26 protein-coding genes (1 of these 26 only partly in view) are annotated in these 57671 nt (G+C 42.5%); 9 read left to right on the top strand and 17 right to left on the bottom strand.

Going from position 1 to position 57671, the window contains the following annotated elements; all coding sequences use genetic code 11:
- Positions 1 to 128: 128 nt before the first annotated feature.
- Genes ACQ96U_RS01190 through ACQ96U_RS01180 form a run of 3 tightly spaced genes read left to right on the top strand, consistent with a single transcriptional unit; the run spans position 129 to position 3770 of the window.
- Positions 129 to 752, top strand: a complete 624-nt coding sequence (locus tag ACQ96U_RS01190) for a paraquat-inducible protein A (RefSeq protein WP_431719395.1) — start codon at positions 129 to 131, stop codon at positions 750 to 752.
- A 1-nt stretch (position 753) separates the two neighbouring features.
- Positions 754 to 1407 carry a paraquat-inducible protein A gene (locus ACQ96U_RS01185; RefSeq protein ID WP_431719394.1) on the top strand — a complete coding sequence of 218 codons (654 nt, stop codon included), beginning with the start codon at positions 754 to 756 and terminating at the stop codon, positions 1405 to 1407.
- Between the two features lie 2 nt (positions 1408 to 1409).
- On the top strand, positions 1410 to 3770 hold the full coding sequence (locus tag ACQ96U_RS01180) for an MlaD family protein (RefSeq protein WP_431719393.1): 2361 nt from the start codon (positions 1410 to 1412) through the stop codon (positions 3768 to 3770).
- Between the two features lie 128 nt (positions 3771 to 3898).
- Here the strand turns inward: ACQ96U_RS01180 and ACQ96U_RS01175 are convergent, their stop codons facing one another.
- Positions 3899 to 4576 (bottom strand): hypothetical protein, encoded by a 678-nt coding sequence (locus ACQ96U_RS01175; protein ID WP_431719392.1) that lies wholly within the window; start codon positions 4574 to 4576, stop codon positions 3899 to 3901.
- Between the two features lie 664 nt (positions 4577 to 5240).
- On the opposite strand from ACQ96U_RS01175, the gene ACQ96U_RS01170 reads away from it, so the two are divergent.
- On the top strand, positions 5241 to 6956 hold the full coding sequence (locus tag ACQ96U_RS01170) for a S8 family peptidase (protein WP_431719391.1): 1716 nt from the start codon (positions 5241 to 5243) through the stop codon (positions 6954 to 6956).
- A 54-nt stretch (positions 6957 to 7010) separates the two neighbouring features.
- Here the strand turns inward: ACQ96U_RS01170 and ACQ96U_RS01165 are convergent, their stop codons facing one another.
- From ACQ96U_RS01165 to ACQ96U_RS01135, 7 genes are all read right to left on the bottom strand, one after another.
- Positions 7011 to 7163, bottom strand: a complete 153-nt coding sequence (locus ACQ96U_RS01165) for a hypothetical protein (RefSeq protein ID WP_431719390.1) — start codon at positions 7161 to 7163, stop codon at positions 7011 to 7013.
- A 47-nt stretch (positions 7164 to 7210) separates the two neighbouring features.
- A complete protein-coding gene (locus ACQ96U_RS01160; RefSeq protein WP_431719389.1) occupies positions 7211 to 8233 on the bottom strand; it encodes an oligopeptide/dipeptide ABC transporter ATP-binding protein in 1023 nt (340 codons plus the stop codon).
- The gene (locus tag ACQ96U_RS01155) at positions 8230 to 10194 is read right to left on the bottom strand and encodes a dipeptide/oligopeptide/nickel ABC transporter permease/ATP-binding protein (RefSeq protein WP_431719388.1); all 1965 of its coding nucleotides are present in this window, start codon (positions 10192 to 10194) and stop codon (positions 8230 to 8232) included. Before ACQ96U_RS01155 ends, ACQ96U_RS01160 begins: the two co-directional genes overlap by 4 nt.
- Before the next feature lie 23 nt (positions 10195 to 10217).
- Positions 10218 to 11180 (bottom strand): ABC transporter permease, encoded by a 963-nt coding sequence (locus tag ACQ96U_RS01150; protein ID WP_431719387.1) that lies wholly within the window; start codon positions 11178 to 11180, stop codon positions 10218 to 10220.
- A gap of 36 nt (positions 11181 to 11216) precedes the next feature.
- On the bottom strand, positions 11217 to 12869 hold the full coding sequence (locus ACQ96U_RS01145; RefSeq protein WP_431719386.1) for an ABC transporter substrate-binding protein: 1653 nt from the start codon (positions 12867 to 12869) through the stop codon (positions 11217 to 11219).
- 267 nt (positions 12870 to 13136) lie between these two features.
- A complete protein-coding gene (gene betT, locus ACQ96U_RS01140) occupies positions 13137 to 15113 on the bottom strand; it encodes a choline BCCT transporter BetT (RefSeq protein WP_431719385.1) in 1977 nt (658 codons plus the stop codon).
- Positions 15114 to 15848: 735 nt separating this feature from the next.
- Positions 15849 to 16640 (bottom strand): substrate-binding periplasmic protein, encoded by a 792-nt coding sequence (locus ACQ96U_RS01135; protein ID WP_431719384.1) that lies wholly within the window; start codon positions 16638 to 16640, stop codon positions 15849 to 15851.
- A gap of 360 nt (positions 16641 to 17000) precedes the next feature.
- Between ACQ96U_RS01135 and ACQ96U_RS01130 the strand changes: the two genes are divergently transcribed.
- Positions 17001 to 17192 (top strand): hypothetical protein, encoded by a 192-nt coding sequence (locus ACQ96U_RS01130; protein WP_215822575.1) that lies wholly within the window; start codon positions 17001 to 17003, stop codon positions 17190 to 17192.
- A gap of 642 nt (positions 17193 to 17834) precedes the next feature.
- The gene (locus ACQ96U_RS01125; RefSeq protein ID WP_431719383.1) at positions 17835 to 18866 is read left to right on the top strand and encodes a hypothetical protein; all 1032 of its coding nucleotides are present in this window, start codon (positions 17835 to 17837) and stop codon (positions 18864 to 18866) included.
- A gap of 670 nt (positions 18867 to 19536) precedes the next feature.
- Here the strand turns inward: ACQ96U_RS01125 and ACQ96U_RS01120 are convergent.
- Positions 19537 to 19704 carry a transposase gene (locus ACQ96U_RS01120; RefSeq protein ID WP_431720123.1) on the bottom strand — a complete coding sequence of 56 codons (168 nt, stop codon included), beginning with the start codon at positions 19702 to 19704 and terminating at the stop codon, positions 19537 to 19539.
- Between the two features lie 321 nt (positions 19705 to 20025).
- Here ACQ96U_RS01120 and ACQ96U_RS01115 point away from each other — a divergent pair, with 321 nt between their 5' ends.
- The 3 genes from ACQ96U_RS01115 (at position 20026) to ACQ96U_RS01105 (ending at position 23172) form a co-directional block, all read left to right on the top strand.
- Positions 20026 to 20538, top strand: a complete 513-nt coding sequence (locus ACQ96U_RS01115) for a MarR family winged helix-turn-helix transcriptional regulator (protein WP_431719382.1) — start codon at positions 20026 to 20028, stop codon at positions 20536 to 20538.
- Positions 20539 to 21083: 545 nt separating this feature from the next.
- On the top strand, positions 21084 to 21806 hold the full coding sequence (locus ACQ96U_RS01110; RefSeq protein ID WP_431719381.1) for an outer membrane beta-barrel protein: 723 nt from the start codon (positions 21084 to 21086) through the stop codon (positions 21804 to 21806).
- Between the two features lie 262 nt (positions 21807 to 22068).
- A complete protein-coding gene (locus tag ACQ96U_RS01105) occupies positions 22069 to 23172 on the top strand; it encodes an FG-GAP repeat domain-containing protein (RefSeq protein ID WP_431719380.1) in 1104 nt (367 codons plus the stop codon).
- A gap of 99 nt (positions 23173 to 23271) precedes the next feature.
- On the opposite strand, the gene ACQ96U_RS01100 is transcribed toward ACQ96U_RS01105, so the two are convergent.
- From ACQ96U_RS01100 to ACQ96U_RS01065, 8 genes are all read right to left on the bottom strand, one after another.
- A complete protein-coding gene (locus ACQ96U_RS01100; RefSeq protein WP_431719379.1) occupies positions 23272 to 24330 on the bottom strand; it encodes a transposase in 1059 nt (352 codons plus the stop codon).
- 223 nt (positions 24331 to 24553) lie between these two features.
- The gene (locus tag ACQ96U_RS01095) at positions 24554 to 24970 is read right to left on the bottom strand and encodes a hypothetical protein (protein WP_431719378.1); all 417 of its coding nucleotides are present in this window, start codon (positions 24968 to 24970) and stop codon (positions 24554 to 24556) included.
- 11 nt (positions 24971 to 24981) lie between these two features.
- Positions 24982 to 33927 carry an RHS repeat domain-containing protein gene (locus ACQ96U_RS01090; protein ID WP_431719377.1) on the bottom strand — a complete coding sequence of 2982 codons (8946 nt, stop codon included), beginning with the start codon at positions 33925 to 33927 and terminating at the stop codon, positions 24982 to 24984.
- Between the two features lie 341 nt (positions 33928 to 34268).
- Positions 34269 to 40085 (bottom strand): thrombospondin type 3 repeat-containing protein, encoded by a 5817-nt coding sequence (locus tag ACQ96U_RS01085; protein ID WP_431719376.1) that lies wholly within the window; start codon positions 40083 to 40085, stop codon positions 34269 to 34271.
- A gap of 184 nt (positions 40086 to 40269) precedes the next feature.
- Positions 40270 to 41319 carry a hypothetical protein gene (locus tag ACQ96U_RS01080; protein ID WP_431719375.1) on the bottom strand — a complete coding sequence of 350 codons (1050 nt, stop codon included), beginning with the start codon at positions 41317 to 41319 and terminating at the stop codon, positions 40270 to 40272.
- A 1-nt stretch (position 41320) separates the two neighbouring features.
- Positions 41321 to 42169, bottom strand: coding sequence for a peptidylprolyl isomerase (locus ACQ96U_RS01075; protein ID WP_431719374.1), 849 nt, complete (start codon positions 42167 to 42169; stop codon positions 41321 to 41323).
- 110 nt (positions 42170 to 42279) lie between these two features.
- Entirely contained in the window at positions 42280 to 42426 is a 147-nt protein-coding gene (locus ACQ96U_RS01070) for a hypothetical protein (RefSeq protein ID WP_431719373.1), read from the bottom strand.
- 279 nt (positions 42427 to 42705) lie between these two features.
- A protein-coding gene (locus ACQ96U_RS01065) for an Ig-like domain-containing protein (protein ID WP_431719372.1) crosses the window boundary here: on the bottom strand, positions 42706 to 57671 show its 3' portion. Its footprint extends 30184 nt past the window's final position; 14966 of the gene's 45150 nt are visible here — the last part of the coding sequence; the start codon falls outside the window, past its right edge — the gene reads right to left on this strand; it ends in the stop codon at positions 42706 to 42708.

The following is a 57671-nucleotide window of genomic DNA, read 5'->3' as shown; positions in this document are numbered from 1 at the left end:
TAGCTTTATAGAAGTGCCCTCAAGCAAAAGGCACACACTAATTAATACGTTAATCCTAATTCGCCTGGGTAAGTATACACTGAGCGATTTTTTACTCACATTTTGGTCCGTTACACAATAGTACAACCATGAAGGAATTGATTGCTTGTCATGAATGTGATCTGTTATTGCCCTATAAAGCACTCCCCTCAGGCACTAAAGCCTGCTGTCCCCGTTGCGGATATCAACTGTACAGTGCTCGCAATAACAGCTTAGAGCGCAGTCTAGCCCTGAATATCACAGGACTACTCTTGTATATTCCTGCAATGTTTTTACCCATTATGTCAATGGAGATGCTTGGCCAATCTCAATTTGATACGGTCTTTGCAGGCATTGTTACGCTTTTTGCACATGATATTTGGTGGGCCGCACTGTTAGTGCTTTTTTGCAGCATGCTTGCCCCTTTATTCAAAAAACTGCTGCTGTTTTATGTACTGATCGGTATTAAACGCTCATGGTCAAAGCTCTCCTTAGCCAAAGCGTTTACCTGGTATCAACATTTAGATAGCTGGGCCATGCTGGAAGTTTATATGCTAGGCGTTTTAGTGTCTGTTGTTAAACTAATAGATTTGGCTGCATTACACTTTGGCCTTGGCTTAGGGTGTTTTGTTGCCTTGATGGTCTGTGCTATGGCAACAAGTGTCGTACTTGACCATCATTTAATCTGGCACAAGCTCGAGCAAGTTCCCAACCCACCAAAGGCTTTACTTTAAAATGCGTCAAACCATGATGACCGCAAAAGAAGCTGGCTGGCTGGTTTGCGCTACATGCCATAAGCTTTCGCGTCCAGTTCCCCATTCACAACACTGGCGCTGTCCACGCTGCCACACGCGTCTTCATTGGCGAACACCTCATAGTCTGGCTTATGCTTGGGCACTTACCCTGGCCGCAATCATTATGTTTATTCCTGCCAACATGTACCCTATTACACACATTAATTTTTTTGGTTCAGGGCAAGCCGACACCATTCTTTCAGGCGTCATAGAACTCGCTAAAGCAGGTATGATTCCCATCGCAGCAGTGGTATTTATTGCCAGTATTGCTGTCCCTTTATTGAAACTTGTAGGGCTGATTATACTGCTACTGTCTGTTCAATTTCGCTGGGCGATGAGCGTGCGACAACGCACACTTATGTACCGTTTTATTGAATGGATAGGTCGTTGGTCAATGTTGGACTTGTTTGTGATTGCGACACTGGTTGCCTTGGTTAAATTAGGTAATATCGCCACCATTGAAGCAGGCATTGGTGCCAGTGCATTTGGTGCAGTGGTTGTACTGACCATGCTGGCAGCCCATGTCTTTGATCCAAGACTCATGTGGGATAATGTAGCTTTACCTGAGATTGCAGCAAAAATCGAAGAGGACTGACTTTGAGTCAAGAAACACCTGAAAGCCCTGATACAGAAACGCTCCCAGATACACCAGACGCGCATCAGTCATTAGCTGAAGTAGATATCAAACCACGCCGAACCATCTCGATGATTTGGCTACTGCCTTTTATTGCCGCGTTAATTGGAGCATGGCTTATTTATAAAGGCATATCTGAAGCAGGTATTGAAGCCACTATTTTCTTTGAAAGTGGTGAAGGTATTGTGCCTAATAAAACACAAGTTGTTTATCGTGGCCTACAGGTTGGCATCGTCAAAAAAGTGTCTATTACCCCTGATTTACAAGGGGTCAATGCCACCATTGAACTGAAACCCGAAGCTGAAGCACTACTACGAGAAACGTCTAAATTTTGGTTGGTAAAACCACGAATATCCGTGGCAGAAATTTCTGGGTTGGAGACTTTAGTTTCAGGTAACTATATCGATGTACAACGCGGTGAAGGTAAACCTCACTATCACTTCAATGCGCTGGAAAACCCACCGCCAGTTGATCCTGATACACCTGGTTTACACCTCAGGTTACAAACAAAAGATTTAGGCTCACTGGAACGTGGTAGTCCTGTTTTTTTCAAAAAAATTCAAGTGGGTCAAGTCACTGATTACACATTATCAAAGGATAATAACAACGTTAATATCCGCATTATTATTTCCCCTAAACACCAGCACTTAGTGCAAAAAAATAGTCGATTCTGGAATGCCAGCGGTGTCACTGTAAAAGGTAATTTGTCAGGATTTAAATTTAGAATAGGTTCATTAACCTCTATTCTCAGTGGTGGTATTGCTTTTTTTAATCCTGATACTGAAAAAACCAGTTCTCCTGCCAAAAGTGGAGACTTATTTACGTTATTTGAGGACTTTGATGCAGCCGATGTAGGCATACGCGCTAAAATCCATTTCGACTCAGGCCAGTTTTTGGTTGAAGGCCAAACCAAAGTCGTGTACGAAGGTCTCACCATTGGTGTCGTTAAACGCGTCAAGGTGAATAAAGACCTAAAAGGCGTCACTGCCAGTATTCTTTTTGACCCTCGTGCGGAACCCGCACTCATAGAAGGCACCCAGTTTTGGCTGGTAAAACCCAAGATCAGTCTGGCGGAAGTAACGGGACTGGATACCTTAATCAGTGGTAATTATATAGCGTTACGCTTAGGTAATTTAGATAACAGTAAACCTCAACGGGTTTTCACCGCATTAGCTGGCCCGCCTCCCCTACCATTACACGAACCGGGTTTACACTTAACCCTGATTAGTGAAAGCCTTAACTCTGTTGAAGTAGGCAGCCCAGTTTATTATAAAAAAATTCCTGTTGGCAGTGTACAAAGTTATGCATTTACTGAAAACAATAAACAAGTCAGCATTAATATTTTTATCAAACCTGAATATGCTGAGCTGGTAAAAACCAATTCACGTTTTTGGAATGCCAGTGGTGTCAGTATTAGTGGTAACCTGTCAGGTATTAAAGTCCACACAGAGTCTATTACTTCCCTACTGACAGGTGGCATAGCATTTTATACGCCACATGGACGTTACCGACATGCCAAAAATAGTGATCAATTTAATCTGTACGATAACTATGATGATGCTCATCAAACCGGTATTCCCATAAACATATCTTTTGCCAGTGGTGAAGGATTACGGGAAGGTACTCCCATAAAATATGAAGGTGTTGAGGTCGGCAAGGTGACACGTCTGCATCTTAACCCTAAGGAACCCGGCGTTATAGTCAAAGCACTGATCACTCAGGGCGGTTACCGACTCGCCCGAAAAGGCACCCAGTTTTGGATTGTTAAAGCTGAGTTAGGGCTTGCTAAAACCCAGCATTTAGAAACACTCATTTCAGGCCAATATATTCAAGCTAAACCCGCAGACCCAAAAGGTAAGAGACAATATATATTTAAAGGGCTACTCAATGCACCCATGATAAAAACGACAACTCAACCGGGTTTAAAAATTACCCTTACCGCTCCCCGCTTGGGTTCAATAAAAGAAGGCGTTAAAGTACTTTATCGCGATATTCCTGTAGGTAAAGTCACAGGATATGAACTCGCACCCACCGCCAATCAGGTGCATATTTATTTAAATATTGAAAATCACTATCGTCACTTGATCAGACAACATACACGTTTTTGGAACACCAGTGGCATTGGTTTTGATTTCTCATTGTTTAGTGGTGCAAAATTAAAAACCGACTCTTTGGAATCAATCTTAGAGGGGGGTATTGCGTTTGCGACACCCAATAACCACGAAATGGGAGGGTTGGTAAAATCATACACCAAGTTTCGCCTACATGAAGAACCCCTTGATGAATGGCTACAGTGGACGCCGAAAATCCCTCTAGGACTATAAATAAGCTGTAGTTCAATCAACTCCTACATACTAAAAAAGGTGGTCACATTTTCATGTACCACCTCTTTTTTAGCCAACGCTTTCAGCTCAATCCATCATACTGATCTCAATAAACAGAACCATCAGTTCTATTTACGTTGACGACTTAATAACCCCAGGCCCAGCACTATTAAACCAAGTACGCCAGGTACAGGCATTGGTGTTGGATCGGGTTCAGGATCAGGCTCTCCACCTGGAGAGAATGCGGTTAACACCCGAATACTGTCACCAGGAGAGCTAGCAGTAAAATCAATGAGGGCACGGTGTGTCAGGACCGGATCAATAGCAACAGAGTCTGCTCCTTCTAAACCACGAGCAGATGGATTTAAGTAATTTGCAGAAACGTTTGCCAGAAAATCACTATCAGCCAATGTCCCTGTTTTTGTCATAATGGCTAAAATAGGTGCATCAAAGTCAACGTACCCAATCATTCGTTGTAACCCAGCGGGGTCAAACACTATATAATGGCTGGCAACCTCTGTGTCAGTTGGTAATGTTGGTGAAGGACCAATATCTACTGTAAGCGGTGAAGGAATAATGATATTTTGATCTTCATCGAATCCATACAGGTTAGGATCATTAAAATTATCATCACCCACATCACCTATAGGTGGTATAAGTTTTACAAACATGCCTCCTGCTGTTGCAGCACTTCCCCCTGTTACATCACCACCAATGATTACTGCCTGAGCACTATTCAAATAAAAACTAAAGCAACACACCCCATAAAATAAACGCCGACCTATCACTAACATTTTTTTTAGCATTGCATGCATCTCCTAAAAAGAAACCAACCGTGCTAATGCCTAAAGCATGTTTCATACCAACCGCCTTAAAAACCAGTTTTTAAGCTGTTTTTCTTTATTAAGCATATTGATTGAGTAATAGGTCGAAAAAGATATAAACATTCTATTATGCATACATCTAAAACCTTGCACTTACTTACCAGTCTATTTTATTTTTAATCGCAAAATAATTTACGGTGAATTAATTTTTATAGTCACTTCTAACCATTGTATATATGGCTGGTTATTTCGAGATATTTAATAATAACAAAAATCAGCCTATTTTAAAGACTATAACTTCTTTCATATTGAAAGGCCGAAAATTTTGTCAAACAAAATCATAATATTAGAAAAACACCATAAAAGTACCTTAGAGATGCACTTTATTACTACAAATAATTTTCATCATTAATATACGACATATTGACTCACAAAAAAAATCCTGCTTATAATCGAATTTGGGAGTTATCTGGCATTTACCCAACGAAAGATAAATTACCTTATAAAAAGGGAAATCAATCCTTATTTAGAATCATCTTATTAAGATAAATGGTTATCTTGATGGGTAAAAACCAGTATTTATATAAAAAAAATAATCTTAGAAAAATACACAACACTTAAAGTGTAGAATCAGTTAGGAAATTTCATGAAGCTTAATAAAGTTAAGGGTTTAACCTTATCAACTCTCTTTTTGTCTGTTTGCAGTGCAAATGCATTTGCAGCGAACCCTACTCAATTGCCACAACCGGAACCGATGACCAATATTAAAGGTGTCATCATGGAAGAGCCGGTACAACTCAAGCAAAAAAACCAAAAACGCCGTAGTAAGCGTAGTGTACCACTTCGAGCTCCAGTGGTAGAAGTCAATGACTGGTTCAATTTAAGTCCAGAAGAAGACAGCATTGAAGGCTCCAGTGTCAACAAAGTATATAATCAACTTTCGCTAACCAATAAATATAAGCCTGTTATCGTTGCGGTTATTGATAGTGGTGTTGATATAAAACATGAAGATTTACAAGGTAAAATATGGGTAAACCCAAGAGAAATTGCCAACAATGGCATCGATGACGATGGTAATGGCTACGTTGATGATATTCATGGTTGGAATTTTATTGGTGGCAAAGATGGCCGCCATGTTAACTACGATACCTTGGAAATTACCCGTGAATATGCAAAATATCAGGAACTACTCGCTTCTGGCGCTTATATTCCCGCAAAGAAAAAAGCATATTATGAAGCGTTAAGTAAAACATTCCAAGATGAAGTGAAAGAGGCAACGGAAACCCGTAACCTTTATGTCAATTACCAGGCACAAATCAAGGAAAACAAAGCGCTCCTGTCTACCTATAATTATAATGATTTTAGCCAAGAAGGCTTATCCAGCATCAATAGTGATGTTGAAGAAGTCGTATTGGCCAGAGATTTTCTGTTAAATATTTTAGAACTGTACGGCAGTTACGAAAAAGTTGATAGCCGAGCAGAGTACTACGCTAATAAAGTAGAATATAACTATAATACTGAATTTGATCCTCGCTCTGATATTGTCAAAGATGACCCTAATAACTTTTGGGAAACAGGTTATGGTAATAACGACGTAACAGGCCCGGACTCTGATCATGGAACCCACGTATCAGGGATTATTGCTGCTGACCGTCATAATGATATCGGCATTAAAGGCATCGCAGAAAATGTTAAAATCATGGTATTGCGTGTCGTGCCTAATGGCGATGAGCGTGACAAAGATATTGCCAATGCTGTTCGCTATGCGGTAGATAACGGTGCCCGTATTATCAATATGAGCTTTGGCAAAAGCTATTCACCCAACAAAGCTAAATTAGATTTGGCTTTTGAGTATGCCTCAAATGCAGGTGTTCTACTGGTCCATGCAGCAGGCAATGACAGTAACAACAATGACGAAAAACCTCGCTACCCAAACCGCAACTTCAAAAATTTTCCTAAGTATAAAATCAGTAATTGGTTAGATGTAGGTGCTTCTTCTGCCAATAAAGGTGAAGACTTGCCCGCCAGCTTTACTAACTTCGGTAAACGTACCGTTGATATTTTTGCACCTGGGGTAAAAATTCTTTCCACAGTACCTGGTAACCAATATGCCAAGTATAGTGGTACCAGTATGGCAACACCGGTTGTATCAGGCGTCGCCGCATTAATGCTTTCCCAGTACCCGTACTTGGATGGTTATTATCTGAAATATATGTTGTTAAATACAGGCCGAGAATATCCAGATCTGGAAGTTAAGCAACCTGATAACCCTGATACCAAAGTTAATTTTAGCGAGTTATCCAAAACAGGGAGTGTTGCGGACGCTTATTCCTTGCTCAGATATTTTAAACAAGGACATTAAGCTATTTTAATGTCATCCAATAATCATAATTATCTGAATTAATGCATTAATAACTCAAAATAAATCGCTATGGATATACACTTTTGTAGAATTCATAGCGATTTTTTTTATATTTTTTAAAGCGGCTTCACTCATCCGATCCAGTGTGCACCAAGAAGGGCAAATTACATTTTCTTCACGATACTGTTGCTCAGGGCCTCGCGGCATTTGAAAAACCTGCGCCTTATTAGCCAAAACAGATGTCTTTCACCTGTTTATGGTAAATGCGGAAAATGACAAGCAGCGATATGTCCCTTACCAGGCATTGAGGCTAAAGTTGGTTTCTCTTGTAAACACGTTGCTTTAGCGCGTGGACATCGAGGTGCAAATGCACAGCCTATTGGGGGATTAAAGGGATCTGGCAGTTCAGCAGCATTCATTGTTGCTTCAACAACAAGTTGCTGGTTAAGCTTGGGGATTGAGGCTAATAGCAACCGCGTGTAAGGGTGGCAAGGTTGGTGAAAAACATCATTAACGCTTCCCTGCTCAACGACCCTGCCAAAATACATCACGACTACTCGCTGACTTATTCTTTCTACTACCGATAAATCATGACTGATGAATACATACGTCAATTTATGTGTTTGCTTTAATTCCATTAATACATTAAGCACTTGCGCCTGAACCGAAACATCCAATGCTGAAACAGGTTCATCCAGCACTAATACTTGTGGATTTGCGGCTAAGGCTCGCGCAATGCCAATGCGTTGAGCCTGGCCACCCGACAATTCATGAGGATAACGCTGTAATATTTCTTCAGGTAGTTTAACCTGAGCCATCAACTGCTTTAATCGTGGTTCAGCGTCTTTTTTGTTTGCCATACCCAATAAATACTGCATAGGCTCTTGCAGACTCATTGCCACCACTTTGCGCGGATTAAGTGCACTGACAGCATCTTGAAAAACATATTGTATGGATTTTGCAAGTGACCGTTTATTAAGTATGTTCCTGCTACCCAACACATGCCGTGAATGGTCAGCTAAAATAGGTAAACCCTTAAAATAAACAGCTCCTTGCGAAGGTCGGTCTAAACCAACCAATAGACGAGCTAAAGTCGATTTACCACAACCAGATTCCCCAACAACCCCCAATACCTCTCCCGTGTTAATACTAAGATCAACCCCTTGTAAGGCCTGTAAACCCTGCTGCTGACGCCTAAATATTGAGCGCTTATCCGTAAATGTTCGCCACAACTGTTTTGTTTCCAGTAATGGGAATTCTTTATGTTTAACCTTCATAATGGCTTACAACAACGTACCCAGTGACTCTTCGAAATCGCTTTTAATGTCATCGTAGACTCCTTGCAACGTGTTTCAGCCCAAGGACAACGTGGCGCAAAATAACAGCCGGGTGGCAATGCATCCATCGCTGGGGGTAATCCATCAATTGTCGCTAACGCCCCCTTCCCTCCAAGCTTAGGCACACACTTGATTAATTGATGAGTGTAAGGGTGAACAGGGTGATTTAAGACATCGGTCGTATAGCCCATCTCCACTATCTGTCCGGCATACATAACCGCTATCCGCTCACAAAGTGAAGTAACAACCCCAAAATCATGCGTAATAAATAATAATGCGGTTTTTGTATCCTGCTGTAACGCTTTGAGTAGTTTTAAAATTTGGGCTTGAACAGTTACATCTAATGCTGTCGTTGGTTCATCCGCTATCAACACCTTAGGCTGATTAATTAATGCCATCGCAAGCACAACACGCTGTCGCAAGCCTCCTGAAAGTTGATACGGGTAGCTATGTGCACGTTGCGCTGGACTAGGTATTTGCACCCGTTCAAGCCATTTGACTGCTTGCAGCCATGCTTGTCGAAAAGAAACAGGTCGATGCGCCCTAATGGCCTCTACTAATTGGATACCGACTGTTAGCATCGGGTGTAAAGCCGTCGCAGGATCTTGAAAGACATACGCCACTTTATTACCACGAATGTGCTGTAACTGAGTCAAAGGAATACTTAACAAGTCTTGATTATCCAGCCTGACTTGGCCATGCACAATACAACCTGGAGGTGATGGCACCAAACGCGCTATGGACAATGCTAAAACAGATTTACCACTGCCTGATTCTCCCACCAATCCCAGACATTCCCCGGCTTCCAGCGTTAAGCAGACATCATTCACTGCATGATAGGTTGTATGCCCTATTTGAAATTCAGTTTGCAACTGGTTAACGGCTAAGCCATTCATTTCAGAGTTGGTAAGCTCATCTTCTGCCACTTGTCGTTGAATATCCGTTGCCACAGCAGGACGCCCCATAACGCCTGACTTTAAACGTGGATCGAGTACATCCCGAATACCATCCCCTATAAGGTTAATACTCATCACCAGAATAAAAATGATTAAACCAGGGATAATCGACACATGCGGAGCTGTGAATAATAGTTTTCGGCCCTCGCCTAGCATGGAACCTAAATCAGCTTGTGGCGGTTGTGCACCTAATCCTAAAAAGCTCAGCCCTGCCGTCTCAAGTATCATCCAGCCTAGGGTGGTTGCCATGGTAATAACTATGGTCGGCATGACATTGGGCAATACATCTGAGCATAACGTCTGTAACCTGTTTTTACCGACTAATTGTGCAGCTTCTACAAAAGGCTGGCGCACCACGCCAAGGGTGACACCACGTACATTACGGGCAAAAAAGGGAATATTGACAATCGCTATGGCAAAGAGTGCATTCATAAGTCCAGCTCCTAACACCGCAACAATAGCGAGGGCCAAAAGAATATAAGGAAAGGCCATTAACATATCGATGCCCCGCATTAGCAAATTATCAATACGCCCTCCCCAAAAACCTGCAATCAGACCCAATAAAGAACCGATCAATGCCGCTATTAAGGTTGCAGAAACACCAACCAGCAAGCTGATTTGAGTTCCCCACAACACTCGCGACAGCATATCTCGCCCCAGATGATCAGTGCCTAGCCAACCGCTATATGCAGGTTGATTCTGTGCTATTTCTCCGAAGAACCATTGCATCAACCAGGGTTTAGCCAAACGATGGGCTAATGCCGTTGTATTAGGATCAGGGATGGGGAAAATAGGCGCTAAACTGGCTAACACAATACAACATAGAAATATCCACATACCTAACCAGGCCAGGCGATTATGGGTAAATAGCTGCCAACCAGAAGGCCGAGCCGCTGACTGATTTGGTTTACATAATCCTTTACGCAAAACAGCAGTGCTAAACATGAAAAGAACTTTCTATTGTTGACCTAATTTTGACTTCTCGAACTTAAGCGAGAATCTAACGCATACTGTGCAATATCAGCACACAAATTAAATAAAACGTAAGTGCTAGCCACTATCAACACGCCACCTTGTACTAACAAAATATCACGACTAGCAATAGCATTTACCAGCATACGACCAATACCAGGCCACTGAAAAACCGTTTCAATATAAACAGCCCCACCAAGTACAAATCCCGCTTGTATGGCCATGATGGGTATGACATTAACTAAGGCAGCTTTAAAAGCATGAAGAAAAATAACGCGACGTTCTTTTAACCCTTTAGCGCGTGCGGTACGGATAAAATCTAAACGAAGCACTTCCAACATTGCACTTCGGGTAAGACGAGCCACCACGCCCATGGCCACAATGGATAACGTAAATGCAGGTAACACTAAATGCGTTAGTAAATCCCCTATATCACCACCGCCATAAATGGCATACATACCACTGGCAGGAAACCATTGCCAATGCACAGCAAAAAGCATTATCAGGAGCAGTCCCAGCCAAAAAGCAGGCATTGATATCCCGACCAACACCACAAAAGTTATCATTTTATCAATCCAGCTAAACTGTCGTATTGCAGCTATTATTCCTGCCAATAAGCCAAAGACACTACATAACAACCAAGCGGCCCCAGCCAGTATCAGTGTTGCTTGAAACCGTTCAAGCACTTCATCCAGTACGGGGCAGTTAAGACTAAAAGAACGCCCCCAATCCCCTTGAATAACATTATTTAACCAAATGACATACTGCTCAACTAATGACTTATCCAACCCCAATTGCTGATTTAATTTCGCTACATTTTCTGGCGTGGCAAAATTACCTAAAATCGCCGTCGCAGGATCTCCAGGGATCATTGCCATCACCAGAAATACAATCAGCGATAAGCCCAGTAATACGGGAATAATGGCAAAAAGACGATAGATAATATAAGTCAGCATCATTCCTTATGCTCATACTGTAAATCAGATGTTGTATAATTAATGCTGCTTCTGCACATCTTTAAGCAACAAGAAAAAGGATGGTTGCAGTTGAAAACCTTTAACGGATTGATGAGCCACAGCATTTTGCTGCCAATGAGCAATAAAAGCCCAAGGTGCATCTTCATGCACAATGGCTTGCATTTTTCGATAAAGTTGTCCACGTTGTTCTTGATCTGTCGTTTTTCTTGCTTCTTTCAACAATGCATCCACTTCAGGATTGGAATAATAGCCCGAATTAAAGCCACCTTTTTCTGGCCAGGCTGCTGTGCGCAAGGCTAGATAAGGCAACGTATCAGGATCATTAATCATCCAAGCCATCTCAGCCATATCAACCTGTTCACCAAGCCCTTGGTTAACTTTGCCAAGAAAAGTATTCCACTCATAGCTTTCAATAGTGACTTTTAATCCAACCTTTGCTAAATCCGCTTGAATCGCCGTTCCCATTGCGATCGGTTCCAGCATCCCCGAGCCGCCTTCAGTCACATAAAAGGTCAACTTTTCTCCTTTATATCCAGCCGCTTTAATCAGTTTACGTGCTTTATCCGGCGCATAAGGATAGGGTTGAAGCGCTTTATTATAGGCCCAGGTAAATACAGGTGGTGTAGGCCCTGCGGCGACAATAGCAGTACCTTGTAGCACATTGTTAATTAATGCCTGCTTGTTAATGGCATAATTCACTGCTTGACGCATACGTTTATCGGCAAAAGGTCCATGCTTTGTATTTAAAATTAAAAACCATACATGGGGTCCTGTTTGCTCATACACCTTAAGATCTTTTGCTTTGTTAAACATTGCCAGGTTATCTGGTGGAACTTCCACCATAAGATCAATACCACCTGATAACATTTCAGCAACCCGTGTATTTGCATCAGTGATTGGCCTGTAAATAACAGCCTCCAAAGCCGGAGCACCATCCCAATAACTAGGATTTTTTGTAATCACTACTTTTCTATGACTTTGCCATTCTGCAAACTTAAATGCGCCAGTGCCAGCAGGGTGACGACCAAACGCTTTACCATACTTTTTAACCGATGTAGGGGAAACAATTAAGCCTGTCGGGTAGGCTAAATTAGAGAGAAAGGGCGCAAAAGGTTCTTTTAACACAAATTCAACACTATAGCGCGATTTAACAATCACCTTTTCCACAGCACTAAAGAAAAAAGCTAATGGGAAGGGACCTGTCTTATGATATGGATGCGACTCATCAAGCAGTCGCTCAAAATTAAATTTGACCGCATCAGCTGTAAATTCAGTGCCATCATGAAATTTAATACCTTGACGCAAGGTAAAGGTATAGTGCGTACCCTCCTCACTTATCGACCATGCTTTGGCTAAAGCGGGTTCAACATCCAATGTCCCTGGTTTATAGCGTACTAAACCATCATAGATATTCATTAAAATACGAAAATCGTTGAGTGCTGTGGCCGCATGAGGATCCATCGATTTAGGTTCAGCAATTTGTCCTACTACTAGCACATTTTCTGGCAGAACATTTGCGGGTACCTGTGCTTCTGTAATGCTAACAACACTTAGTAAGCAACATGCTACCACTTGTAGACAATACAGAATGTTTAAGAAAAAACACTGTGTAGCACGTTTGGTCACATCCTTGGGGCATAATTTTGTGAGTATTGCTGGTATCCATACCATGCTTGTACTCCGTTGAGAGTCACTCTGAACACTGAATTACTTTAGGGCTTTTAACACTCTTTGAGAATACCGTGATAATAAGCTCGCTACGATTATTGTTATTTTTTATGAAAACACCTATACAGGATAACCATTATTTCCCCTACCTTGTCAAGCACTCACAAAAAAAGGGCTTAAAAATTAAGCCCTTTTTTTTAAAACACGACACATTACAAATTAATAGCAAATTAAGTGTCTATTTATGAAGCTCTCAATAAAAGAAACTCCTTAACGTAATAAGTGCAGAAAGTGCATATGCTTATGGTACTGATCAATAATATCGTTAATTACCGCTTCTTTTGACCAACCCATAACATCATAATCCTGTCCACCTTCACGTAGGTGTATTTCTGCTCGATAATATCGTTGTTCTTCAGTAGCCTCTTCTTCTGGAATATCCGGTTGCACAAAAGCGGGTTTAATGTGGGAGCGACTTCTGACTTCATAAACAAAGTCAACTTCTTCCCCTAAAAACACGACCAGTCTTACCCGGTTTTTAACTTCATCCACTTCTACTGAAGCATCCAGCTCATGTGTCTGTAGTTCACTGACTACTGTTTCACAGGCTGGCTTAGCAATTCGATCAATAAACCGTTTAACATTGTCACGACTGGGATAGTCCACAATATTACTCAGCCGGTCTTGCCAGCTACCCACTTTGCCTGTCGGTGCAATGGGTGTAACATTCATTTGTAGACTTTCACGCTTCGCCGCATCAATCCTAAGCGCTTTCATAAGACCATATGTGGCTATAAGCAACACTATTGCAAAAGGCAAAGCACTAGCAATGGTCATGGTTTGCAAGGCCCCCAGACCACCCACCAGTAATAAGATAATTGCGACGATACCTTCTGCACTGGCCCAATAAACCCGCTGCCAAATAGGGGTATTGTCATGCCCATTGGAACACAGCATGTCCACCACCATTGACCCCGAATCAGAGGATGTCACAAAGAACACAATCACCATGACTGTTGCCAGGACTGACAATACACCTGACATAGGAAACTGTTCTAAAAATGCAAATAGTGCTAGAGCAACATCATTTGAGACTGTTTCTCCCAAAGAGGTCAGTCCTTTATTCATAATCATGTTAATGGCTGAATTACCAAAGAAGGTCATCCACATCAGCGTAAAGCCACTGGGCACAAAGAGTACACCCATGGCAAATTCTCTAATGGTGCGCCCCCGAGAAACCCGAGCAATGAATAAGCCGACAAATGGCGCCCATGACATCCACCAACCCCAGTAAAGTATCGTCCACCCACCAATCCAGTCTGTCTTTTCATAAGCAAACAAGTTAAAGGTATTGCGAACAATATCAGAGGCATAGGCACCGATATTTTGCACAAAAGCTTGCAGTAAAAATACCGTAGGACCAAAAATCAGGACAAACGCTAAGAGTGAAACGGCCATTCCCATATTCAGTTCAGATAAAATACGAATACCTTTATCCAAACCGGTTGTAACGGAAATGATAGCCAGCAATGTTACGCCAATGATAAGGAAGACTTGTGTCGTAACATCGACTGGTATATCAAATAAATGGTTAAGCCCTGAGTTAACTTGCAACACACCATAACCTAGTGAGGTTGCAACACCAAATACAGTACCTATAACCGCAAAAATATCTACAGCATGCCCAATCGGTCCATATATTTTTTCACCGATCATTGGGTACAAAGCGGAGCGTAGGGTCAGTGGCAAAGAATGACGATAACTAAAAAAAGCCAGAATCAAAGCAACAATGGCATAAATAGCCCAGGCATGAAGCCCCCAATGGAAGAAGGTTATTTTCATTGCCTCTCGAGCAGCTTCTACCGTACTTGCATCACCTACAGGCGGCGATAGAAAGTGCATTACTGGTTCAGCGACACCAAAAAACATTAAACCTATGCCCATTCCCGCCGAAAACAGCATGGAGAACCAGGTTAAATAAGAGTAATCAGGGGTAGAATGATCCGGCCCTAATTTTATTTCGCCATAACGTGATAAACCAAGGAAAGCCACCACAATTAAGATAATGGCGACAGTTAACACATAAAACCAACTGCCATTATCAATTATGCCGCCTTGAATCGCCTTAAACCAGCTATCAGCGGTTTCTTGAAAAAACGTTGCAAAGATCATCAGGAGAATAATTAACCCTGATGCTGTATAAAAAACGGGGGGGTTTAAATGAGCTTTATCTTCGGAGCTCGACATCACTACACCTTTTAGAATCTTGGTTAAGCTTGATCTATACACCCTAGTGGATCATTCATTGCCTTATGGATACTGGAGATCATCCTCCCAATCCAACACCGCATCAGCACAAAATAACTGAACAAACGTTTTACACCCTTTACATTGCGTTTATAAAGGTTTTAGCCTTTTAGCCCATGCGTGTTATTACAACTTTAAACAGTATAATTTAAACTCAAAAAAACTGTATAAAGCCTTAAAACAATATAAAAAATGATCCAAACAAGGCTTAACTGTTGTATTCATAAGTGTGCATCTTAACATTTTTGTTATTTTGATTCACTAAATAACCCTCATTTATAGCATTCATTCTTACATTCTTTAATTTATCTTCCATTATTAGCCAATAAGAAAAATGAGAACCCTTAAGTTTATACTACATACAAAGCCATTTAGTAATTTGTCAAGTGATAAGCTCCCAAAATAATTAGTGCTAAATAACTTTCATTCCCTTCCCTCATTCCATAAAGAATATTGCAACAGGTTAGGAGTTAGGCAAAAACAAGGCTAAAATCGACGAAAAGCAGGGCTTATAGTTAATAAATGAGCATTTGAGCTGATTTTTAACTCAGTATTTGCAAACGCTATAGTTTTACAACACGCTATTCACAATAGTACACTAAAAGACACCTCTATAAGCATATACACCAAACGTAAAAGATATGATAAGCATTCGCATGTTGTAAAATTTAAGGCTCACTCTACTTTATATCCCCCTCTTCGACTTGCTTCAAACATCCGCTCAAATGTACCATTGGCTTTTAACTTTGCTAAGCCATGATTAAACTTTTCTAACCAATAAAGACTTTTTTTAGAGTTTTTAGTAAATATTAGATGGTGAGATGTTTCTAACACGGGTTTAGGGTAGAATGTAAACTTCGCTTTATCCTCAGCCTTAAAGTAATCACTCAAAATGGAAAAGCCCACTTCTTTTTCAACAGGAAAAAGATCAATCCGTCCTTTTAATAGCATTTTAAAATTCAATAAATCACTTCTCAATGGCACCACAATAATATGCCCATTTTCTGCACTTTTATCAAAGTCTTCACCATAGGTATAACCGAGTGTTGCGCCAATGGTATAATACTGAAGGTCCTCGATAGTTTGCCACTCGAAAGGCTTATTTTGTAAATAAAAAAATACTTTTTCACTCGTATGCACAACGTCACTGAAGTAAAAATCGTTTAATCGTTCAGGCGTTGGCACCCATGAAGGAGATGCATCCCAGTTTCCGGTCATTACTTGTTTCAATGCCCGCTTCCAGGGGAAAAAAGTATAAACAACTTTTATATTTTCCTCTGCAAACGCTTCTTTAATAACATGAGAAACCACACCATATTGTTTTAGATTCTTAGATATATACGGTGGCCACTCTCCAGTAGCAATTCGAACAACACTGGAACCAGCAACATGAATATTTTTTTCCGTAGCCCATACTAAGGTAGAGATTATTAGCAACAAGCTTAATATTATTTTCAAGAATTTCATTACTCAATACCATTCCACTGAGCTACTACTTCTCCCAGATTAGCAGAATTAGCTATCTGTAGTATTTTATTAACGTATTGATAATATTAAGTGAATACTAGCTTATAATTAAAGTCTGAATGATAAGTCTATCCTACAACACAATACTGCAACAAAAACGCAAAGTAACATTCAAGCTTGTCAGGAAACTCTCTTCTCTACAACACTATAAAGCGTCAACTACAACCTAATTCACAGTGTACCTAGCTCGCAAACCTGAAAAGCAGCATAATGATACATATATTCAATTAAACAACTTGACCCTGAAACCTGAAAAGAGACACAATGCTACTCTACTGAACTATTAACGGGGGAGTTCTGATGCCTGATTATAAAAACCTTTCTTATAAAGTGATTTGGTCTGAAGAAGACGAAGGCTACATTGGGCTTTGCAAAGAATTCCCCAACCTATCCTACCTTGCAACTACAGAGAAGAAAGCATTAAAAGGCATTGAGGAACTCGCTCAGGACGTACTTAAAGATATGGATCAAATACTGGATAATGGGTTTTAATTCTCAACTAACACTACTGATCAAATATGGCATTCAATACTAAGCATTCCTTTTAAGGAATACATTTATGGTTTTGTTATCCAAAACTTTGGCAACCCTATCTGCTTTGGGGTTCTTTTCAAACTCTACTGGAATACTACAATGGGGACAAACTTTAAGAGGATCTTTTTGATAGTTAGATAAATCTATGTCCTTCTGACATCTCCGACATGCCTACACGTACAGCACTTAAATCCATATTCAACCCACAATAATTATAAAATTCAATATACCAATAGTTTCAATATTGCAAACTAACTGTTATTCAATTGAAATCAATTTGTATTATTCTGCTATAGTCATAAAAAATACATAAATATAACATTTTTACACACTCCAAACAGGACAAATAGACCTCCCCGAGCTTTTACGATCTTCAGATTGTGCTAGATAAATTCAACCAGTATTGATTCCACGTTTTTGAAAACATATTTTGTGAGAAAAATATCAATATCCCCTTTCTGTCTTTCAGACCATTAATACAAATGAAACAAACAAATAACATATTACACACTACTACTCAAGAGAAGCAGCCTTATATTTAAAGTATGAAACTTAATTTACAACCCCTAAAAAAACAAAATCATTATTGAGATTTCATCAATGAAGAAATTTAACTACGACCAAAACAGTGAAATCAGCATTGGCGATATACTAACACACTTAAAAATGGACTGGAAGTTTCTTCTTACAACAATCACTCTCTTTCTGGTTGTTATTTTTTCATATAACGCACTTAGAACAAAAACACTTAAATCAAAATTAATACTAGGAAAACCTGAAAGCTCCAAACTACTAGAATTAAAAAAGGGAAGTCTAATTAACATCAGCAAAGAAAGAGTATTTCAGGATATCGTTAAATCCTTATCAAATCATTATTACATATTTGAATTCTATAACAACAACAAAGAATTATTCAAAAAATATATAATCGACGACAAAAAACTAGCCAACAACCTTGAGTCTATAACCAGCAACTTTAAACTAACAAACAACAAGGATTATGATTCTCTTACTGTTGAATTCAAATATCCTGAAACGGTTGATGGAAACAATTTACTTAACGCCTACATAGAATTCACAATCAAAAAAATAAAACAATCATACATAAATGAGCATACCGAACAGAAAAAATATTTTATCGACAATCTAAACAATGACCACCAACTAAAAAAAAGAATGTACACAACAACAAAACAAGTCAACCTAACAAAACTCAACGAAGCTATACAAATCGCAAAAAAAATTGGACTTAAAAAACCTTTCGATCTAACAAACGCACCTAAAGCTGACAAATCAAGAACCATTCTAAAAGCAGAAATAAACAACCAGATCAAACCCATGTATTACAGAGGATACAAAGCCTTAACAGCAGAACGACAAGCTTTGATAAACAGGGAAAATGACGATTTATACATAGCCGACATTGCAGATTACAAAAGCAAAATAGCATATTACAAAAAACTAAATCTTACTCCTAACAAAATATCACTAATACAATGGAAAATAAGTGCATACCAAATCCCAACACCCCCAAACAAAATATTTTTTTACTTCTCAATAATTCTCATAATTTCCACCATATTCACCCTATTGATTTATTTCATAGCAAAATCTTTTTTTGCGCGAGATTAGTTTATTCATCCATTTCCAAAACCGATCATGAATAACTATCCAAAATAACTAAATAATAGAAATCTGGATTAATAAAGCCATAAAGATCTCACAATATAATACTATGGGTACCATGTTAGGTACTCATCTTCCTGTAACAACTTATACTTAATTTAATCAAAAAAAGCGGGCACCCACCTTTCAATATCTATCAAATTACAGAAAATAACTTACTATAATTTCTATAGATAAAAACCTCTTAATTAACGTGCATGCATGCTATTTTTATAACTGAAGGATATGCTTTGACTGGATAAAACAAAAATTTTATAACAATTTTTTAGCCGCCACCAAACTAACTATATTGAACCCTACTTACCGAGAATATTGCTTTAGCAAGTCTAATACCTTTAAGTAAACAATCCACCTTCTTAGAAGGTGGTTTTGCTTTTAACCCCCTGAAAGGGGGGCATTAAACATACCATCCCACTCTCAGAAGGCTAACAAGCTATCCCCTACAAAAACTAATTACTAAAAATCAAATTGTTCTTGTCTTCTTTCAAGCTGCTCTTGATATCTGACATAATTTTTTATCATTTCAGCGTTCAAACCAACTGTATCCACACAATAACCTTTAACCTTTCGCCCAAAAATGATTTCCCCAGTAAGGCCTTTGTTTCAAATAAGGAAACTACTTAAAAACTCTTATTGCTGTTCGCCCTTTTAAGCTCCCCACCAAATCTGATATTGACTGCTTTGGAGGTACGCTCACTAACAGATGCACATGATCTGGCTGCACACTGAGTTCTATTACCCTAGATTTAAGCTGTTGGCTATACACATGAATACTCCTATACACATCATGTGCGACCTCTCCTTTTAATACCCTATATCTATACTTCTGTAGTGGCCAGTTTTTGTTGACCACTACAGTAATAACAGTGATGTGAAAGTAGACTCCCCCCTCAAGATGGCTAAATGGCACTATAATCCTTAATTCTCTACCAAGAAGCACCAATCCCAACAAAAAACACTGATAACTATAAAAATATGTTTATTATCTGATCAATATAAGCAGGGAGTATCCATCATTCATTATTATCCCACACACAACATTAGCAATTCATAATATTATGTGTGATTGCTATTAGCATCTTAACTTCATGATCACATATAATAAGTGAAAGACTTAATTGACAGAGGTAACTATATGCCTACACCTAAGCAGCCATACTCAGCAATAGATGATAGTATTGGGTATTTGAATGGTCGACTATCTAGGGTAATAAAAAGGCATTTTGAGCAGCTACTTGATGAAACCGGTGCTGGCGTTACCCCACAAATGTGGTTACTACTGTCCACAATTGCTCACAAGAAAATTACAATCCCTTCAAACATCGCTGATATCACAGGAATTGACCGCACGGCGACTGCACGATGTTTAACAAAAATGAGCAAACTTAACCTTGTTACCCGAAAACAATCTGTGAGCGATGGTCGCTCCTCTGAGGTCATGCTAACTAAAAAAGGTGAAAAAGTATTAAAAATAGCTGCAAACTGCTCTCAACAAACCAGTGATCATTTTTATAGTAAAATTTCCAACAAAGAACGCGAATTGTTAAAAAAAATATTTTTAAAGCTTTTAGAAGGCGAACAAGGTTCCCTGAAAAGCTTCGACGATTTGGTAGTTTAACGATAAGCAAAAAATCAATTTAGCAACAGTCACAACGCAAAGGCCTCTTTAAGATTTCAGCTAAACGATATATAAAGTTAAATTTTTTAAAGAGGCACACTTTCCTCCTAGCAATACTATTTAAATAATATCATATACGATTATGTGATATGTATAAATCATATAATTGACAATGTCAAATATATTAATAGAATACCTGCTAATAATCTAGCAAAGCAAAAATCACTCACCCAGAATAAGCACCCTGGTACCACAATCAACAACAACGAATAAAACCTAGTGTGAAAAACGCCTACTATTAAGTAATATTCCCTACAACCACACCAAAATAGTTGACTACGTCAATTAAATAAGCGTAAATAATACTAGTCAATTTTTAAACAGCAGGCGTAACAGAAATTAGTACTATATTCCACAAATATCAACCTCTCTTAAATTATTTTTAAGATTTAATCTGGATTTCTTTATATAAAACAAGAGAAATCCCAATTAAGTCTTTTATTAATGTAATAGTAGTAAATAAGCTGTTCTTAGATGAGGTCACTATGAAAAAAACTGTTTTAACAGCTATTATCACAAGCACACTCACCGCACCGTGCTTTGCTCAAGACAACATTAATCCATTTGCTGATGAAAAAAGTGGATTTTACCTTGGTATTGGTGCAGGAAAATCCAGTTATGACGCTTATAATAATACGAAAGCAAAAGTAAATACTTGGATTGAGAATATCGGTGGAACTCCAATTGTTAATGCCATGGATACGCCAAGTGGAGAGACGATTAGCAAACTTTTTCTCGGCTACCGAATTAATAAGTATCTCGCTTTAGAGTTAAACTATAGCGATTTAAATACCACAGAAGCCAAAATTAACGGTCAAATAAAAGATGGTAGTACTTCTTATAAAGGAAGCGGGACCATCACTGATGATATAAATGGAATTGGTATTAAAGCTATCGGTTTTTACCCTATTACAAATAGTTTTGACCTTAAAGCCAGCCTTGGCGCAATGAAATGGAAAATTAAAGAAGAAGTGCATGGAAGCATTATAGAAAGCAGCGGACACAATGCCACAACCTATTTCTTTGATAAAAAGCAATCAAAAAAAGGAACCAGCTTAACTCTGGGTCTAGGTGCTAACTACACGATTACTGATAATGTCACTGTTGGACTACAATGGGAACGTATCAAGGATGTTGGTCATAAAAACTTAGCCTTTGGAGAAACAGATATCGACACCTATACCCTATCGGCACAATATAACTTCTAATTGCAGATATTAAGCAAACGCTATAAATATCCATTCGTCCATACATAAATCTGGCTGCCAGTATTCAGCGATATTTATATTATGCAAGGTAGTTATTAAAGGGCATAACTGGCCTACTCCAGAGAAAACCACCTTAATAAAATAAATCGTTACGATGCTGTTACTTCAATTTATGTATGGACAACTTACTAATCGCTAAAAACATTAATCTTGATTTAATTCATTTTATTAATCATTAGACTGCTATAACCAGGAAACTGACATGAAGAATAAACTGATTCAATCTGTTCACCTTACTCTACTATCAGCAACTTGTTTAACCTGCTTAAGTTCACATGCTGCAGAAAATATTACATTGGATACCAAAAAAGTATTTACTCAAGTAGGTACATTCACTGCGCCCAATAGTCAATATAGCTATTATTATCGAGACCTAAACGGTGATGGCACGATTGATCAACTAGAAATTAATCATACCACAGGTTCATTTTCTACTAATGGCGTTGGCAATATGGGTTTTGGTTATGCAGGAAGCGATGATGCGCTGTCCTATGCCATTTTAAAAGACATTAACCATGATGGCTTAGAAGATATTGTCGGAATAGGCAGTAAAGGCGTTACATCAATCATAAACCATGGAGCAAACTTTATTGGAAATGATCCAATATTAACCAAATTTAAAGGTAATTTAAAAACAAGTACAGATTACTTGGAAATAGCTGATATCGACAATGATGGCAACGATGACATTATATTCTTTTATAAAGGAAGCATTTACTTTATTGAAGGTAATAATGGTGCTTTTAGCACAAAATGGAAAAAATTATCAGGAACATTCAATACCTCAAAGTACAAGCATATTAAAATAATAGATGTTAACTATGATGGCTATCCAGATCTTATTGGCGCTAATACAAATACCATAGATGTGGCTATTAATAGTGGACTTAATGGCTTCCAGCCAACCCAATCATGGTTATCTGACGAAGCTCCGTTAAAACAAGCGTCATTCAATATACAAGTTGCTGATATCACTCAAGATGGTTACGCAGACTTAATTGCCTTTTACAAAGATGGTTCTGTAAAATTAGCAGAGAACCTGAATGGTGATAAATTCAATCCCTACAAGCAAGTAGCAAGCAATTTTTATGGCTATATGCAACAATCTATAGCAGATGTAAACCATGATGGGAAAGCAGACATACTAGGTTTAGCTAGCAATAAAAAAGGTAAGCATATCCTAATGGTGGCACTCAATGCAGGAGAAACTTTTAGCCCCACACAGTTTTATTATGCACCCATTAAGTATTTTGCTGAATACGATTTAAAATTAAAATCATACCCTGCAAAATCATCAAAAAAATAGACAACCCAATTAATATAGCTCACAAGGAGGGTGAGTTATAGAAACTGAATACTACACTCTTTATAGGTTACTTTGTCACTATTTTTTACTTTCATTACATTAGGTATATTGAACATATGTTACCGAAAAGAGTTGCTTAGCAAGTCTAATCCCTTTTATAAATTTCCGTTGCCATTGCGTCACTGCTTTTTGCATACTATTTTCTGTTCCAACCACATCAATAAAGCGTTTTTCTTTACGGCTTACATATGCAAGCAATTCATCTTTATTGATATTTAAACGCTCAAGAATAGGCGGTTGTTGCTCGCTAATGGCACCACGCTTATCATCACGGATAGCACGGCCTAACCAATCAACTAACTGCAAATAGTCTTTTAAACTGAAGGGAATTGTCGTTTTCTTTCCCTGTTTTTCATTACCAGAAAAACGCAATAGAGGTACGACAGGTAGGGTTTGTTTTGGAAGTTTTGTTTTTCGTACAAAAGTCTGGTTTCGTGGTTTTCTTTTCTGTTGACGCTTAGCCCACGCTACCATCCGAGCTTGAATTGATGTGAAATCTGACGCTTCTGGAGTTTCTGCCATACCGGCGCGGACAGGATTTAAATCCACATAACTCATGCACGTTAATAATGCGGCTTCATCCAATAATGCCTGACTTTTAAATCGGCCTTCCCAGAATCTACCTTTACAACCATCTTCATCATTAGCCCAACGGGCAATAGGTTCATTTAAACAGCGCATAAACCAGGATAAATCAGATAATCGCTGCCGCCATTGCTGAACAATCTCATTAACAACGTTAAGTTGAGCTTTATCCAACGTTGCGCCTGCTAAATAACGCTGAATTATAGAAGGGCCTTGATACAGTTTCCGCCAGCGACGAATCACTTCATCATCAGTCCACTGTTCAGCCTTTTCTTCATCAATACGAACCACTAAATGATAGTGATTCGACATCACCGCATAAGCACAGATATCAATCGCAAATACCTTAACCAACTCAGTTAGGCGCTCAACCATCCACGCTTTACGGTGATCAAAATTTTGACCTGTCACCCGATCATCACCACACAAAAAAGCGCGGCGTACACAGCGACAAATACAGTGATAATACGGCGTATCCTGCACACTCACCAACTCACTTCGTGGCCTCGTCATCCTTAAACCTCTCACTACAACTGATCAAAATTCAGACAGCATCATAACCACATGCAACAGACTACTTTTTGATCAACATCAAATCTAGGGTGTCCCCTTCTTTCGGGTTTTGATCAATATCAAATCTAGGGTGTCCCTTTCCTCTATTGATCAAAATCAAAAAGCGAGTGTCCTCTTTCTTTACCGTTGATCGACGTCAAATCTAGGGTGTCCCCTTCTTTTTCTACAACTTATTGTCTATAGATAGATAGCGCAAATCTGGAATTGCGCCTTGTGTTCCCCAGTCAAACTCCACAAAAAACTCTCTTAATTTATATCTTCTATTAATTGAAACTTCATCCTCAAAAAACTCAACAGGCTCACCAAAAATGAGATCAATTTCTTCTGGTGTAGACTTAGTACTTAGTTTTATCTCACAACCATCTTTCACGAAGATCCCATTAAATCTAGAATATCCCTGATACCCATTTCTCAAACATATAAATATACTTTCGACTATTTTATTCTCAACACAAACATACCAGCCTCCACTAGTGCATTTTATTACTCCACTATTTTTTCCGCCAAGGTCATAACTATTACAAAGAGATACATCATTAATTCGAAAAAGATCAAAGTCTACTATCGCTTTACTGTTCATATTTTATCCAGCTATTTAGCATTCTCAATAATATCTTGATCGCTTAACTGCCTCGCTTGCACCACAGCCCCTTTATTGGCCGCATCTTGTGCAGCAGTCTTTGGGTTTTTTCCAGGCTTCTTAGGCTTTTCCGGTACAACTATTCGGATATTCCCATCTTCCAATACCATTCCAGAACAATTATTCCTATTTGGCCCGCAAGGATATTGATCAACAGCGATAGTTCTTTGGCCTTCGGGCTTTAGGTCATCAACTACTTGTGGTTCAGCGTGTATTGCTTTTTTGGGGTCTCCCGATGGATCAGGTATACTCTCCCTTACAGGAGTTATAGTGCCATCTGCATTTCTTCCAATCGCAAAGGTTGCCCCCCCAGGAGCATTTTTCTGAGATCTAGCTTCAATTATCGTATCAATCATTTGTTGATCAGTCATATTTCCAAGCTCAGCATCAGCGATCGCCTGCGTTGGACTTATTCCAGTAGGATCTTCAGCTGTAATCTTTGGCTTTTCTTTTGGTGTAGTCTTTAACTTAATGTCTTGGTCAAGCTTTTTATAAACCTTCTTGCCAACATCAACTACTTTGTCACATGCTTGTCTCCAGCGGCCACAAGCAAGCTTCCCTCCCACAGTTACAGTTGCGCTAACAACACCTTCTTCAACATACTCCTTAGCGACTTCTTCAGCCGTATTTACAACACTTGTTCCAAACTTGTTTGCAGCTTCACTATAAGTATCGCTTGTTGTAACTGCTTCATTAGCTTCATCAAATAATCCAAAACTAAAGAAGCCTGTTCCAATCTGATAGAAAGCACTACCAGCTGCAACCATTGCTGCTGCAAATTTCCTGTCATCCCTGTAAAGTTGATAGCCAAACTCATTAAACTCTCTGGCTGATGCTAAATACTCCGCATTCCCATCAGGATCCACCCAAACCAACGGATTCCCATACGCATACAAATACTTATGCAAACTCGGCGCGAGGGTTAAATCCCCTTCCCAGGCATCCATACTCAAGAATCGGCCCACATCAGGGTCATAAAACCGGGCTTTGGCATATACTAAACCCGTCTCCGGATCTTCTTCATGGCCGGTAAAGCCAAACCGGTTCCAACTGTTGCCTTCTTGTAGACGATGATGGCCCCAGGCATCATACAAAGTACGGGTTTGTACAGCACCTGTGGTAGTGGTTAAGTTAACGATGCTGCCCAAGGCATCAAAGTGGTAAAAGGCGGTGCCTTCATCGCGATGGGTGAGGGCCATTAAGCGGCCGGGACCGTAATCGTAATGGGCAATAGGTTGGTTGGTGGAGTCTAACTGGGCGAGGACACTTTGATCATCATAGGTATACCGTTCTACGCCACGGTTACCAAGTTTCTCAACACGTAAGCCCTGAGCGTCGTATAAAAACTGGCCGACGCTGGAACCACCCTGCATCACCTGTCGTAGATGGTCACGGATGTCATAGACAAAGTCGGTGGTCACACCGGCTTTTTGTTTTTGGGTCTGGTTACCGTTAGCATCATACTGATAACTGACCGCCACACTGTCGGCAGGTAAATCTTTAATTTCCAGCAACTCATTACGCAGGTTATAGCTAAAACCCTGGTCTTTAATCACCTGATTGGTGGTTATATCCGTAGTGGTTTCCCGCGTGCGGTTATACACCGCATCATACGCATACATCACTTGTTGTTCAGGATACGTCACCTGTTGTAGTCGATCTAAAGCATCATAGGTATAGGTGGTGGTTTCCAGGGTGCTGCCATTACGGGCAATTTGCTGTAGTCGGTTACCATTAGCATCGTACTGGTACTGAAATTGCGACACCAGCGTATCCCCTACCCTATGCTCCATGGCGAGGATACGCCCTGCGCCATCATAGCTTTGGCTAATGGATGCATTATTAGGGTATAACGTGCGCAGGAGTAGACCACTGAGGTCGTATTGATAACGGGTACTGCCCTGGGGATTATCCACCCGCGCCAAGCGATTCAGCGCATCATACACATAGCGGGTCTCACGGGGTGTGTTCGCAGTCCCTCCACTGGTAGACACCCCACCTGCCGTATAGCGCAACCCCGTGCGATTGCCATTGGCATCGTACTGATAATTGACGACCTGCCCATAAGCATCAGTGCGTTGACTCAGTCGGTCAAAATCATCATAAACCTGCTGAATAACTTTTTGTTCCGTACCACCTGCACTACCACCACTGACTTGATAGGTTTCGGTCATGCCAGTGACATTGCTGTTAGCATCGTATTGCGTCACCACCTGCTGAATACTCAGACTCACATTCGCCCCTGGCTGAGTGGGTTGCTGTGCCTGCTGATATTCCCGCTGCACCTCCCGATTCAGCTCATCGTACTGGTAAGTAATTAACTGGCCCAAGGCATCCGTGTACTGGCTGATATTATTATTGGCATCATACGCTGTGCGATGCACCCGAGCGGTTTCGCCGCTGTCTGTTGGATAGGTAATCGTGGTCCGGCGATTCAACTCATCGTAAGCAAAGTTGGTTGGCCGACCCAGAGCATTGGTCTGGCTTAGCAGGTTATTGTTGGCGTCATAGGCATAGGTGCTGGTTTGGTCATTGCCATCAGTGATTTGCTGCAGGCGGTTGGCATCATCATAGGCATAGCGCCAGCCATTACCCAAGGGGCGGGTTTGTTGAGTGCGGTTACCCACATTGTCATAAACATAGGTGGTGGTTTCACCACTGCTGGGTGCCGAGTTGCCATTGCTGGTGAGGGTGACATTCAGGGTTTCAGTCAGCTGTTGCCGCCGGACATCATAAGTCCAAGCCACCGCTCGCCCTGCCGGGTCAATGGTCAGCACCCGATCACCCATCGGGTTATAACGATGGCGAACAATGGCATCGAGCGGTTGCCGCACCACAATCACTCGGTTCAAGTTGTCGTATTCATAACGCGTGGTGTTACCGTTGGCATCGGTCTCGGTCAGGGTATTACCCACCGCATCATAACTCAGGGTACTGAGCAGCTGATTAGCACGGGTGGTGGTCAGGCGGCGATTATTACGGTCATAGGTATAGGCACTGACAATCCCCCGCTTGTCAGTATCGGTCAGCACATTACCCACCAGATCATAGCTGCGTTGCAGGGTTTGGCTTAGCGGATCGGTGGTGGTCAGCAATTGGTTGAGGGCATCATAAGTATAACGGGTGGTGTAGCCGCGTTTATCGGTGACCGTGAGGCGATTGCCCACCTTGTCATAGCTATAGGTTTGCTGCTGATTGAGGGGGTCAGTATCATTGATCACCCGATTCAGTAAATCAAAGCTTTGCTGCCAACGCTGGTTACGGGGATCAATGCGCAATACCAGATTATTCAGCGCATCGTATTGATACTGAGTGAGGCGATTGCCGGGCAGGTTTTCTGTTAGCCGCCGATTACGCTGATCATAGGTATAGGTGCTGACCAGACCGCGCCCATCGGTGGCGGTTAGCAAGTTGCCATTGCCATCAAATACCTGCTGTAACAGCGGCGCACTGCCTTCGAGGTTATCCCGCTGCTCAGTGAGACGGTCAAAGTCATCATAGCGGTAGCTCACTAACCGGCCATTGGGCCATTGTTCGGTGAGTTTATTGCCCACCGCATCGTAACTAAAACGGGTCACCTGCTGTAAGGCATCAATTTGTTCCGTCACGCGATTCAGTGGGTCAAAGCGGGTGCGACTGACCCGGCCTAGGGCATCGGTGGTTTGGGTGAGATTACCGATCGCATCATAGGCCAATTGGGTGGTATGGCCTTCAGCATCCGTGACAGTAATCTTGCGATTGAGAGCATCAAAGGTCTGAGTGATCTCATGGTCCAGGGCATCGGTGGTGCTAATAGGATTACCCGCCGCATCATAACCAAAACGTGTAGTACGGCCTAAGGGTTGTAATTGGGTCACCAGTCGATTCAGCACATCGTATTCAAAGAAGGTCTGCCGCCCTTCGGGGTCGGTTTCACTAAGCTTGTTGCCGACTTCATCATAGGTGGTGGTCTGCTCGGCGCGTTCACTGCCGCCTGCGTTTAGGTAAGCACCGACATAGACCCGCCGATCATAGTCGTCATAACGGTATTCGGTGATACGGTTTAACGGACGCGTTTCTAAGGTCAAATTGCCCACCTTGTCATAGGCAAAGCGGGTTTGTGCCCGGTCACCCTGGCTGTCAGGGGGCAAGGTTTCTAGAATCCGGCGATTCACCTCATCATAGGCATACTCGGTGATCTGTCCGAGCCAGTCAGTGCTACTGAGCACATTGCCATTGGCATCATAGGTTTGTTGCTGGCGTAATACCTCTCCAGCCAGAGTTTTACGCTGTTCAATCACCCGATTCAGGCTGTCGTAGTCCCACTCACTGACCCGACCTAATTCATCCATCTCCTGTAGCTTGTTGCCATTATCATCGTAGGCGTAGGTGCGCTCATTGCGCAGTGCATCTATGCGCCGAATCAACCGTCCCAAGCCATCATAGCGGTAACGGGTCAGACCCAGCACATCGGTACGGGCATTTTGCTCTTGCAGTTTCAACCCTCGCACATTCCACTGCTGTCGAGTAATGCCACCGAGTGCATCGGTGGTACTGGCCAGATAGCCATATTCATCATAGGCAAAGCGGGTGGTATGACCGCGCTGATTGGTGGCGGTCAGACGATCACCATTGCTGGCATAGGTAAAGGTTTCGGTAGTGGTGTCTGGGTGAGTGACCTTCAGCAGATTGCCTCGTTCGTCATAGGCAAAGCGGGTCATCCGCCCTTCCCGATCCTGTTGGGTGGCTGGCCGATTTTTAATGGTACCTTCGGCCGAACCTTCCCCTAACAGCACATAGGTATTAACCTTGGCTGGATGGTCCTGCTGACCACTGACTTTTTCGGTGAGGATATTGCCATGTTCATCGTAGGTGTAGGTGGTCTTGACGCCATTTTCATTGGAGCGGGACAGCAACAAGACATCCTTATCCGCCCAAGTATGCTCAATAGTACCCGCTGGGGAGGTGATGGTCAGTGGGGAACCATAACGATTAAACGTGTAACGGGTCTCGTTCCCGCGATTGTCAGTGGCTGTAGTCGTTAGTTCTGCGTTGTTACGTCGGGCACGACCGCTATAGCTAAACTGTGCCTGGGTGTTATCGGGATAGTCAACTTGCGTGTACCAGGCCGAATCCATAACCAAGCTGTCAGTAGCGGAAGCTTGCAGTTTATAAGGCACAGCTTGATAGCGGGTAGTGTGACCATTGGCATCGGTAATACTTTGCATGCGATGCAACTGAATCCAATCCGCCATCTGCTCTGGATCAGCTACCGTCCCTTGGTAACCGTATTTCTCCTCAACCGCTTCTTGCTGACTACGGATGATCCGACTGACCAGCCGGGTTTGGGCATCATAGAAGAACTCCACCTCCAGATCACCTGGTGCTTTGACTTTGCTAATGCGGTAATCACCCTGGCGGCTTTCATAAAAAAAGTCCAAGTGGCGGCCAGCACTATCCACCACCGACTTCAGGCGACCATCTCCTAAGCCTTGGTGATAACTGAGTTGGGTTTGGTTACCGTTAGTGTCTTCGATATAGGCGAGGTGCCAACTGCGGTTATTTTGGTCAAAACCATACTGGCGGAAGTGATAGCGGGTTCCGTCTTTGGTGTACAGGTCGTAACGGTTACCCACTTTTTTTAAGGTGCCATGGTAGCCTTTACCGGGCCGATAGTGATCCCCTTCTTCAATAAACACCATGCCTTTGACCATGACATAGCCACAGCCTGTGCGGTATAACGCGACATCATAGTTATGGCTCCAGCCTCGACCTAAACGACCCGCATCACGGCTTTGGCTGTTGTAGCTACGGGTAAACTGTAAACCGCCCCCGCGACCAGGAATATCAATATCCGTGCGGGAAAAAGCTAAACTCCCCGTAAATAAATCAATATTTCGTTCAACCACATGGCCGACTGGAAGCTGGTTATCAATATCATAAAACACCTCCAGCACCCCGTTGTATACTTCTGTTTTACCCGATATTTCAGAAACCCCAGTCATCGTAAAGTCATAAAGACCATTAGGATAAGCTCCGGGTTCAAATTCATAGGTATTGGTTCCCGCAGGATACAGCGCTTCATCCAGTAATGTCGTCTCTCCTCCTCCACTGAACCGATCACGGGTAATGAGGGTTATTTTGGCCGGCTGCTGTATAGTAAAATTCAGCCGTGCCGGCATGACGCAGACCCGCTCGTTGGGTACATCCAACTTAATTCGACCTTTAACAACATCAGGTACATTTAAAAACTGCCACTGAAACTGGTACTGCCATAAAATATTCTGGGTATCGTTATTAACGTAAAGCCTCAAAGTAATCAGGCCGTCTGTATCCAACTGACGAATTTTGTCCAAGTCAGCCACACTAACTTGTTGATTTTCACCCACTGTCACCGCTACTTCATGATCATCAACCGCAAAGATAAATTCCTCATTTTTAAACCAGCTTTTTAATGCTTCAACTTCTGGCACAAACAAGTTGTAAAACAGCGTCAACAGCTCATCATCTGGCTCCATAATGGTAGGGGTCTTTAACTGGTCTCGGATCTCTATCTGGTCCCTTTTATCAATATTCACAACCTGCAGTGCTTGCACATCCAGATCATACTGGCTGAACTGGAATTCAGGGCGATACTCCCACCAATCAAAACGTGGTACGACGCTGGCTTGCTGCCTCGACTTGACCACATCCTCTTCTCCCAAAATAGGCACCTTGATGGGGACAAAGCTACCCATCTGACTATTTTCATCTCGCTGAGAGATAAAGGTAGGATTACGGTATTTTGGTACAGCACTGACCTGCACATAAAAGTGTTGGCGACTTAATACTTTCTCTGGCAAACGAATCATCTGAGTTTGACGACCCGGTTCAATGTTGAAGTGAGCTAAATGAGCGCTATCCGCCGTGACTGCGGCCAATTGATTAGGCGCCACCACCCGCGCTAACCGGCCAGTAAAACCATAATCTAGCAATGCTGGGGGTATGGGCTTATCATCATGTCCTAGCCATTCGGTATAGACCGCAACCCACTGATCGGTAGTAAAGCCCGCTGACTCTGAACCAATCAATTGATCTGGCAGTTGTTGGTCCGCCGCATTACGGGCGGGTCGGCGTAACGCCCACACTTTGAGGTTAGGTGGATACATTTTAATGTCGTCCACGACAGTGGATAAATCACTGTCCCCAGCTTGTCCATAGCTTTTGCCCAAAGTAACCGTTTTATGGCCCACATACCCTGTCACTCGATTAATCAAATAAAGAGTAACCTGTTCTCCTGGTCGAAGATGGTCGTAGTCACGCTGCCGAAATTGAGGTTTAACCCCATCTTGTACCTGCCAGCGCTCGAAGTTTTTATTGGGACGGAATGCCTCACCTAATCGTCCCCGTAAGCGCACTAAAAATTGAAAGTGACTGTCCTTTTCTCCTGTCGCCAAAGCCCCAGATGTCAGGCCTTTTTGCTCCGCCACTAGTTCACCCGTTGCTGTGCGAATCACATATAAGTCGGTATTTTGAATCGCCTGCTCACTGATTTTAGTCACCAGCCCTTTAGGGGCAGTCTCCTGCTGCCAGTCAACCTGGCGAATTAAATCGGGTTGGCCGAGAATGGTGCCAAAGTAAATACCAAAAACTTCAGCCTCTTCCAGCGTATCTACTTTGTAGAAGGTTTTTTGATCGCCAGAGCTGGATTCCACCATTTTACCTGGCACCACTCCATCATCACGACCATCATCGTTTAAGTCATAAGTCGGTATGATTTTTTTGTCCGGCTGCCAGTCAAAATCATAATAAGCACCACTTTCAGCATCCACCTCACCGACAAGGACTGGGGTGTCATCAGGGTTATAGAGTCCTGCACTACCCCGCAGTACCATCATATCCACCGGAAAATCAATGTGATAATAAAAGCTTGATTGCACCGCCAACACTGCATTAACGCGGTAATCATAAACCGCCAAACCATTACAATAACTTTCTTTTTCGCGAATTAAAAAATACGGTAAATATTCGGTTTTACGAGGATGAAAACGGCTATAGTGAAGCTCCGCTATAATTGGGTTATGGTAGGTTATTTCGAACCCTGGACAGGGGGGATTAAAATACTCAATACGATACTTGCCCTGCTCGTCTGTCGTGCTGGCAAACTCAGAACCTGCCGCAGCAAGTACTTTAACCGATGGAATGGGGTTCAATAATACATCATCAAATTTCCGCCTGAAGGTACGTTCTTCTCCACTTTTAGGGTTAACAATAAAGCCAGTCCGATAACCAATGGTATTTTGAGTTTTATAAATTATTTTCCCAGAGGTATTCGAGACTAATAAGCTTCGAAGCATATTGAGTTCAATTGTAAAAGGGGGAAGGTAAGGATCAACTGGGACTTCCAATAAAATATAATTTTCATCGGGCACAATAAATTCTTGTTTTAATATCCACACAAATAACGTATCAGGCAATAATGCTTTTTTCTTTATCAGATTACCATCTTGATCCAATAACTGACTATTTTCATAGCCCTCGCGCGTTAATAGTATAAATTTATGCGCATATAAATTTTCTATTTTTTCTCTTAGTAATAAATAACCATTATATTCTGTGATACTCATAATACGGGTATCAGCATAATGTCCACGCTGTTCACCAAGCTCTCTTATTTCTTTTCCATTTAGATCATATTCCACTAAAATCGGCGCATCATTTTCGCCTTTAATAATATCTCTGGCATACACTGCGCCACTAACCAACTCAGACTGATGAACATATTCCCCACCTCTTAACAACCCAAACGAAAATGCATTGATCTTTCCAGAGATAGAAATAACAAGTAGTACAAGCCAGAAACGTAACCCCAGCCGTAATAAACACAGCCAACGTGGCGCAGAAAGATTTAATTGAATAACAGGCACATACCACTGCATATGATTAACTACCCTACGTTCAAAAACGTTTTTTTGCCTGTACACATTCCTTTGAGACTATCAGCTATACACTCCAAACTTTTGGCTTCGGCGTTATAAGCACCTGAACCCACACCCCACCAATACTAAACAAACAAATAATTATTCTTTTCACCCAATCTGATTTATTGACTCAATGTTTGGGGCATAAGGTAAGGTTGTTTTTGGAGCAGATGCCGGGAGCATCGTTAGCATTAGTGGCCAAGGATGGCCTTCTAATGCAGGCAGAAAAAATAACCTTATCTTATGCATTACACCCAATATTCACTGTCAATCAACTCAATAAATCCAAACAAAAACTTCTACTGCAATAACAACAAAACCTCTGCAAAACTGGCCTTACCCTCTGCATAATTTTTCAGTGTCTCCTGATGAGCGGGTGCCGCAATACCGTAGGCAATAGCATCTAACCGGTCATAGTGTGTGTCGCTCTTACTCACCACGCGATTATTTTGAATCTGACCAACGCCCACTGGCACCAACCTGTCTGCTGACCCACTGTAACCCAGTAAAAACACATAACTGTCATTGGGGGGAACATGGTCATAACTGCCATCCAACGCGGGAATAGCAAAATCAACTGTCAACGACCCACTGACTTGAACCCCGGCTGGTTGCAACACATAAGCCCATTGAGGAATTAGAGGCTTCGTCATGGTGAATGGAATTTGACTGTCTGGAACAAAAACAGCCGCCATAGCACCCTGCTGACGACCATCGGTAAACTGAAGCCTTGCCTGCTGGCTATCTAAGCGCAGTGCATCATTCGCGAATTGATTTACTTTGCCAGACTGAACAGGGGTATAAAGCACTTGCTCAGTCATAGGTATCAGCGAAACAATACTGGCTTCGTTTCGTCGCCCAGCTTCAACATCCAACCACCGTACAAGTGAGCCAAAGCGCCGATTGGTTAAACCTGGATTCACTTCTAAACGATAACGCCCACCTGGCAATGTTTGCTGAGCATTGTCGCCATAACCAAACTGATAAGCGCCATCGCTATTCGTTGTTGCGACTCTGGAATAGGTAAAAGTATCATTCGCTAACACGATTGCACTTGTAACCGGACCTTGAAGTGTCACTTGAATAGCCGAAACAGGCTGGTGGTAAATATCCATGATGGCGCCATTAATAAAGGTGGGTAATGGTCGCGTCTGAAAATTACCTCGGAGCATTTCTTGCCCTTGATACGACACCTGAACATAGACGGTAGCGCCATACGCTAACGACTGCTCAGGATAAAATGCCACAACCTGCTCTCCCGGCAGAACAGAAAGTGATCCCGTGACAGGGGCAAAATCACGGTTTACCGGTTGCAATTGATAGCCTTTGGCAGCCTCACCCGTAGTACCTGCAGGGTCCATATCCTGATAGCTATAGCCATGAGCCGTTTCATTAACCTTTATGGCTAACTGGGACTGATCAATGGGCTGATTAAAGTAAAACGTGAATGGCAGATTAGGTTCATTTCCGTCACTACCGATCACAGGTTCTGTTCGCTCTAAAGCAATGGGTTTTTGCTCTACGGGCAATAGTTGAAGTGGCTGAGTGATAGACTTCACCACCTCACCTTGAGTCGTCGCCTGAGCAATGAGCTGATAGTTACCTGGTGTGTTGGGCAAATTGAGAGTGGCCGAACGCAGCACATTATTACCTTGTAGTTCAATGGCTGTGGATGCGGTACCCGTTGATGTGTCACTTGATTCACTGACCAGCTGAACCGTGATCACAGTGCCTGTACTCACCGTTCCAGAGAGCTGAACCGCCACCTCCAGCTGATAAGGTTCACTCCCTGTAAGTACAAATTCTGACGTCAGCGGACTTAACCACTTCAGATTAACCTCACCGCGTAGCTGTAAGGCATAACTGATCACTTGCTGATTACCCGCATGATCCACAGCCCTCAAAGTCACCAGTTCACTTTGTCCAGGTGCCAGTGTGATGGCTGAATTAAAGCTCAACTCATTGGCTGAACCATCCACAGGTAACAGGGTGACGGGTTGATCATTAATAGTGAAGCTTGCGAGTTGTGCTTCAACCACAGAACCCAGTAATGGATAGGGCTGAGTCACCACCTGATTAACACCAGGTAACGGTTGCAAGCTGCCAGCCACTGCCTGCAAACGGATAACTGGCGGGGTTTGATCACGATGATACGTCAGTTGCTGCTCTGTCACCTGTCCCAAACTGTCTTCAGCACGGAGAGTGACCGTCCAGCTATCGCCCTGCCCAGCCCAATTGACCAACTCCTGAAGTTGGAAGGTTTTGGGTTGTACTGTACCTAAAGGAATGTCTTGTTGATTAAGTTGAATACGCGCCAAGCCAACGGCACTGTTTATTGTCGCTTGTTGAACCCATCCTGGTTCGGCTAACCAGCTATTGTTCGCTGGCTGTATCGCGGCAATTGAAGGGGCAGGTGCGTCAATTGAAGGTTTATAGGTTAGGCTCAGTGTGCGGTCGAGTGCCTGGTCATCCGCTTGAAGTAACAAGGCCAGTGTATTACTGCCTTCCACTAACGTGACCGCTTCAGAAGTAAAGGTAAAACGCGTGTTATCTGCGGTTGGCGAAACCACCGCAAGTTGCCCAGCCACTGTGACAGAAAGCTGTGCGGCAGCCTTGGGTATGGTGAGCTCACCTTTTATCACTACGGTGTTTTGTGTGACCACACTACCTGGTACTGGCTGGTTAACCTGAAGGGCCAATGCCACCCCCGTATCGACCCGGTTCACCGTAAGCTGTGCCTGGCCAACGCGACCTCGGTTATCTTTAGCTGCAATCACAATGATGTTACGGCCAATTGCCAAGGGCACGGTTGTTTGCCAACGATTGTCCTGCAGCAGCTTAACTACGAGGGGAGTATCCCCAAAGCGGTCACTCCGTGCAGTCCACTGAAGACTACTATCCCACTGTTGCTTTAAACCACCTTCTATCTGCAAGGTATCGGAAGTGACTTGCTGATTGTCTGGGGTACTGATAACGGGCTGGGGAGGCTCCAATATAGGATAATCTGTTGCATCGGCAGGGTTAGTACCTGCTGCAAGCTCATCTTCATTACTGACACCATCACCATCTTTATCGGGATCACGATTATCCCCAATACCATCACCATCTAAGTCATGGGTTTCATTAGGGTTATCAGGAAAAGCATCGCTGTCATTAACCACACCATCCCCATCACGATCATCATCCACCGCATCAGGCTTACCATCTTTATCATTATCAGGAGGTGTGCTGGTATTATCTGCAGGGTCAGTGCCTAGCTGAGTTTCATAATCATTACTGATACCATCCCCATCTTTATCTAAATCACTATTATCGCCTTGTCCATCACCGTCCAAATCATTGGATTCTGTTGCATCCTCTGGGAAAGCATCCTCATCATTGTTAACGCCATCGCCGTCTTTATCTTCATCCAGAACATCGGGAATACCATCAACATCCAAGTCTGGTGGTGTACTGACAGGATCACTGGGGTCAGTACCCAGCTGGGTTTCATAGTCATTGCTGATGCCATCCCCATCTTTATCGGGATCACTGTTATCCCCAACACCATCACTATCCATATCACTGGATTCAGTGGCATCGCCTGGGAAGGCATCTTCATTATTAGTGACACCATCACCATCGCGGTCATCATCCAATGGGTCAGGAATGCCGTCCTTGTCTAAATCTGCAGGGGTACTGGCTGGATCACTCGGATCAGTTCCAAGTTGAGTTTCATACGCATTACTAATGCCATCACCATCTTTATCTGGGTCGCTGTTATCCCCAACACCATCACCATCGATATCACTGGACTCTGTGGCATCATCAGGGAATGCATCCTGTGCATTATTGATACCATCACCATCCCGGTCATCATCCAATGAGTCAGGAATACCATCCTTATCTAAATCCGCAGGGGTACTGGTTTTATCATTAGGATCTGTGCCAAGCTGGGTTTCATAGGTATTACTGATACCATCCCCATCGCGATCCGTATCCGTATTATCACCTATGCCATCACCATCAAGATCACTGGTTTCATTGGCATCATCGGGGAACGCATCTTGATCGTTTGCAACACCATCACCATCGCGATCATCATCTAAGGCATCAGGGATACCATCGTTATCTAAATCGGGGGGCGTACTGCTGGCATCATTAGGATCAGTCCCTAGCTGAGCTTCGTAGTCATTACTGATACCATCTCCATCACGATCGGTATCTGCATTGTCACCAATGCCATCACCATCCAGGTCACTGCTTTCATTTGGATCATCAGGAAAAGCATCCTCTGCATTAACGACACCATCACCATCGTGATCATCATCTAACGCATCAGGGATACCATCATTATCCAAATCAGGGGGCTTACTGCTGGCATCATTAGGATCAGTCCCTAGCTGGGTTTCATAGTCATTACTGATGCCATCACCATCACGATCGGTATCGGCATTATCACCAATACCATCACCATCCAGATCGGAGTATTCATGAGGGTCATTAGGGAAGCGATCCAATGTATTGTTGACCCCATCACCATCACGGTCATCATCTAGCGCATCAGGAATTCCATCGTTATCCATGTCAGGGGGCGTACTGGTGGCATCGTTGGGATCAGTGCCCAACTGCGTTTCATAGTCATTGCTAATGCCATCACCATCACGATCCATGTCTGCATTGTCACCAATGCCATCACCATCAAGATCACTGCTTTCATTAGGATCATTTGGGAAGGCATCATCGCTATTAACAACACCATCACCATCCCGATCATCGTCTAAGGCATCAGGAATACCATCGTTATCCAAATCAGGGGGCGTACTGGTAGCGTCATTCGGGTCTGTACCAAGCTGTTGCTCATAGGTATTGCTGATGCCATCGCCATCACGATCCGTATCGGCATTATCACCAATGCCATCACCATCCAAGTCACTGCTTTCATTGGGATCATCAGGGAAGGCGTCACTATTGTTCAGTACCCCGTCACCATCCCGATCCTGATCAAGTGCATCGGGAATACCATCTTTATCAAGGTCTGGAGGAACACTAGTAGGATCACGGGGGTTGGTGCCGAGCTGTTGCTCATAAGCATTGCTGATGCCATCACCATCAATATCATCATCCAAGGCATCAGGGATTTTGTCATTGTCCATATCAGGTGGACTGTCTGCTGGATTATTGGGATCAGTCCCTAACTGCTCTTCGATAGCATTGGAAAAGCCATCACCATCACGGTCATCATCCAGGTGATCGAGGATGCCATCTCCATCAAGATCGGGACAGTGGGAGTAAAAAGGCTGGCCTTGGCTGGCTTCGGGCAAGTAAAAAATACGCGCCCCCCGGACAATATCAATATCACCGGCATTAAGTGCACCATACAGCTGGCTTTCTGGATCAAACTGATAGTGATGTTCCGTATAAATACGAGCGGTAATTCTTGAGCTTCTGGCTTGCCGAACTGAACCTTTGACATAAATGGATAAGGGTGTGCTGCCCGCATTACTCTCATTCATATTAATTCGGCTACTGCGGGGTAATGTAAAACCATGATTAACATACAAGATTACTGGCCCATCACCTCTTAAATAGACCTGACTGCGGTTACCCAGACTTAACCAGTTAATCCAGTACTCACCCGCACTCAATAAAATTTTGGCACGCCCCCCCAAGCGTAAATAGTTGATGTATGTTCGCTGAAAACCTTTAGCAAAACTTAACTCAGCATTCTGTCTAACGACAATATTGCCAAACTGGTTACCATCTCTAGGTTGAAGCTGATAGGAGCGACGTGGTTTAAGGTACACATTGGTGTGCTGGCGACTATAACGAAATCGCGGCTTGACCATCTTGTTCGCAGTGGTATATGACGCCCAACAGTTGTAACGCCCACAGGTATTCCAGGCAAACCAGTCATAGATCCATGGTGTTACCAGTTCGTAACTGGGGTTATTGACGACTTTGCCCCCCAGGAAAAATACTATTCCGCCTCGGGGCTGATTAACTTGTAATGCGCCATCAAACAGTGTTGAACAGTATTGTGCTGCATTGCTTGCCGTGCTTCCTACAATGAATACGATACAAAGCATACACCGTAAACAAGGGATTATGCTTTGATGAATAAAACAATACATCATGATTGTGCTGCCTTAATCTCAGGCTTTCACCTGAAAAAAACAATCAATGATCTATGTATTGGATACGTGAAATGGTATGCATGGGGTGATACAACATAATTCAACCCTTCAGTAAGAAGTAAGAAACTCCCTAACATTTGTCAGTTTATAGCCTTATAAACTGTGCCATTTTCATTTGTAGTCGCTACTCTGTCTCGATATTTTGACGTAAATCCAGCGCATCAGCCGCTGATGTCTGTTCCCGTAAATCAATTACTGTCACTTGAGCCATTGCCTTTTTGGCAGCCTCTTTAATCGCCTGCTGGATACGAAGTGGTGCTAGTTTTTGCCGAATTCTGCCTGCCACTTCAGGTAAAGTTTGTTGGCCCAGACTTTCTTCATTCAACACTTTGACACGCATAACGGTAATTGCCTGATTAGCAGGTGTTGGAGATAAATCACCTGTTTCAGTCGATTGTTCTGCAAATACTTGAGAAAGGTTACCCGCAGTTGTCTTAGCAACCAATGATCGTAATGGCTCAGGTAATAACTCAGGCTTTAACGTCGTTTGTTGTAATCTGATGGGCAGCTTCTGTTGTTGCCATTGGCGAGTTTGAGCTTCCCAGTCCATTTCCATGGTTAGTTTCCCAAGTTGAGTCACCATCACCTGCTGTTGCTCGGGTGATAAGGGCTCCGTATTACTGATCACCTGGAATGTTTTTCTCACACCTGCACTAAATTCTTCAGGATGCGCCTGATAATATTCTTGCACCTGTTCTGCTGTTACAGGCACAGGTTTTGTGTGTTTGGCAAGATAGGCTTTAACTAATTGCTCCTCACGATACGCACTGACATGCCCCTCTAATTTTTGTTTTTCTTGTTCAGACATTGCAGACAGAGCCATCTGCGCCATCGCTTGGCTTTGTACTAAACTTTGTAGAATTTTTTCTTCAAGCGCATCATCATCCTGCAAATTAACACTATTTCCTAAAGTACGCTCAATCGCTAATTGCACATCCTGCTCACGAATAACCGCATCGTTTACTTTATACAAAGGTTTACTGTCTACAGCAGCTGTAGTGTTTCCAGAGGCATCCACTTCACCGGCATTTTGACTAACAGGATGTTCAGATGTTTTTTCTTTAGTCGAAGACGCATCATCACAACCCACTAAAGTTGCTATGTACAGGATGATAAAAACACTGCGAGTATAACACCCCATCATTTTTTTTATCGCTGCTAACCGCCTAATCACATTAAGGCTCCTGTAGCCGTTTTATTTTTGCCAACTGTAATAATCGATCCAATTCTGCCTTACGTGCCTGCTGTCGCAAGATATAACGAATATCACCACGCACTTTTTCGAGTGGCTGCTGAATCGTTTTCGCCGGTTCAACCACTTTAATAATATGGAAACCATAGGGCGTTGCTACTGGCGTAGAAATTTCGCCTTGAGCCATTGAAAATACAGCGGACGAAAAAGTGGGTGCTATTGCGCCTTTGGGTAACCAGCCTAAATTTCCCCCTTTTGCCGCTGATAACTTATCTTCAGAATACTGCTTAGCAATTTCATTAAAATCAGCATCGGCTTGTATTTTGCTGTACAACTCTTGTGCCTGATTTAATTTTGCCTGTCTTTCTGCCTCAGTCATTGAGGGTTTAGTTCGAATTAATATATGAGCGACATGAACCTTTTCAGCGGCGTATTGTTGTTGATTTTTTGCATAATAATCCGCTACCGCCTCATCAGTAATTTGATCCTGTAAATATTGATCAAAATAACGACTGATCAACATCTGTTTTTTAAATTCATTAATCTCCGTATCAATTTGTTGTTGAGTCACAAGAGACTGTTTTTCAATGACACTGGCAAGCGCCTCTCGCTCAAGATACTGTTCCAATGCGCGAGATTTTAATTCTGCTTTATCATTAGGTATCCGTTTAAATTGTAAATAGGCATCAAAAGCATCTTTTGTTATTATTTTATCGTTCACTTTTGCCAACGAATTATCTTCTAAAGCCACCTCTTTTTTTTCATCACGGGAGCAACCGGATACAAGTGCAGAAATAATTAAAACGCTCAATATACCGTTTTTATACTTCATACATTACTCCTGCTTTTCTTAGTTTTAAACCGTTCCACAATGCAATAAAAAACAACAGCTGATTAAAACCATAATTTGTAGAGTATAGCAGCCTGAAAGGCTTATTTTTTCTATATATCCTTAGTGGTATACAGCACATCATTCAATAATTTTTTACCATACCCACAACGAGACACAAAGGTAAATTTGCCTGCACAGATAGCATCAACACCACTCAACACGCCGTTAATCCATCCCTGGAGGCTCGGCTGCGACATCCATGTCGCAAACGGTTTCGTGATGTTGATCCTACTGTGCCTAACTATCTGAACCATACAAAAAACAACCCTAAAATACACTTCACATTAGCCATATAGGTAAACCATCTGGTCAATTTAACCCGCAATGTTTACCCGCAGAAATTAAGGGTGTTTATGGAGCAGATGCCGGGAGCATCGTTATGCCGCAGCGGCCACGGATGGCCATCTGCGGCGGGTGAAATAAATACCCTTATTTTCTGCATTATGCACATTAGATTGTAAATAGCCACCTCACTATTAATATGGCATTGAATATATAAATGCAGGCCTATCAGGATGCTTCACTATTTCATCTGGAAGTAATACTGATATGGCATTAGCACCCGTGACTGTCTCACCAATAAACCGAATATTTCCTGAGCGAGGATCAATTAAGGCTAACCAAGTACGTGCTTGTCCATTTTCTGGTGTTTTATCCGTAATAATGGCAACAAATTGATCAAGCCAACGATGATAATCCATCGCGATAATCCTAGGTTGTTCACCAATAACTTCAGGGAATAAAACGTTGCTAAATGCCAATACTTTACGGTTAACTAAATCCACTTTAAACATCTTACATTCAGCAATCACATAAACAGGTGCTTGCGGGTAATTACCACGTTGAGCAATGGCTTGACCACACGACTCATCATTCTCATCTCGCTCAGTCAGATCAACTAATTGCTCTCCAATGTCATAAATACCCAAACGATTTGAGGAAGAGCGACTTACATTATCAACAGCTAGGTAACCATCAGCGCCATTGCTTAATCCCAAAACAAGAATATCTGTTATTGAATTACTTGATATTGGGGTTTCAGTAGCAACCTTGGCACTTTTAACATAAAACGTATTTTCAACAATTGTCGGGATTTCTGAGTTGCCCTCATAAGACTCTTCACCAGAGAGAGGAATACCACTATTTCCAAAGTATGTGGATGTCATACCACTTTCTAATTCAAAGGTAATCCACTGATAATTTTCAACAGCGGAATCAGCTTTTGCTAGACCAATTAAATCACCAGTTACCGTTGTATCAATTGCAGCTATCTGTTGATGAGCCGTATCACCAATTAACGTTGCAGCACCATTACGAGGATTAACTTTATAAAGCCGACTATTACCAACAGTTTGAGGAACCGTTACAAAAATACTATGTTCGGGAATCGATTCTGGATTTTTTATTTCAGAGTGAAAACGTTTTTCTAACCCATCAATATAACCGTCATTATCAGCATCCATATTTTCAGTAGATGCAAAAGTACCCTCTTCATAATCACACAACAGATCATTATCATTATCTGTGCATATTGCAAAGTTTTGTACCGTATTACGGAGTTGAGCAGGCATACCATCTAAAGCATTTTTCCCTAATATAACAAGCTGATCGGCTAACTGTTTAGCACTTTCGATTGTTTCTGTCGCAGCCACAAAATGTAATACGGAAGTTTCTGCTCCCGGGTTAATATGAGTCGTATAATTAATTACCCTCTGACGTTCATCAATAGACGGTTTTAAAACAGGATCAGTATGAATACCATCGTTTTCAACTAATTCCCCCCCCGCAAAAACCCAGATAAAGTAACTTGTTTCACCTGTTTGACTAATGACATAACGATCCTGTGCAATATCAAAAGATAAATCACCGCTAGATGTTGCCACTATTTCACCAATTTCACCACCTATTAACTCACCTAATTCATAGCCTAAGGTCACGGTTTGTGGTAATTGGCCTTGATTAGAAACAGTATCGATATAACGAACAAATGGTAGCCCATAGGATGAAATATCTATTGTTCTTGTTGCAAATAACTTCTTGGTTAAATTAACTTTAGGATAATAGAGCTGTTGATATTGTGGACTTACTCCATAAGAATGATTACGCCCAGTTATTGAACTTACTATTGGATCACGAGCATTTTGGTCTACTTTGTTTGAAGTATATTTTTGGCTATCTTCACTGGTAATGAGACCATCTCCAATTTTGTATTTCAAGTGTAACCATTCTAAATCAAACCAAGCATTCCCATCATAATAATTACCATTACCAATCCCTCCATAAAGCACTGTCGGTGCCCATACAACACCACCACTGTCCCTGAAAAAGACATTGGGACTGCAGCGATAATCCAGCCAAATACAAATTTTGGAAGAGTTACCACGGATAAAATCATCAAACCCATTATAGGGATCAGTAATATCTACAAATATTTCGCCTGCATCACCTCGCCCGCCATTATCCGTATCAAACTGAGTTGGATTAGTTTCAAAAATTAATTCTTGATCATCTGATATTCCATCCTGATCTGTATCTTCAGAGCGAGGGTTAGTATTAAGCTCCTGCTCACGCAAGTTAGTTAAACCATCTTGATCAGTATCGTCTTCAGGTAATGCTCGTTGTAAGTCGTATTTAATTTCAAAACCATCTGTTAAACCATCCTGATCACTATCCTCCAGTTTGGGATTGGTATAATGAATGATTTCTAAATCATCTCTTAGGCCATCATTATCAGAGTCTTTATTATTGGCTTGTGTTTTTAATACTAATTCTTCCTGGTCCGTTAATACGTCTTCATCACTATGTATTGAGTATGCTAAGGTTTGATGGCTATTAACTTCTTCTCCATCAGTAATACCATCGCCGTCAGAGTCTTTTTGTTTGGGGTTAGCAAAATGCTGCTGTTCTTGAAGTGTGGTTAAGCCATCCTGATCGGTATCTTGATCATTTATACCTTCATCAACTAATGGGTTAAATCCATATTTTAATTCAAAGCTATCCCATAGCCCGTCGCCATCAGTGTCTTGATTTTCAGTGTTCATGCCTAACAAATACTCTCGGCCATCACACACTTCATCATGATCATTATCTACGCAGGCTTGTTGAGTAGTGATACGGTAATGACCTTCCCCATCAGGTAAATAGGTAATAATATGGCCAGAAAGCGGGAAAGTATTCACATAATTCTTACTAGCAGCCGTACCATTATTTGGAAAGAGTGAATTATTTGCTTGTTGAAAATCAAACTGGTAGCTGTAGTTATTTAATGCGTAACGATCAAAGTCTTTAATTAGCGAAATATAAGCACTGAAGCCATCCTCAAGTTGAACTTGTTGATAATAAAGTTTTATCGTTCCATCTTTGTTCATTTCCAATCGGTAACTATTTCGAGGAGCTGAAGGATCGACTTCTAACAATTGCGGCAACTCACTACGTAGCCACAAAGTAAGAGGGTGCTCATCCCCAGGCAATAAATCATCATTAAATATTTCTACAGTAGGTACTTCCTCATACATTGGTACAGGCACGATATTATTAGCATGCAAGGGGATACTCTGCCATTGAAGTATCCACTGCTGATTATCTTCCCAATAATAAACATCACCCGATTCTGGCGCTTGCTCCTGTGTCCCCAAAATAGCTAGGAACGGTGATCTTGAAGTAAAGGCAGCTTCGCTTTCAGGTAATAAACGAAGTATCCCAGCAAAATCAATTAATACTTGCCGACATGGCTCCCCAAAAATACGGCAGTTTTTCGGTGTAATGGGTAATAGTGCATTGCGATGAACCGGTTGTTTAACACCTATAGGTTGATGAGATGAAGGCTGCTGCTGACTGGTATCCCGTAGCACAGGCATTGCTTCTCCAGCGAAGGTAAGGGTCATATCATTAAGTTGGGTTTCTCCACCACTGACCCAATCATTAAGTACTATTTGATTGGTGTAGGTATAACCACCCGCTAATAGTGAATATCGAACTTGATGCTCACTCACCCGTGCAGGAATATTCTCTATTTTCCATAGGCCTTCAGTATCAGTCTGAACAGTATTTTGCTCATCAACCGTCACAGTTACATTCGCTAACGGTTGCCCCAACTCATTAATGACTCGACCAGTCAACGTTGTACCTGGATCAGTAATAATTGTTAAATTAACAGTTTTAGTCTGTTGATTATTATTTGTATCCTGCACAGTAAATGTCAGTTGAGCAGCGGTTTGTCCTGCTTGATCAGGTACTTGATAGGTAATTGAATATCCATCTTCACTATTAAGTTGCGCTCGATCCGTGATGGTCTGTAATACCGTATTGTTTTCAGCTAATTGCAGTTGTGCCACTTGACCATCATCTGTCGTATGAACCTGTAATTTGAGTGTTTGCCCTGCAATGACCTGTTGCCCCTCACTAATACCTTGGATATTAATGCTGGGTGCAATACTATCCGCTTGTTGTGGTGCAGGGTCTTCTGCATCTAATAGTCCATCACCGTCACTGTCAGCCTTAGCCACATCGGTACCCTGACCTGCTTCATCAACATCTGCCACACCATCCAAGTCCTGATCAGTAAATGCGAATATATTCGACGTTTGCTGTTGCTCTTGTGCTGTCAGCCCTGTAATGACTGTTTCTGGCATGGTTAATACTTTGCTAACCATTTGTTGTAGCTCATTGACACTGTTTGCGGTTAAGAAAAAGTGCAACAAATAACGAGTACTTTTGGGAGGGATATTTAACTCATAATCAATGTGCCAATCATTATTGGAATCAACGCTAATGCCTGTTGATTGTGCAGGCCGTAAGTCTCGATTGGGTCCTGCAAAAACATGCGCAAAATAAGCTTTTTGACCATAGCGATCCGTAGCCTGGAAAATCACATACTGATCTTCTGCGGTTAATTGATCATCACCACTACTGGTGATCATTTGACTTTGGGTACCTGAATAAAAGTCAGAATATATCCGTGCCTGAACAGGTTGGATAGCCTCCGTCGGATTACTAAATACTTCTAAATAACGAAGACCTGAAATAAATTGGGTTTGATCATTAATTACCTGTAATTTTCGTGTTACCCGAATATTATTTATTGGTTGAAGCCTAAAATTAATCAATCCCTCAGTTTTTGTTACGCCATTATCAAGGGTAACCTCAGCAAAACCTGCACCTACAACATCATACTCACGACTTATATCATCATCAAACAAAGTAGAGTTAGCTGTTTCAAATCCAAGCGTTAATTGAGCAAAGGCAGTCAGTACCGAATTATTATCAAATTTCAACCGTCCTTCACGGTTAATACGAATATGATCTAACGGTGTAAACTGTAGTGTTCCTTCCACAAGTTCCTTAGGTGTAAGATCATCTGCAGCTTGGCTAGGATCACTGTAGTCAATCAATATCTCTTCACCATCCTGACGTCCTTCTCCATCAGAGTTTGCCAATAAAGGATTACTGCCTACCGTAATTTCTTCACCATCCCATAAATAATCCCCATCAGTATCTGGCTGTCGTGGGTTTGTACCATGAGTCACTTCTTCTTTATTAGTTAAACCGTCTCCATCAGTATCCTCATCAGCACCAGTCCGTGTTAGTTCATATTTAATTTCAAACCCATCCGGCATGCCATCATTATCAGAATCAGCTTGTAAGGGATTGGTGAAATAAATCATTTTTTCTTCATAATCATCCAAACCGTCTTGATCACTATCGGCAAGATTTGGATTTAAATTCACGGCAATTTCTGCCGCATCCGCTAATAAATCACCGTCACTGTCAGGCGAGTAAGGTAACGTGTTATGTGTATTGACTTCTTCATTATCCAGTAAACCATCACCATCCGTATCTTGACTTGATGGGTCACTTAATGCTTCCTGCTCTTGTAAACTGGTTAATTCATCTTCATCCCAATCAAATCCAGCTTCACTTCCAACTTCACCAATAAACCGAGGTTCATAATCATACGCTACTTCAAAACCATCAAATAAACCATCACCATCCGTATCGCGATTTTGATAATCTAAACTCATCAATATTTCTTTAATATCAGGTATACCATCCCGATCACTATCCACTAAATATCGATCACCAAAATTGCCAGACGTTACCCAGTAACCACCATCAGCTAATGGTGCTAAGCGAATATAGCGTTTATTTACCGTTTGTGGATTTTGGTAGTTAAATTCAATGGCGGTATTTTTATCAATGGTTAACCCGATAGGAAGTCGCATCACATCTACATTTTTGGGTTTAACACCGCCTCCAGGATTAATTGAAAAATGAACGTTATCAGGCACATTCTGGTAGGTGATTAACAATTCTTGATTGTCAAGGGTGATTACTTGAATAGGACTTGGAGACTCTTGTCCTGGTGTTTCACTATACCCACTATTTTCTGTACCCCACTCAAAACCAAGGGCATAATTTAAGGTACGTTTTGGTAATTGTTTACCGTCATAGAAAATAAGATAAGGCCTGGTTGTTAATAACTGCTGATATTCATCTTGAGATAATATAGGCCCGTTAACGATATTACCAAAAATGACAGAACCATTACCTAGTAAAAATTGCGGCTTATCATCAGAATAAGCCATGTACTCTTCTCCATAAAAATGAGTAATTATTCCATCATTTAATACATCAAAAATGAGTTGCTCATCAGCTAAATCATATTGTCTTCTTTCAACATTAAACTGACCCATTTTTTTCAAAAAATCACCATCAATAATTTGCCACTTAGGTTCAATTTCACCTAACGCTAATTGTTTTTTCGCTTCTGGAGTAATGAGCTCGGAACGCCAAACTATCGGTTGGTTACCCATTTGAGCATTAATATCAACGACAAATTCTCCTTTTAAGGAAGGAATATGATTTAAGGTAAAATAGCCATCTTGATTGGTAACAATACTTGGCCAGTCAGCGGTATCAATAACTTCCCCACCACTTTCACTGGCAGCCTTACTCATGATGTTGACGGTAATATCCCTTAGTCCCTGGATAATATCCTCACCATTCAACGTATCACTGAAGACTAAACGTCCTGATACAGTCATTCCTGGGTCTGGATTAATCGTTAAATTCAACGTTGAAAGCTGTTGGTTATTATTACTGTCTACCGCAATAATATCGATTTGCTGACTGGTCGCTTCGGATAGCTGAATAGCAAAGGTCTGCTCCCCACCTTTATCCCGAGTAATAATTTGCTCATTATTTAATTTAACAATAACCTGTTTTACCAAACCATTATCGGTAATATTGGCTTTAATATTGATGGTTTGAGTTGCATAAATTTCAGTACCTGAGTCAGGTTTTTCAATAATTGAAATAACGGGTGACTCAGTATCAGCTTGAGTAGGCTCAGTATCTTTACCATCGACAATACCGTCATTATCGGTATCAATATTATTGGGGTCAGTGCCTAATGCTATTTCTTGCTCATCACTTAAACCATCCTGATCTTGATCTGGATAGGCGTAAAAATTAACAATAGCCGCTTGCTGTTCTGGCGTTAAATAATTATAGGCTGCGGTCTCAAAACGCTGTGTTTGTTTAGCATTTTCTAAGGCTAATTCAACACTGCCCTCTTGCCGTAAAAAGTGCGTCAAAATCCGTGTACTCTTAGCCGGAATAGTGACATTAAAGGCAACCAACCAATCTCGATCGTTACTTTGTCCATAAGTATCATCTGTAGGATCTGCGGTAACATGAGGACCAGCAAAAATATGGGCTAACACAGGGTGAGACGAATCGTTTTTATTTCTTAGTATCAAATAATCATCATCAAGGGTTAAAACATCATCACCCGAAGTTGTTTGTATTTCAGTATAGGTATCAGTGACAAAAAACAGGCCTTTTAAATAGACCGCAATATTTATCTCATCATCAGTTGGGTTATGCAAAATCTCCATCTGCCGTACAAAAGCACCCCCCACATTGGGGATATATGTTCGGCGTCCAACAAGCAGGTTATGAATAGATTGAATACCAAAAAACACTTCTCGGCCATCAGAGCCTAAATGCTGACGACTGTTACTGTAGTTTATGATGTTATCCTGTAATGCTAATTGCAGATAAGTAAACTCACCCCCGCGATAACGAATAGCGGCTGCACCATTAGTTTTTAATTCCCAGTACCGACCATTTTCATCCGTAAAATACCCACCCGTATCATAGGTACTAAGATCATCATCAGCATTATTCGGGTCGGTACCATGAACCAATATCTCATCACTGTCATATCCCCCCCCACCATCGCTATCATTGACCAGCGGATTAGTATGATAACGATTAACTTCCCAACCATCCCACAATCGGTCATTATCTGTATCGGCTAACCGGGGATTAGTTCCTAACCCAAATTCTTGTAAATTTGTTAAACCATCGTTATCCGTATCATCCGTTGCCAAAACATTCTGCAAATTATGATTAACCTCATAACCATCAGACATACCATCATTATCACTATCCGCTTGTAGAGGATTAGTGTTGTGGTCTTTTAATTCTTCGTAATCGGTAAGGTCATCATTATCCGTATCAGCCAGTGAAGGCGAAGTACCCGCTTGTACTTCCTCTAAATCAGAGAGTTGATCACCATCTGTGTCTGCAAGTGTTGGATTAGAGTGATGAGTTAATACTTCTGCACCGTCCAATAAGCCATCATTATCTGTGTCAGCTAACGTTGGGTTAGCTCCCTGAGCCTGCTCCTGAATATTAGTTAGCTGATCATTATCAGGGTCTTGATCTGCTTCACCTGCACCTGTTGGTGACAGTGGATTAAAGCCATAACGCTGTTCAAATCCATCTTCCAGGCCATCACCATCACTGTCTTTATTAAAAGGGTCGAGTTTTAGAGGTACTTCATCCGCATCCGCAATGCCATCTTTGTCAGTATCCAATAACACATTGAAATTCACTAACATGGCCGACTCTTCAATGGTCATTGCCTGTAACTGGCGGTCATCCGCTAATAGTTCATTGATTAGCGCTTTAACTTGAGAGCGACTGTATTGTTGAATAATGTAGTGCAGTAAAGTAAACGAAGTATGGGGGTCTAAAGACAGCTCAAATTGAATACTGTAGCTGTCACCACTCAGTTGAACGACTTTAGGTCGTGCACTTTGTTGTTGTCCCTCTGGTAACCCAAAAAGCTGCCCAATAGCAGGATCACCACTGCCATTTGAGCCATCATCGGTAATAAAGAAATAGTCTTGTTGATTAACCGTACTGTCCCCAGAAGAGGTCTCAATAACACGGGTACCACCATCTGATCCTAAATTACCGTGAATATTAAGCAGTACGGATTGTACTTGATCAGTATTATTTACAACCTTCTCTAAATACTGCGCATAGGGTTTATCTTCAGGAATAAAAACCTTACGACTAACCTGCAGTGCTCCTATCGTTTGAGTCGGGTAGTAAATTTCACGTTGATTTTGTCGCGCTTGAGCATTGCCATTTATGCTAAAGAGTACGTTGTTGACGGAAAGGCTATGCCCTGTATCAAACGCATCGCTGCTACCGTCTTCAATACTGCCAGATCGAGTCAAATCAAAATTATAACCTCCTCCCACAATGTTATGATTAAAGCTCACCTGATCAGGGTAGCTCACCTCTGCATCCGACAATCCTTCCGCCAATTGCCAGCCGCCAGACCGTTTTAAAACTAAGGCGGGCACCTCAACCTGACCCTCCGGTATAGGTGCAAAAGGTTCTGATTTTGCGGTCATTAGCTGTTTACCAAACAACGTTTCTGCCGTCACTTGCAGACTCAACGCGGTAGCCGCTAACTGGGTGAAGTGATAACGGCCTTCGTTGTCCGTAGTCACTTGCTGAGCACCAATGCTGACTTGAACCCCAGCCACTGGTTGATTTAACGCATCAAGCACCTGGCCCACCACTTCAGTACCAGGGTCATCTGTCACGGTATAGGTAAACACACCAGAAGTCGCCTGATTGCCATTGGTGTCAGTCGCCATCACTTCCAGACGTAGCGTGTCAATTTGCTCAGGAACGGTATAGGTTATTGATGCTGTTCCGCCATTAATGGTCTGCAACAAACTGCCATTGATATAAATACCCAGCGTCGCTACTCGTCCATCATCGGTTGCTTCTGCTTTGATCTCTAGTTGCTGGGCATGTAATAAGCGGCTATCAGCAGCAGGTTGTAACAAGACAACCTGAGGGGACTCATTATCAACATCTTGCGGATGACTATCTTCACCATCCAGCAACCCATCATCATCACTGTCAGGATTATCCGGATTGGTACCCTGGGCTATTTCGACACCATCGGATAAGCCATCACCGTCCTGGTCAGCCTGGGTGGGATCAGTGTGATATTCAACCACTTCCTGTTTATTGGTTAAGCCATCATTATCGTAGTCTTCTTCCGCATCAGCGCTGTTATTTGGGTTTAGCGGTTTATTACCGAACTCTGCAAAATAATTGATCTCCAACGCATCACTGATGCCATCGTCATCACTGTCCACTTTATCCGGCCGCGTTGACCACTGATTGATTTCTGCATAATCAGTCAAGCCATCTTGATCAGTATCAACCTTAGTGGGGTCAGCACCGTTGGCTAGTTCTACATCATCATTCAGCCGATCATTATCAGTATCAACCAGCAGTGGGCTGCTATGAATCTCATTAACTTCGCGCCCATCCGCTAAGTTATCCCCATCCGTATCCGCTTGCAGTGGGTGGGTTTTCGCAGCCTGTTCAACCAGGTTGGTTAAACCATCATTATCTGGGTCTGCATCTGCTTCTCCCATTTGTAAAGGATTAAAACCAAAGCGCTGCTCAAAGCCATCTAATAAACCATCACCATCAGAGTCTGCTTGATAAGGGTTAGTCCCTGCACTGACCTCACGGATATCAGCCAAGCCATCTTCATCAGAATCTAACAGTGAGTGCTCATAGACATATGCCAAGACATTCGGCGCATAGGTTTGCCGATCGACGGAGTTTTCATTCGTTATTTCTAGGCCAATGGTTGAGAAGTACACCCAACCTTGTTGGTGAGGGTATAAAATCGCTGAAACTTGCTGCTGATAACGCTCGCCGCAGAACATCAATGCCTGTGTTGTTGCAGCCAGACTGTCTTTTGGTAGATAAGAACGAGTAGCATATGACTGGGTTAATTGAATAAAGCGACCGGTCTTGCCATCTGCTAACGTATCCCAACGGTCAAAGGGATAGTTAGTATCGTGGACATAACGACTTATTAACTGAGTGGCAGGGCTGCCAGGCAACCAGTCCAAGGCATTACTTGGCCAATAGGCCATATGAATAACAGCCACACCACCTGCCGCGACAAAGTCGGCGAGTGCTTGCTGTTGCTGTGTATTTAGTTCGCCTTGATTGGCATGGATATCAAGGAACAGCATATCCAGAGTGTCCAGGCTAGTAGACTGCAAGTCATTCAACAGTACTGCATTAAAGCCAGCCTGTTCGATGATCTGCCGCTGATACAATTGACCTGCATTGAGTCGCACATTGAAATAGCCAACATTCACCAATGGCGTCTGCAGTGTAATAGTGCCCATTTGGGTCGTCCCACCCCAGACCGGTTGTACAGCTTCACTCAGCGTATTAACGGGCTGACCAGCCAGCTGTCCACTAACCAACGCAACCAGCTCACCACTGGCAACGGGGACCTGGGTAATCACAAATGAGCCATCCTGTGCCGTTTGTGCTGACTGCCCTGCCACTTGCACGCTCACATTAGCCAATGGATGATTTTGGCCATCCACGACCTGACCAATTACTGTGGTTAATGGATCATCCTGTAAGGCATGGGGTTGAGATCCACTGGTGCCTAAGTTATTACTGACATCCAGTGCCTGTACTTCAAATTCAACGTGATTACCCGCACTGGGTAGTTGCACAGCGAACTGATAAGGTGGTTTATTAAGGCGGGCTACTTGCACCCCATTGACCAGGAACATCACCTCTGCCAGGCGTCCAGCCTCTGTCACCTCAACACTAATCTGCACCTGCTGTCCATACAGTAACGGCTGATCAGCCGCAGGTTGAGCAATCACCACCTGAGGTGGTTGCTGGTCAGCAATCAGCGGCTCAGGATCGTCGGCATCCGCTAGCTGGTCACCGTCAGTGTCTCTAGACAGTGGGTTAGTCCCCAGTTCATTAACCTCACGACCATCACTTAAACCATCATAATCACTGTCTGAGTTGGATAAATAAGTGCCATGCTTAATTTCATCACCATTGCTTAAGCCATCATTATCAAGGTCCTCAGCCATATCATTGCGGGTTGGATCAAGCCCGTTTTCGAGTTCAGTACGATCATTTACGCCATCATTGTCAGTGTCTGCTAATAACGGCGAAGTGGGTGGTATGCGCCTGACTTCTTCACCATCATTGATGCCATCTTTATCAGTATCTGCCAGTAGAGGATTGGTTTTATGGGTCAGTACTTCACTACCATCAGACAAGCCATCACCATCCGTGTCATAGCGATTTAATCGGGTTTGTTGGGCCAGCTCAGCACTATTTGATAAACCATCACTGTCGAGATCCTCATCACCATCGGCTTTACCATCACCATCACTGTCTGCCTGATCAGGTCTTAACCCCAGCATGATTTCCAAGCCATTGATTAGCCCATCGTTATCAGTATCTTGGGATTCAGCAAAGACATTCACTGCCGCTAAGCGGCCTACTCGCAATCTGAAAGTTTGCTCATTATTGACGATATAATCGCCACTTAACTGCATAAGTACAGGGTCATTCGCATTCACTGCTGGTGTCAGTGCTGCAAGTTGCTCCAGTAAATCTTTCGGTAACTCAACAGAAATGGTTGTATCGTTATAGGTTACTGGTAAGTTGCGCCAGGCACTGGTGCTATAGTCTTGAGCAGCAACGGTCTCAGCACCTAGTGTGGCTGATCCAATATGCATTTTTAGGTTGGTAAAGTGGTACCGATTTAAGCCATTAGCCAGCTGATAAGGTAACTTAACTCTCAGTGGTGCGGTAATTGATAATGGGTCAACCAGCGTTAACTGTGCGGGACTATGCGCAGATGCTGGATCAGTCAGTTGACTGGCCGATAGACTGATATTCTTCCCATAATCCCAAAGTAGATGGGGGGTACACACTTCACCCTGCTGCGCTTTAATCGATTCATCCCGACCTTGTGCTTTTAACGTTGAATCAGTGGTATCAAACTGATAACAGCTCCCCAGTGCCACTGGACTTGCAGGGCTAAATACCAGCTGCTGACTGCCTTGCAAGTTTACAGTACCCAACAATGGCGTATCCGTGATGGTATCTCCCGCCTTTGGCCGTAATACGATTGCAGCTCCATTAGCACTGCTAAGCTCAATAGGCTCATCAAAGGTGAATATAAACTGAATATCATTGGTGCCTTGCTGGTTAGTTGCCAATGCCTGACTGACCTCTGGTGGCTGCGCACTGAACTGAATGCGGAACACACTACTATGGTCAATGCCTGTCAATTCAGGAGGCTCTTCACCGGAAACTAAGCCAATAGCCACTGTCGCCTCGCCATACTGTTCACTGGCGACGCTGAATAGGCCTTGTCCCTGATTTAATGCGATGAGACTGGTAACCCCCTGCTGATTGATTTGAGCAGGATCGGTGGTATATACGGGTACCTGCAATGATGATTGACTGGCAACCACATTGCCGAACCTATCGGTTAACCGTAACTGCAATCCAATATCATGGTGTGTATCTACCTCTGCCACATCTCCAGAGGCCTGTGGCAGACCTTGTTCATCTGCCAGCATGATTTTGGCTGGGGCTGCAGCAATCACGTAAACGGGTAACTGGGACGTTATCTGATAAGCCAGCTGGTGGGCATCCAACTGATAGCTGAACCGCAATGATCCTTGCCCTTGAGCCGTCTGTAGCGGCAATAAATAACGATTAGCTTGAGTCGCTGCTTGCAATACTAAACGCGCTTGTCCATTGGCAAGGGTTACCCGTGCCTGTGATAGGGTTTGACTGCCCTCAATGACTGACTGAACGACTAGCTGCTCACTGGGTATCCACTGGAACTGGGTATTAGGTAAACGGACCAGGAATTGCGTCCGGTTATCGTCTGTTACCAGATTGCCTTGACCATCAACACCCTGCACCGTAATGCCCAGGTTTTCGCCTGCCGCCGTTGCGGGTAAGTGGCTAAATCGAAGCTCAGCCACGGCACCTGCTTGCACTTCAATTGGCTGGCGAACCATGACAATGGCAGAGTAATCCACCAGTGAGGCTTGTAGCTCATAAGCCTTAGCCTGCCGTGAGGTATTCAACGTTAAGCTGGCATAACCTTCGCTGTCGGTTAAATAAGTACCCTGCTGGCTTACATAACCACTGGTTAAATCCTTTAATCCCCACAGCACACGTTGGCCCACCACACCCGTACCATTCGCATCCGTCACCCGAACCTGGTAGACCGGCGCCTGACCTACGTTGACTTCTTTAACCACTTGGGTAAACACCAAAGTGGTGGGTGCTTGAGTCAGCACAATTTGCTGCTCAGCCCCCACTTGTTGTTGGCCTAACCGATCAGTCAGCACAATCTTAAAGCGGAAACGGTGATCAGCTAAGGGCTGTACGGGTAAGCGGACATAGTGTGTGTAGTTATCATACTGACCACTGCGATTGGTCAGCGAGGTCAACACGCTGCTCCCTGTTTCAGTCATCTGCAGCAGGTCTAGCCTTAGCGAATCGGCCATCGCATCAGCCTGACTAAGATGTCGCATATTAACGGCAATTGTCGCACCATATACCGTTTGTGCGGGATAACTCAGCGTAACACGACTCGTATCAGGTATGGGGTCTGGCAGTACTTGTAAGGAAAGCGTCTGTTGCGCCTTTTGTCCTTTGCTGTCGGTGATCTGTACTGTCAACGTATCGGTAATGGCTTGTGTTAAGCGTTCAGTCCTTGCATCACTTAAGGTCAATTTATAATTTTGCAGTACGGGCTTATCAAACGTGATGGTTTGCGTCTGACCATTCCATGTCACTTGGAGTTGGCGAATGGCAATATCGTCTCTGGCAGATACTATGACTGAGAATGGCTGTTGCTCATAAATCTGTGAGGATGGGCTGCTTGCCAATGCCTCAATTGCTGGATAACGGTCGCCTACGACGGTAACGATGGCACGCAACTGCTGTTGATTACCCGCCTTATCTCGAACGTCCAGCTGATATTCTGCTTGCCCGACGGCACTGGGTAACGCTTCATAATTCAGCGGTTGACCGCCAAAGGCCGCCGCAATCACCTGCCCATCTTTCCTTAACACCGCCTGCTCAATACCACTTTCAGCATCGGTTAACGACACATTGAAATGGTATGACTCACCCAATGTGGCTTGTGCGGTGACTTCATCCTGGTTACTGCTGGTTTGCTGAGTGCCTGCACCACCCACTGTAAATGAAATAGTGGGTGGCCGATTATCTTCATGAC

This window comes from Zooshikella sp. RANM57, assembly GCF_050749885.1.
Classification (GTDB): Bacteria; Pseudomonadota; Gammaproteobacteria; order Pseudomonadales; family Zooshikellaceae; genus Zooshikella.
The sequence above is the reverse complement of the archived record's forward strand: the minus strand, read 5'-3'. Positions and strand labels throughout refer to the sequence as shown.

What these genes read in the sequence shown, in the direction of transcription:
- ACQ96U_RS01150 (WP_431719387.1), bottom strand. Translation starts at nt 11,180, where the DNA reads ATGATGCTGACTTATATTATCTATCGTCTTTTTGCCATTATTCCCGTA.
- ACQ96U_RS01145 (WP_431719386.1), bottom strand. Translation starts at nt 12,869, where the DNA reads ATGGTATGGATACCAGCAATACTCACAAAATTATGCCCCAAGGATGTG.
- ACQ96U_RS01100 (WP_431719379.1), bottom strand. Translation starts at nt 24,330, where the DNA reads ATGACGAGGCCACGAAGTGAGTTGGTGAGTGTGCAGGATACGCCGTAT.
- ACQ96U_RS01170 (WP_431719391.1), top strand. Translation starts at nt 5,241, where the DNA reads ATGAAGCTTAATAAAGTTAAGGGTTTAACCTTATCAACTCTCTTTTTG.
- betT (WP_431719385.1), bottom strand. Translation starts at nt 15,113, where the DNA reads ATGTCGAGCTCCGAAGATAAAGCTCATTTAAACCCCCCCGTTTTTTAT.
- ACQ96U_RS01190 (WP_431719395.1), top strand. Translation starts at nt 129, where the DNA reads ATGAAGGAATTGATTGCTTGTCATGAATGTGATCTGTTATTGCCCTAT.
- ACQ96U_RS01090 (WP_431719377.1), bottom strand. Translation starts at nt 33,927, where the DNA reads ATGCAGTGGTATGTGCCTGTTATTCAATTAAATCTTTCTGCGCCACGT.
- ACQ96U_RS01165 (WP_431719390.1), bottom strand. Translation starts at nt 7,163, where the DNA reads ATGCCGCGAGGCCCTGAGCAACAGTATCGTGAAGAAAATGTAATTTGC.
- ACQ96U_RS01075 (WP_431719374.1), bottom strand. Translation starts at nt 42,169, where the DNA reads ATGAAGTATAAAAACGGTATATTGAGCGTTTTAATTATTTCTGCACTT.
- ACQ96U_RS01070 (WP_431719373.1), bottom strand. Translation starts at nt 42,426, where the DNA reads ATGTCGCAGCCGAGCCTCCAGGGATGGATTAACGGCGTGTTGAGTGGT.
- ACQ96U_RS01185 (WP_431719394.1), top strand. Translation starts at nt 754, where the DNA reads ATGCGTCAAACCATGATGACCGCAAAAGAAGCTGGCTGGCTGGTTTGC.
- ACQ96U_RS01110 (WP_431719381.1), top strand. Translation starts at nt 21,084, where the DNA reads ATGAAAAAAACTGTTTTAACAGCTATTATCACAAGCACACTCACCGCA.
- ACQ96U_RS01085 (WP_431719376.1), bottom strand. Translation starts at nt 40,085, where the DNA reads ATGATGTATTGTTTTATTCATCAAAGCATAATCCCTTGTTTACGGTGT.
- ACQ96U_RS01155 (WP_431719388.1), bottom strand. Translation starts at nt 10,194, where the DNA reads ATGTTTAGCACTGCTGTTTTGCGTAAAGGATTATGTAAACCAAATCAG.
- ACQ96U_RS01160 (WP_431719389.1), bottom strand. Translation starts at nt 8,233, where the DNA reads ATGAAGGTTAAACATAAAGAATTCCCATTACTGGAAACAAAACAGTTG.
- ACQ96U_RS01135 (WP_431719384.1), bottom strand. Translation starts at nt 16,640, where the DNA reads ATGAAATTCTTGAAAATAATATTAAGCTTGTTGCTAATAATCTCTACC.
- ACQ96U_RS01125 (WP_431719383.1), top strand. Translation starts at nt 17,835, where the DNA reads ATGAAGAAATTTAACTACGACCAAAACAGTGAAATCAGCATTGGCGAT.
- ACQ96U_RS01095 (WP_431719378.1), bottom strand. Translation starts at nt 24,970, where the DNA reads ATGAACAGTAAAGCGATAGTAGACTTTGATCTTTTTCGAATTAATGAT.
- ACQ96U_RS01175 (WP_431719392.1), bottom strand. Translation starts at nt 4,576, where the DNA reads ATGCTAAAAAAAATGTTAGTGATAGGTCGGCGTTTATTTTATGGGGTG.
- ACQ96U_RS01130 (WP_215822575.1), top strand. Translation starts at nt 17,001, where the DNA reads ATGCCTGATTATAAAAACCTTTCTTATAAAGTGATTTGGTCTGAAGAA.
- ACQ96U_RS01105 (WP_431719380.1), top strand. Translation starts at nt 22,069, where the DNA reads ATGAAGAATAAACTGATTCAATCTGTTCACCTTACTCTACTATCAGCA.